Source organism: uncultured Dysgonomonas sp., assembly GCF_900079725.1.
Taxonomy (GTDB): domain Bacteria; phylum Bacteroidota; class Bacteroidia; order Bacteroidales; family Dysgonomonadaceae; genus Dysgonomonas.
Window position 1 is genome coordinate 3,369,984 of the sequence record NZ_LT599032.1, and the last position, 57,671, is coordinate 3,427,654.

Annotated in this window: 49 protein-coding genes and 1 tRNA gene (2 of these 50 cut by a window edge); 26 read left to right on the forward strand and 24 right to left on the reverse strand. The window is 37.8% G+C overall.

Annotated elements, in window-relative coordinates:
- The 10 genes from mnmE to QZL88_RS14240 form a co-directional block, all read left to right on the forward strand.
- On the forward strand, positions 1-981 hold the 3' portion of the coding sequence (gene mnmE / locus QZL88_RS14195) for a tRNA uridine-5-carboxymethylaminomethyl(34) synthesis GTPase MnmE (RefSeq protein ID WP_296942110.1). 411 nt of this gene lie to the left of the window's left edge; 981 of the gene's 1,392 nt are visible here — the last part of the coding sequence; the start codon falls outside the window, past its left edge; its stop codon occupies positions 979-981.
- Positions 982-1,250: 269 nt separating this feature from the next.
- Positions 1,251-2,177 carry a helix-turn-helix domain-containing protein gene (locus QZL88_RS14200; RefSeq protein ID WP_296942111.1) on the forward strand — a complete coding sequence of 309 codons (927 nt, stop codon included), beginning with the start codon at positions 1,251-1,253 and terminating at the stop codon, positions 2,175-2,177.
- Between the two features lies 1 nt (position 2,178).
- Positions 2,179-3,285 (forward strand): site-specific integrase, encoded by a 1,107-nt coding sequence (locus QZL88_RS14205; protein ID WP_296942113.1) that lies wholly within the window; start codon positions 2,179-2,181, stop codon positions 3,283-3,285.
- Positions 3,286-3,291: 6 nt separating this feature from the next.
- The gene (gene rhuM, locus QZL88_RS14210) at positions 3,292-4,275 is read left to right on the forward strand and encodes a RhuM family protein (RefSeq protein ID WP_296942115.1); all 984 of its coding nucleotides are present in this window, start codon (positions 3,292-3,294) and stop codon (positions 4,273-4,275) included.
- A 54-nt stretch (positions 4,276-4,329) separates the two neighbouring features.
- Positions 4,330-5,385: a winged helix DNA-binding domain-containing protein gene (locus tag QZL88_RS14215; protein WP_296942117.1), complete on the forward strand. Its 1,056-nt coding sequence runs from the start codon at positions 4,330-4,332 to the stop codon at positions 5,383-5,385.
- Between the two features lie 8 nt (positions 5,386-5,393).
- Positions 5,394-5,927, forward strand: coding sequence for a hypothetical protein (locus QZL88_RS14220; RefSeq protein WP_296942119.1), 534 nt, complete (start codon positions 5,394-5,396; stop codon positions 5,925-5,927).
- A 3-nt stretch (positions 5,928-5,930) separates the two neighbouring features.
- On the forward strand, positions 5,931-6,107 hold the full coding sequence (locus tag QZL88_RS14225; RefSeq protein ID WP_296942121.1) for a hypothetical protein: 177 nt from the start codon (positions 5,931-5,933) through the stop codon (positions 6,105-6,107).
- 171 nt (positions 6,108-6,278) lie between these two features.
- Positions 6,279-7,118, forward strand: a complete 840-nt coding sequence (locus QZL88_RS14230) for an energy transducer TonB (RefSeq protein WP_296942123.1) — start codon at positions 6,279-6,281, stop codon at positions 7,116-7,118.
- The gene (locus tag QZL88_RS14235; protein WP_296942125.1) at positions 7,115-8,017 is read left to right on the forward strand and encodes a carboxypeptidase-like regulatory domain-containing protein; all 903 of its coding nucleotides are present in this window, start codon (positions 7,115-7,117) and stop codon (positions 8,015-8,017) included. The genes QZL88_RS14230 and QZL88_RS14235 overlap by 4 nt, the downstream gene beginning before the upstream one ends.
- On the forward strand, positions 8,007-9,035 hold the full coding sequence (locus QZL88_RS14240) for a radical SAM protein (protein ID WP_296942127.1): 1,029 nt from the start codon (positions 8,007-8,009) through the stop codon (positions 9,033-9,035). Before QZL88_RS14235 ends, QZL88_RS14240 begins: the two co-directional genes overlap by 11 nt.
- A 218-nt stretch (positions 9,036-9,253) precedes the next feature.
- Here the strand turns inward: QZL88_RS14240 and QZL88_RS14245 are convergent, their stop codons facing one another.
- The 8 genes from QZL88_RS14245 to QZL88_RS14280 form a co-directional block, all read right to left on the reverse strand.
- Complete coding sequence (locus QZL88_RS14245) at positions 9,254-10,192, reverse strand: hypothetical protein (protein WP_296942129.1); 939 nt, start codon at positions 10,190-10,192, stop codon at positions 9,254-9,256.
- A 39-nt stretch (positions 10,193-10,231) separates the two neighbouring features.
- Positions 10,232-11,893 (reverse strand): SusD/RagB family nutrient-binding outer membrane lipoprotein, encoded by a 1,662-nt coding sequence (locus QZL88_RS14250; protein ID WP_296942131.1) that lies wholly within the window; start codon positions 11,891-11,893, stop codon positions 10,232-10,234.
- 12 nt (positions 11,894-11,905) lie between these two features.
- On the reverse strand, positions 11,906-15,073 hold the full coding sequence (locus QZL88_RS14255) for a SusC/RagA family TonB-linked outer membrane protein (protein WP_296942133.1): 3,168 nt from the start codon (positions 15,071-15,073) through the stop codon (positions 11,906-11,908).
- Positions 15,074-15,284: 211 nt separating this feature from the next.
- Entirely contained in the window at positions 15,285-15,455 is a 171-nt protein-coding gene (locus tag QZL88_RS14260; protein ID WP_296942135.1) for a hypothetical protein, read from the reverse strand.
- Positions 15,456-15,761: 306 nt separating this feature from the next.
- The gene (locus QZL88_RS14265; protein ID WP_296942138.1) at positions 15,762-16,994 is read right to left on the reverse strand and encodes a prolyl oligopeptidase family serine peptidase; all 1,233 of its coding nucleotides are present in this window, start codon (positions 16,992-16,994) and stop codon (positions 15,762-15,764) included.
- An 11-nt stretch (positions 16,995-17,005) separates the two neighbouring features.
- Positions 17,006-18,154 (reverse strand): porin, encoded by a 1,149-nt coding sequence (locus tag QZL88_RS14270; RefSeq protein ID WP_296942140.1) that lies wholly within the window; start codon positions 18,152-18,154, stop codon positions 17,006-17,008.
- A 33-nt stretch (positions 18,155-18,187) separates the two neighbouring features.
- Positions 18,188-18,772, reverse strand: coding sequence for an ElyC/SanA/YdcF family protein (locus QZL88_RS14275; protein ID WP_296942142.1), 585 nt, complete (start codon positions 18,770-18,772; stop codon positions 18,188-18,190).
- Positions 18,773-18,843: 71 nt separating this feature from the next.
- Positions 18,844-19,710: a nucleoside phosphorylase gene (locus QZL88_RS14280; RefSeq protein WP_296942145.1), complete on the reverse strand. Its 867-nt coding sequence runs from the start codon at positions 19,708-19,710 to the stop codon at positions 18,844-18,846.
- A 172-nt stretch (positions 19,711-19,882) separates the two neighbouring features.
- On the opposite strand from QZL88_RS14280, the gene QZL88_RS14285 reads away from it, so the two are divergent.
- The gene (locus tag QZL88_RS14285; protein ID WP_296942147.1) at positions 19,883-20,722 is read left to right on the forward strand and encodes a sugar phosphate isomerase/epimerase; all 840 of its coding nucleotides are present in this window, start codon (positions 19,883-19,885) and stop codon (positions 20,720-20,722) included.
- A 32-nt stretch (positions 20,723-20,754) separates the two neighbouring features.
- Positions 20,755-21,228 carry a 23S rRNA (pseudouridine(1915)-N(3))-methyltransferase RlmH gene (rlmH, locus tag QZL88_RS14290; protein WP_296942149.1) on the forward strand — a complete coding sequence of 158 codons (474 nt, stop codon included), beginning with the start codon at positions 20,755-20,757 and terminating at the stop codon, positions 21,226-21,228.
- 56 nt (positions 21,229-21,284) lie between these two features.
- Here rlmH and fabG read toward each other — a convergent pair whose 3' ends face one another.
- From fabG to QZL88_RS14315, 5 genes are all read right to left on the reverse strand, one after another.
- On the reverse strand, positions 21,285-22,031 hold the full coding sequence (fabG, locus tag QZL88_RS14295; protein WP_296942151.1) for a 3-oxoacyl-[acyl-carrier-protein] reductase: 747 nt from the start codon (positions 22,029-22,031) through the stop codon (positions 21,285-21,287).
- 38 nt (positions 22,032-22,069) lie between these two features.
- Positions 22,070-22,660, reverse strand: a complete 591-nt coding sequence (locus tag QZL88_RS14300; RefSeq protein ID WP_006801063.1) for a TetR/AcrR family transcriptional regulator — start codon at positions 22,658-22,660, stop codon at positions 22,070-22,072.
- Positions 22,661-23,267: 607 nt separating this feature from the next.
- Complete coding sequence (locus QZL88_RS14305) at positions 23,268-25,220, reverse strand: glycoside hydrolase family 97 protein (protein ID WP_296942153.1); 1,953 nt, start codon at positions 25,218-25,220, stop codon at positions 23,268-23,270.
- Positions 25,221-25,328: 108 nt separating this feature from the next.
- A complete protein-coding gene (locus tag QZL88_RS14310; protein ID WP_296942155.1) occupies positions 25,329-26,519 on the reverse strand; it encodes a glycoside hydrolase family 76 protein in 1,191 nt (396 codons plus the stop codon).
- Between the two features lie 376 nt (positions 26,520-26,895).
- Positions 26,896-27,867 carry a helix-turn-helix domain-containing protein gene (locus QZL88_RS14315; protein WP_296942157.1) on the reverse strand — a complete coding sequence of 324 codons (972 nt, stop codon included), beginning with the start codon at positions 27,865-27,867 and terminating at the stop codon, positions 26,896-26,898.
- A gap of 285 nt (positions 27,868-28,152) precedes the next feature.
- On the opposite strand from QZL88_RS14315, the gene QZL88_RS14320 reads away from it, so the two are divergent.
- Complete coding sequence (locus QZL88_RS14320) at positions 28,153-30,441, forward strand: TonB-dependent receptor (protein ID WP_296942159.1); 2,289 nt, start codon at positions 28,153-28,155, stop codon at positions 30,439-30,441.
- A 135-nt stretch (positions 30,442-30,576) separates the two neighbouring features.
- Here QZL88_RS14320 and rhaD read toward each other — a convergent pair whose 3' ends face one another.
- The 9 genes from rhaD to QZL88_RS14365 form a co-directional block, all read right to left on the reverse strand.
- On the reverse strand, positions 30,577-31,386 hold the full coding sequence (gene rhaD / locus QZL88_RS14325) for a rhamnulose-1-phosphate aldolase (RefSeq protein ID WP_296942161.1): 810 nt from the start codon (positions 31,384-31,386) through the stop codon (positions 30,577-30,579).
- Between the two features lie 76 nt (positions 31,387-31,462).
- Positions 31,463-32,497, reverse strand: a complete 1,035-nt coding sequence (rhaT, locus tag QZL88_RS14330) for an L-rhamnose/proton symporter RhaT (protein WP_296942163.1) — start codon at positions 32,495-32,497, stop codon at positions 31,463-31,465.
- Positions 32,498-32,570: 73 nt separating this feature from the next.
- Entirely contained in the window at positions 32,571-33,827 is a 1,257-nt protein-coding gene (locus QZL88_RS14335; RefSeq protein WP_296942165.1) for an L-rhamnose isomerase, read from the reverse strand.
- 93 nt (positions 33,828-33,920) lie between these two features.
- A complete protein-coding gene (locus QZL88_RS14340; RefSeq protein ID WP_296942167.1) occupies positions 33,921-35,399 on the reverse strand; it encodes a rhamnulokinase family protein in 1,479 nt (492 codons plus the stop codon).
- 469 nt (positions 35,400-35,868) lie between these two features.
- A complete protein-coding gene (locus tag QZL88_RS14345) occupies positions 35,869-36,576 on the reverse strand; it encodes a LytTR family DNA-binding domain-containing protein (protein WP_296942169.1) in 708 nt (235 codons plus the stop codon).
- A gap of 1 nt (position 36,577) precedes the next feature.
- Positions 36,578-37,597 (reverse strand): histidine kinase, encoded by a 1,020-nt coding sequence (locus QZL88_RS14350; RefSeq protein ID WP_296942171.1) that lies wholly within the window; start codon positions 37,595-37,597, stop codon positions 36,578-36,580.
- Positions 37,598-37,621: 24 nt separating this feature from the next.
- Positions 37,622-38,650 (reverse strand): histidine kinase, encoded by a 1,029-nt coding sequence (locus QZL88_RS14355; RefSeq protein WP_296942173.1) that lies wholly within the window; start codon positions 38,648-38,650, stop codon positions 37,622-37,624.
- A gap of 36 nt (positions 38,651-38,686) precedes the next feature.
- Positions 38,687-39,814, reverse strand: coding sequence for an acyltransferase family protein (locus QZL88_RS14360; RefSeq protein WP_296942176.1), 1,128 nt, complete (start codon positions 39,812-39,814; stop codon positions 38,687-38,689).
- A gap of 107 nt (positions 39,815-39,921) precedes the next feature.
- Entirely contained in the window at positions 39,922-40,326 is a 405-nt protein-coding gene (locus QZL88_RS14365) for a GNAT family N-acetyltransferase (protein WP_296942178.1), read from the reverse strand.
- A gap of 169 nt (positions 40,327-40,495) precedes the next feature.
- On the opposite strand from QZL88_RS14365, the gene QZL88_RS14370 reads away from it, so the two are divergent.
- The 7 genes from QZL88_RS14370 (at position 40,496) to mobA (ending at position 45,844) form a co-directional block, all read left to right on the forward strand.
- Positions 40,496-40,843 (forward strand): helix-turn-helix domain-containing protein, encoded by a 348-nt coding sequence (locus tag QZL88_RS14370; protein WP_296942180.1) that lies wholly within the window; start codon positions 40,496-40,498, stop codon positions 40,841-40,843.
- Between the two features lie 111 nt (positions 40,844-40,954).
- Positions 40,955-41,962 carry an aspartate-semialdehyde dehydrogenase gene (locus tag QZL88_RS14375; protein WP_296942182.1) on the forward strand — a complete coding sequence of 336 codons (1,008 nt, stop codon included), beginning with the start codon at positions 40,955-40,957 and terminating at the stop codon, positions 41,960-41,962.
- An 81-nt stretch (positions 41,963-42,043) separates the two neighbouring features.
- Positions 42,044-42,130: transfer RNA gene (locus QZL88_RS14380), tRNA-Ser, on the forward strand.
- Positions 42,131-42,401: 271 nt separating this feature from the next.
- Positions 42,402-43,640 (forward strand): site-specific integrase, encoded by a 1,239-nt coding sequence (locus tag QZL88_RS14385; protein WP_006801078.1) that lies wholly within the window; start codon positions 42,402-42,404, stop codon positions 43,638-43,640.
- Positions 43,641-43,675: 35 nt separating this feature from the next.
- Positions 43,676-44,092 carry a transcriptional regulator gene (locus tag QZL88_RS14390; RefSeq protein WP_006801079.1) on the forward strand — a complete coding sequence of 139 codons (417 nt, stop codon included), beginning with the start codon at positions 43,676-43,678 and terminating at the stop codon, positions 44,090-44,092.
- A 1-nt stretch (position 44,093) separates the two neighbouring features.
- Positions 44,094-44,594, forward strand: a complete 501-nt coding sequence (locus QZL88_RS14395) for an ORF6N domain-containing protein (protein ID WP_006801080.1) — start codon at positions 44,094-44,096, stop codon at positions 44,592-44,594.
- A gap of 806 nt (positions 44,595-45,400) precedes the next feature.
- Positions 45,401-45,844, forward strand: a complete 444-nt coding sequence (gene mobA, locus QZL88_RS14400; RefSeq protein ID WP_006801081.1) for a conjugal transfer protein MobA — start codon at positions 45,401-45,403, stop codon at positions 45,842-45,844.
- A 45-nt stretch (positions 45,845-45,889) separates the two neighbouring features.
- Here the strand turns inward: mobA and QZL88_RS14405 are convergent, their stop codons facing one another.
- Positions 45,890-46,486, reverse strand: coding sequence for a master DNA invertase Mpi family serine-type recombinase (locus tag QZL88_RS14405; protein ID WP_006801082.1), 597 nt, complete (start codon positions 46,484-46,486; stop codon positions 45,890-45,892).
- A 7-nt stretch (positions 46,487-46,493) separates the two neighbouring features.
- Here QZL88_RS14405 and QZL88_RS14410 point away from each other — a divergent pair, with 7 nt between their 5' ends.
- On the forward strand, positions 46,494-47,453 hold the full coding sequence (locus tag QZL88_RS14410; RefSeq protein ID WP_252638434.1) for a TaqI-like C-terminal specificity domain-containing protein: 960 nt from the start codon (positions 46,494-46,496) through the stop codon (positions 47,451-47,453).
- Here the strand turns inward: QZL88_RS14410 and QZL88_RS14415 are convergent.
- Positions 47,437-51,144: an Eco57I restriction-modification methylase domain-containing protein gene (locus tag QZL88_RS14415; protein ID WP_252638435.1), complete on the reverse strand. Its 3,708-nt coding sequence runs from the start codon at positions 51,142-51,144 to the stop codon at positions 47,437-47,439. The genes QZL88_RS14410 and QZL88_RS14415 overlap by 17 nt on opposite strands.
- A 182-nt stretch (positions 51,145-51,326) precedes the next feature.
- On the opposite strand from QZL88_RS14415, the gene QZL88_RS14420 reads away from it, so the two are divergent.
- The 5 genes from QZL88_RS14420 to QZL88_RS14440 all read left to right on the forward strand — a co-directional run.
- A complete protein-coding gene (locus QZL88_RS14420) occupies positions 51,327-51,752 on the forward strand; it encodes a transcriptional repressor (protein WP_006801086.1) in 426 nt (141 codons plus the stop codon).
- A 127-nt stretch (positions 51,753-51,879) separates the two neighbouring features.
- Positions 51,880-52,197 (forward strand): DUF6660 family protein, encoded by a 318-nt coding sequence (locus QZL88_RS14425; RefSeq protein WP_006801087.1) that lies wholly within the window; start codon positions 51,880-51,882, stop codon positions 52,195-52,197.
- Positions 52,198-52,281: 84 nt separating this feature from the next.
- Positions 52,282-55,401, forward strand: a complete 3,120-nt coding sequence (locus QZL88_RS14430; RefSeq protein ID WP_083820982.1) for a CusA/CzcA family heavy metal efflux RND transporter — start codon at positions 52,282-52,284, stop codon at positions 55,399-55,401.
- Positions 55,398-56,651: a TolC family protein gene (locus tag QZL88_RS14435; RefSeq protein ID WP_006801089.1), complete on the forward strand. Its 1,254-nt coding sequence runs from the start codon at positions 55,398-55,400 to the stop codon at positions 56,649-56,651. The genes QZL88_RS14430 and QZL88_RS14435 overlap by 4 nt, the downstream gene beginning before the upstream one ends.
- Positions 56,652-56,660: 9 nt before the next feature.
- A protein-coding gene (locus tag QZL88_RS14440; RefSeq protein WP_006801090.1) for an efflux RND transporter periplasmic adaptor subunit crosses the window boundary here: on the forward strand, positions 56,661-57,671 show its 5' portion. The gene runs 186 nt beyond the window's last position; the window shows 1,011 of its 1,197 coding nt (coding positions 1-1,011); it begins with the start codon at positions 56,661-56,663; the stop codon falls past the right edge of the window.

Genomic DNA, 57,671 nt, shown 5'->3' on the forward strand with positions numbered 1-57,671 from the left:
ATTGCTTCTTCATCGGCAGCAACACACAGATTGGCAATGAATCAAATGCGTGGGGGATTTAGTAATAAATTGATAGAGCTGCGTACTGAACTCCTCAATTTTGCGTCCCTGATCGAACTGGAGCTTGACTTCTCGGAAGAAGATGTTGAATTTGCTAACAGGGAGCGGCTGAAAGAAACGGCTTATGATATTGAACTTCATATAAGGAAACTGGCTGAATCTTTCGAATTGGGAAATGCGGTGAAGAATGGTATTCCTGTTGCTATCATAGGTGAGACAAATGCAGGAAAGTCAACTCTATTGAATCTGCTGTTGCATGAGGAAAAAGCAATTGTTTCGGATATACATGGTACTACCCGTGATGTAATAGAGGATACGATTAATATACAAGGCCTTACATTCCGCCTGATAGATACAGCCGGGATACGTGATACGACTGACGAGATAGAGAGTATCGGGATAGAGCGTACATTCAAAAAGATAGAGCAAGCCAATATTGTTCTTTGGATAGCGGATGTCAGTAGCTCGGATCAGCATCTTGAAGAATTGGCTGAAAAAATACTTCCTGCGTGTCAAGGCAAGAAGTTGATACTTGTATTCAATAAGGTTGACTCTATATCGCTGGAAAGGAAAATAGATAAGATGCAATTGTTTTTGCAGGAGATTCCTGACCGTATCTTTATTTCGGCAAAATATGAACAAGGGACAAATGATCTGGAGGACTTGCTTGTGAAAGCGGCTGATATCCCGGAAATAGGAGAACAGGATGTAATAGTAACCAATATGCGCCACTATACAGCGTTGGAAAATGCATTAGCTGCTATAAAGAGAGTTGGAGAAGGGTTGGAATTGCATCTGTCCGGAGATTTCCTGTCTCAGGATATTCGTGAATGTATGCATTATCTCGGTGAGATAACTGGGCAAATTTCTACAGATGAAATATTGGGGAATATTTTTAGTAAGTTTTGTATCGGCAAATGATAACTAATTAATATTGATCGAAAATAATTATCAATCATCACAAAGTCATCATTTTATGATGGCTTTTCTTTTTCTCTATTCTATCTTTGCTAATCAATAATTATGGTTGTTTTGATAATATTTATGTCATTTTTGTACCGATCATCGGAAAAATTGCACTCTCGTTTGGATTGATAACGCAGATTATGCATATTTGCAACATATAGCAACGCTGTGATACAAAGTGCAACATCAGGCAACAAATTTTAGCGAAGTTAAAGGATAGAATTATGAGCAATAAATTAGAGATTATAAAAAAATGTGAGTACTGCGGAAAAAGATTCGTAGCACAGAGAACGACTACCCGTTATTGTTCTCATCAATGTAACTCGAGGGCTTATAAAGAAGATAAGAAGAAGAGAAAGGTCGTAGGTCTCAACTATGCCATTATGCAGGAGATAGAACGGATTAGTGAACGCTTCGAAGAAATTCAGGATAAAGAGTTTCTGTCTGTGGTAGAAACAGCTTTTCTATTAAGTATTGAGAGGACCACTGTTTATCGCTATCTACATCGTGGACAATTAAAAGGAATCCGGATGGATGGCAAAACTTTTATTCGTCGTTCAGATATTGATGCGATGTTTGATAATGTCGAAAAATATGAGTCAAAGGCCAGGCCGAGTGTCGAAGCAAAACCGCTCACCGAATTCTATACAGTAGCTGAGATCAAAGAAAAATTCAATATTAAAGAATCCTGGCTATTCAAAGTAGCCAGAGAGAATGATATACCTAAGACTCTGATTCGGGGAAAATCCTATTTTAGCAAGAAGCACATTGATAAATATTTTGAAAAGAAAGGCATTAATGATTATCAGGATATTAGAGAATGGTACACAGTTGCGGATATTATGGAAAAGTATGGGTTGACTCTCAATGCAATATACAGCTTTGTCTCAGAGAATCAAATACCCAAGAAGAAGGATGGGCGAATGGTTTTATACTCCAAACATGATTTCGATGTAGCAAAGGGATATGAAAAACCCAAGGAGCCTGAATATTATTCAGTAGAAGAAGCTATGGAAAAATATAACCTGACTCGTGATGCACTATACCATTATATAAAGTATCATGATATACCCAAAATGAAAGATGGTCGATACATTAAGATATCGAAGCCTGAACTCGACAAATTGTTTAACCCTCAAATAACACAATAATATGGCAACACTGACGAGAGTTCATCTCAGACAACGAGATGTAACAAGAGGAAGGATAAGCCTCTATTTAGACTACTACCCTGCAATTCGTGATCCTCACTCCATGAAGATGACACGGCGTGAGTATTTGGGTATTTACATTTATGCAAAGCCTAGAAATGAATTCGAAAAAGAATTCAACAACGAAATGTTGATGAAAGCTGAGGCTATCAGAAGCATAAGGGTACAATCCATCATTAATGAGGAATTCGGTTTTTTAGACAAGAATAAAGCAAAAGCGGATTTTCTTATCTACTTCAAAACTAAAGCAGAAAGGAAAGATCAGAAATGGATGAAAGTGTATCTACATTTTTCTAACTTCGTCAAAGGCAAATGTACTTTCGGACAAGTAACTGTAGATCTATGCAATCGTTTTAGAGATTATTTGCAGGATGCAAGGCAATTGAAAAACAAGAACTATCGGATATCGCAGAATTCAGCATCCGGATATTTCTCTACCTTCAGAGCATTATTGAAGGTCGCCTATAAAGAGAAGTTTTTTAGAGAGAATTTGAATGACTTTCTTGATTCAATAGAAACAACTGATGTAAAGAAAGAATATCTCACGTTGGATGAAGTCAAGTTGCTAGCCAACACCCCATGCGATGATTACCCGATATTGAAAACTGCTTCTTTGTTCTCCTGCATGACCGGATTGCGAATCAGTGATATATTGAAACTCGATTGGAAAGAAATAGAGCCAGCTTCGGATGGAGGCTACTGCATGCGATTACGAACAGAAAAGACTGAAACAGAAACAACCTTGCCAATAAGCGACGAGGCTTTGGATTTATGTGGCAAACGAGGAAAAGGAAAAGTCTTCAAAGGCCTACAACGAAGCATGACTCAGCAACCATTAAAAGCATGGGTTGCGAGTGCCGGAATAACAAAACACATCACATTCCATTGCTTTAGGCATACTTTTGCTACCTTGCAAATTGCTTTAGGTACAGATATTTACACTGTGAGTAAGATGCTTACTTATAAAAATGTCTCTACAACACAGATATATGCGGATTTAGTTAGTTCGAAGAAACGAGAATCGGCGAATAAAATAAGCTTAAAATAAAATACAATGAATAAAGGAGAAGTTATAATATATCAAACACCTGATGGTAATACCCTGTTAGATGTGCAATTAGAGGATGAGACTGTATGGCTATCACTAAATCAAATATCAACACTGTTCGAACGAGATAAATCTGTAATATCAAGACATATACGCAATATTTATAGAGAACAGGAGCTGGAAGAAAAAGCAACTGTTGCAAAAAATGCAACAGTTCAAAATGAGAACGATCGTGAAGTTCTTAGACAAATAGAGTATTACAATCTTGATGTAATAATATCAGTTGGTTATCGTGTAAAATCACAGCGAGGTACTCAGTTTCGTATTTGGGCGAATAATATTCTGAAAGAATATCTTATCAAAGGATATGCTATAAATCAAAATGCCAAGAATGAGCAATTGGAAAACTTGAAGAAAACAGTCAAGCTTCTTTCTAATGTAATTGCTTCTAAAGCTTTATCTGCTGATGAAGCGACGGGGTTATTGCGTGTAATAACAGACTATACCTATGCTTTAGACACCTTAGATAGATACGATTATCAAAAACTTGAGATTGAAAAAACGACGGTCGATGAACCTTTCAGAGCGAATTATGACAATGCGATGGAAGCTATTTATGTATTGAGAGATAAGTTTGGAAGTGGAGGTTTGTTCGGAAATGAGAAAGATCAGTCTTTCAAAAGTTCAATTAGTACCATTTATCAAACATTTGGAGGAGAAGAATTATATCCCAGCATAGAAGAAAAAGCAGCTATGTTGCTATACTTAGTGACTAAAAACCATTCATTCAGCGATGGAAATAAGCGAATTGCAGCATTCCTATTCCTTTGGTTTTTAGAGAAAAATGATATTCTATATAAAAGTGACAGTACAAGACTTATTGAAAACAATACGCTCGTTGCTCTTACTCTGATGATTGCGGAAAGCCGTACAGAAGAAAAAGATATTATGGTAAAAGTTATTGTGAATCTGATAAATCAGAATAATTGATAGAGTCAACGACAAAATAGAGAATTGGCGAATAAAATAAATTTTATCCCACATATGAACATTACGATAAAAAATATACGCCTAAAGAGTCAGCAGCTATCAGAACAGCTATTTGATACCCCAAAAGAAGTGGTATCGTGGATGGGAGCTGTGCAGGCTCAGGATTTCACTATGGCAAAATGGGCTATTGCCATCAGATCGAAACAATGTACAGAACAAGATATCGAAGAAGCTTTCAACCGGGGAGATTTTCTTCGAACCCATATCATGCGGCCAACCTGGCATTTTGTTTCTGCGGAGGATATCAGGTGGCTTCTGAAATTGACAGGAGAGCGAATTAAAGGCGCATGGAAATATGTAAAAGATTTGAAGCTTGACGAACAGGAACTTACAAAATGTTATAAACTGTTAGAAAGGACACTGAGGGACAATAACCATCAGACCAAGGACGAGATTACAAAAATATTCGAGCAGGAAGGATTAGGGGCTACCGAAAGACATATATATCTTTTTACAATGTTGGCAGAAGCTGATGGCATTATATGTAGTGGCTCATTGAAAGAGAAAAAACAAACATATGCACTACTAGAAGAAAGAGCTCCCCTAAGCAAAGATATACACAGGGATGAAGCACTGGCTAAGCTAGCTCAAAGATATATGCAGAGCCATTCTCCTGCAAGCTTACAGGATTTTGTCTGGTGGTCGGGATTGACGATCAAAGATTGCAGACACGCTTTTAGTCTAATAGACAATGAATTGATAAAAGATCATTTCGGTTCTACGGAATTGTATATTCACAAAGACTATAATGAATGCGCTTCTTCGGATACAAATATACTTCACTTCCTACCTGCATATGATGAGTATCTTATCAGCTACAAGGATAGGACAAATGTTCTAGACTTAGAGCATCATCCGAAAGCTTTTAATAACTATGGTATATTTCAATCAATTATACTGTATAATGGCCATGGTGTAGGTAATTGGAAAAAGATTAAGAAAGCGAAAGGGATTGATTTTGATATTTCTTTTTGGGATAGTAAGTTCAAAATAGATAAGGAGTTACTTGCCTTAGAAGGGAAGAAGTTCCAGGATTATATTAAGAAATAAGAATAGCAATGAATTTCAAAGCTAAATTATCGGAGCAGATTGGTATGGATGATATCCATGAAATACTTCGTTTAACCCAACAAAGTGACAAGCGAAAGCAAGAATTATATGATTTAGTTATTGGAGAAGATGAAAAAATAGGATATCATGCGGCTTGGATCTTTACACATTTTTCTCCGGAAGCTAATAAATGGTTGTATGAAAAGCAAGATGAACTTATTGATGAAGTGATGATGTGTGAGCATGGAGGTAAACGGAGAGTTGTCCTCAATCTGCTTTACAAACAGCCTCTGGCTGATCCTCCGAGGGTTGATTTTTTGGATTTCTGTCTGGAGCGAATGCTTTCTGTTAAGGAATTACCGGGTGTTCAGTCTCTCTGTATGAAAATAGCTTACGAACTTTGTCGTACTATTCCTGAGTTAACCCAGGAATTGAAAACTACTCTAGAGATGATGGAAGGGGAGTTATGCCCGGCTATCAGATCTGTGCGAAAGAATATTCTTAAAGCAATTCCGAAAGGGAAAAGCTTACAAAAATATTAGTATATGAACTACAAAGATCCCGATAATATCTTTTTAATCATCTGTGGGGCAATGGGGATTGGCTTAATAGCTCTCGTTTTTAGGTATCTTTTTATTGGATTGGGATTTGACTCTTTTGGTGCAAATCTCGTATTTGTTATTGTATTTGTTGTATCTAAATTAAATCGGTATCAGGCATAAATGTATGATCGAGCATCGGAAAATATCGGATCTGCCCAAAGAAAGGATTCTTATTAGAATCGATGAGTTTTTAAGATTTATATTATTTGTACAATATAAAACAAACATAAATAAAAACTGCTACATTTATAGAATAGAATATCCTAATGGCTCTATAGATAAAAATATATCATGAAACTCAAATTGTACAAATCTATTTTTTATGTATTTTCCTTTCTGTCTGATAAGACGAATGGGGCGAGTTTTTTTGTTAAATATAAGCTTTTATTGGGAACTCTTATTATCGGATTGGCCGGAACATCTGCAAAAGCTCAAAAGAGAGACGCCATAAGTGATACAATAGCTCTTCGCAAACCTCTTCACTCGGAGATGGCATCCTGCTATAAAGTCGCGATTGATTCGACTGAAATCAACAATATTTCAGATACTTTAAAGGTTAAAGAGGCTGTCGTTGTTGGGAGTAGATCAATAGTTAAAGACCGTTCGAATATTGCTTGTTATGCGGTCCAAGTCGTAGACGGACCAATAATAAAAGCCAAAAATTCTGTAAGCGTAGATTCTATAATAAGCAAATCATTAAAGATGGATATTACAAATGAACTTACAGGTATCATGTGTTATGGCATTATAGTTAATCCATATAATAATGATGATGACATATATGCTTCCAGACCTAAAGAAAGTGAATTCGATTATGATCAGGTAATAATAAAGCCCATATCTCCAGTTGGCAATCTTGAAGATTTTGGTAAATGGGTACAACATAATATTCTATATACTGAACAAATGCGCAGGAATGGGATCGAAGGAGAGGTAAAACTCAGCTTTATTATAAATAAAAAAGGAAAGGTAACCAATAAAAAGATTGTAAAAAGCCTATCGAAAGAAGCAGATAAGGAAGTTCTTAAGGTAATATCGAAATCTAAAAGATGGAAACCCGGGCAGATCTATGGAGCTCCGGCAAAAACAAGAATAACAATTACGGTTAATATTAGTAGCAACATCGAATGAAACTCAAATCATATAACATATTATTTTGCCTATTCTCTTTTCTTGCAGACAAGACAAATGGGTCGCCGATCTTTGTCAAGTATAAATTATTACTGGGTACATTGATTATTGGTATAGCAGGGACAACTGCTCAAGCACAGCGAAAAGTAGAGATAAGTTGTTATGATACGATACCTCCTCGTGTACCGCAAAATAAGGAAATAACAACTAGGACTACGGCATCTTTAGAAAAACAAAACAATAGGCGCGATAGTCTTATAGAAATAAAGGGAAGAGTAAAGGATGAGCATGGAGACTTTATAGCCGGAGTATCGATTGTTGTAAAAGGGACTATAAATGGAATAGTTTCTGATATAGACGGAGCTTTTAGTATTATGGCCAAATCCACCGACAAACTCGTGTTTTCTTTTGTTGGTATGGAAAGTCGAGAAATGTCTGTTTCAACAATGAGTGGTGGAGAAGCAATAATAACAATGAAAGATTCAGAGATGATTCTCTGTTATGAAGTTATAGTTGTTAGTACTCCAAAATTCAGAGATGATATATATTCACCCGGAGTGAAGCCAATAACTAAGATATCGTATAATGAAATATCTAAAAAGCCAGTTTCTCCTGTAGGTGACCTCGGAAGTTTTCAAAAATGGGTACAGGGTAATATCCGATATAGCGAACAGATGAAGAAAGATAACGTCAATGGAGAAGTTATCCTTAGTTTTGCCATTGATAGAAAAGGAAGATTGGTAGATGAGAAAGTGATAGGGAAGTTATCAAAAGATGCCGATGAAGAAGCCTTGAGGTCCTTATCGTTGTCCGGAGTATGGGAGCCCGGAATCCATTATGATGGCAAGCCGGTTAAAACAACAATGACTATTAGTCTAAATTTCAGAGATGAAAAATAAGGAAAGGTTACAACTATATAATATTGCTTTTGAACTGACTGATAAATGCAACCTTGCTTGCCGTTATTGTTACAATATATGGAAGATACCCGGTGCGGAACATCAATCATTCAATTCGTACAATAATGCAATCAAAACCCTGAAACAAGTTTTTTCGCAAGCGGACATTCTTAATATTACTCTTACAGGGGGAGAACCTTTTGTCGCTCAACGTATCAAAGAAATTGCTCTTTTTTGCCGAATGGAAGGTAAAACGGTCACAGTTATCAGTAATGGGTACAAAGGCACGGCAGATGACTATAAGGATATGATAGCTATGGGAATTACCCTGTTTGAGTTTCCAATACATTCAGCCGACGAAACTGTACATGATTATATTACACAGGTACACGGAAGTTGGAAGAAATCTATTAACTCTATTCGGACGGTACAAGGTATAGGTGGTTATCCGGTTCCTGTAATAGTATTGACAAAATATAATATAGAAGTTTTATCTGGCGCCTTGGACTTTATATCCGATTTAGGTTTAAGACGGATTATGATGAACAGGTACAATATCGGAGGATGCGGAGTTGCTAATCCGGCATCTGTTTCGGCTAATCATAATCAATTGAAAAAAGCATTTACAATAGCTAATGCTAAAGCCGAGGAATTGGGCTTGGTTATTTCTTCCAATGTGTGTTCTCCCGACTGCCTGATTGATCCAAAGATATATCCTAATATCATGTTTGGTCATTGTTCCGATAATGTATTGCAAAAGCCTATAACAATGGATATTAATGGGAATGTTCGCTTGTGTAATCATTCTTCTGTAGTGGCTGGAAATATATACAAACAAGATTTACGAGAAATCCTATATTCTCCATATGCCAATTCATGGAATGAGATAATTCCTGAATATTGTAGTAAATGTGACAAATGGAATACTTGTCGTGGTGGCTGTCGGGCTGCTTCTGAGCAATGTGGATTGGGTTTGGAGCATGTAGATCCTATATTGACAAGCGAGGAATTAATTTGATTTAATCAATCAGGATTAACTTATGCTATTCTATTAATTGAGAACCCTTATCTGTTTAATCAAGATGTATATAAAGAAAAAAAGAGACCGGGCCCGGTCTCTTTTAGGGTTGATGCATCACTGCATTAAAAAGTGTTTGTATGAATTGGATGCAACATTATAAGGAGTGTATCCTGTCCCCTATTTCTTTTAATTGTTTTCAACAATCTTTACTCTATTTATGGTGCTATTGAAAATACGCAATAACCCCATCCTCCATAGCCTGGCATATACGGCCTGACAGAAAACTTTATTGTATTGTTACAAGTGGATATAGAGGTGTCTTTAGCATCGCACCAAAAAATTTCGTGTGTAGGATCATACATGTCTCCTGTTCCCTGGTTTGGAATGTACAGTGAAAAATCTTCTGTATTTATCCATATCACTATAGATGTAATAGCTTCTGGTGCCCATACATTAGGAGATATAGGATCCATTTTGATGCCATATAATTTACTTGGATCTATATCCGACGGAACTGTAGACGGAACCTCGGCATGGTGCGAGAGTACTACATCATAAACGTCGTTACCCAAGCCGGTCTCTGTACATTGGAAAGTTCCAATAAAGTCTTCCGGAACGAAAGGACACATTACCGAATATTGTACGCGATTTGATAAGCTTCGTCCCTCAATTTGCCAACCCAAAAATGCTTGGTTGTTGAAAACTTTTGTATATGGATCCCATCCCGGAATTACTTCCCCGCTTTTTAATACAACATTCACAGTAAAATTCAATGTTTCGCCAAGTGCAGGGGCTGTTTTTCCAAATTTACTATATACATCAGCTATATTAATGGTTTGCGTAGACGGAAAACTTGTAATATTGTCTACTACTACTTGAGCCGTTGTTGTAGTACCATTATTGAGCACTGCTAATAACTGGGCGTGATCCATCATTGAATAATCGCCTTGCTGAGTAGGAATAGTCAGTTTTATCTGATAGTCTCCGGTAGTCACTCCTTCAGAAAGAACACCATCTGTTCCTGGAACCCTCTTAACATCAATGACAACACTCCTTTTTACTTCATCTATTGGAAAGGGAAGATCCTTGTCGCAACTTGCAAAAGCAATACTTAATGTGATGGTTGTCAGGATATATAAATATATTTTTTTCATATTTCTTTTAACTTTAAATTATCTGTCAATCAGTCTGTTTTATTTATCCCAGAATATAAATTTCACTGACACGTCCGTTTTTTGATCCATATTCGGATTAAGGTCTATTTCGGTAGTGGCAGGATAATATAGGGATCTAGGAAAAGATGCAATCGGAGAAATAGGCACTCTCGCAGGTGAAAGTGCAGTAACAGTAGGGTTTACACCAAATCCCGGATCTGTTGTATTAGCAGGATTAAATAATACCGGATAGCCTGTTCTGCGATAGTCTGTATAGGCATCTTCGGGAGAGAAGAAGTTTCCAATCCACTTTTGAGTCAGGATAATCTCTAATTTTCCTGCTTCCGATGCCGCATCGTATTTTCCAAGCACCGCTGTTGTAAAAGTATTTCTGTCAGCCGTCGCTATTGTAGTAACTTTGCCTTCTTCTGCTACTGTATTTACATGTGCTATTGAGGCATCTATCCCTTCTTTAAGCAAGTTTTTCGCGTCACCACTTATTTCACCGGTAAGAGCCAACTCTGCCATCATAAACTTAAACGAATGGAAAGTAATAAATTTGAGAGGAGCTACCCCATTACCAGTATCTGCTGAAACAGCACCACCATTGCCATCATCGTATTTTCCTCCACAAACATAGATACCCACTTTACTCATTGAGCTCGATTGGTCTCCCGCATTATTGGACCCATTGTCTGCGAAAAAGATAGACAAGAAATTACCTTCACGATAAGAGTGATTACTTTGTGAAGCTTGACCTGTCTTCAACTGATTATAGAAATAATACGGAACCCTAGGGTCTGTTATTCCAGCAAATGGGTTTTTAGTATTGTTATAGGTCAGGCCTTTCATAATTTCATAGAAAAATGGGCTGATATAATGAGTCGTACTCTTGTTGGCATATTCCGCAACAAAAGCAGGGTGGCGTTCATCCGGACTGGTCTTTGCTGTATACCAGAACTCGAAATCTTCTCCGGATTTAATAAAGTTATTTGCTGTAATCAGGTCTGATAATCTTTTTTGCCAATCAGTAATATCAGATTTTGCTTTGCGCGTCTGCAAGAGCAATTTCAGTTTAATCGTATTGTTCAAGCGAATCCATTTATCTTTATCTCCACCATAGAAAAAATCGTCAGTTCCGGGTTTTAAGAGATTTGCGGCGTCTTTATTCCCCAGATCAGCTACGCCTGCTTCCAGTAGGTCAAACGCTGCATTATAAATAGACGAACTTTTGTCTGCTTTAGGTGCTTTTATATCAGGATTATTGAATTCTGTATAAGGAATATCTCCCCAAAGGTCTACCATCATCGAAAGAGTATATGCTTTTAGAGTTTTTGCGATACCAGCATAAATTAGATTTCCATCCGGTTCTGCATTTTTAATAATGGCGTCGAAATCGGTAAGCGAATAAATATAGAAATAATTCCATGAGTTGTAGATATTATTCGCAGTGGTGGTCATACCATAATTTTGTACTTCACGCGATACCAGATGGTGTGTATATGAAGATAAATTATTTCCAAGGAAGTTACCCTGCCCGAGTGCATAAGTCATATATCTTTCACTACCAGACAATAATTTGGAAAGTTCAGCAACAGTCGGGCTATTAGGGTTATCATTGACATCCAGCCAGTCTTTCGTACATGATGTAACAGAAAGAAGAGTGAATATAATAAATAAGAATTTTATTCTAGTTTTCATTTTTCTATATTTTTAGAATGTTAATTTAAGATTCAATCCTATTCTGCGTGTAGTAGGAGCTGTCTCTTTATCAATCCCTTGTACATTGCCGGCACCAAAGGAGTTCGATCCCGGATCGTAGTTTAGATGTTTCGGGAATCCCGGAGCATAGTGCCATAAGTTTCTCGCAAGTATGGATAGGCTTGCAGAACCAATGAATGTTTTCTTCAACCAAGCTTTAGGTATATCATAGCCAAGAGAAATTTCGCTTAGATGGAATACTGTAGCATCGAAAGTCTGGAACTCCTGTACACCATTCATTGCTAGGGTAGGATTGGTGCTGTTCGATGCAAACCATAGATCGTTTTCGCTTATTTGTATGGTATTTTGTATTTTATTACCATTGGCATCCAGTATCGGTTTTTGTGTATTCGGATCAGCTAAAATACCTGGCAGAATGCGGGTCCCTAAACGATCTTCATTATATTTAGTTACCCCACGTCCCAGCATATCCGAAGCCGGACCGGATACAATAACACCGCCAACACTCATGTCGAACATAAAGCTAAATGTAACACCTTTATATGACAGGGTATTTGTTATGGCAGATTTGAAATCAGGGTAAGGATTACCTAATTCTCCTAATTCAGGATCAACCATATAGGCTCCGGTAGACGGATTTACCAATGGATTTCCATCCTCATCACGAGCTATTTTAGTTCCGCGGAGAATTCCATAAGGAGAACCCGGCTGCATAGTAGGTTGTGGCTCGCTGGTAGATCCGGTTGATAATGTGATGCGTTCAACACCATTCGTTAATGAAACAACTTTACTCTTATTCTGGGTAAATGTAGCGAAGATATCCCACCTAAAAGAGTTTCGTAGCTCGATTGGAGTAGCGGATAGTCCAATTTCAACACCTTTATTGCTTATCTTACCAAAGTTTGTATAGTAACTGCTCGACCCGGTAGAACGAGGTAGACTTATCGGAGCAATCATGTCTTTGATAGACCTGTTATACCATGCGAAATCAATTCCTATGCGGTCTCCAAAGAACTTCAATTCAGTACCAATTTCGAATTCCGACGTAAATTCCGGTTTTAACTCCGGATCGTAACTGGACGTTGGATATAACATAATTGGACGTTTGTCAAACGGATCATCTTTCAGATATGTTCCGTTTTTGTAGTAAGGAGAAGCATCATTACCTACCTGTCCCCAACCAAGGCGCAGTTTACCAAAACTCAATACATCCGGTTTGATATTGAAAGCTTCTGTAAATATAAAAGATCCTGTGAAAGCCGGATAATAGTAACTGTTGTTGTCTTTAGGTAAAGTAGAGGAGTGGTCGTTACGCAATGTTGCGTTCAGATAAAGGTAATTCTTATAACCAAACGTCACATCGGCAAATATAGCCCATAACCGTCTTCTGGTATAATACTCTGACGCTGTCTGAGTCAATGTGTTGTCAACGTTATAAATTCCCTTATATATCATCTCTGTACCGTCTTGTGTGGCTTCATTAATAGTACGTTGATTCACATTGTGTCCTACAGAGGCTTTTAGGTTATAATCAGGCCCGAAATCTTTATTGAAAGAAAGGACAAAAATAGATTCCAGTTCTTGGACTTTATATGTATTGTCTAATATATATCCTTTTCCGGACTTTGCTGCAGAACCAATGTTTATAACTTCTTTCCGGTCCATTCCGTATTGATTCCATCCGAATGTGTAATCAAACGACAACCATTTAGTGAAATCGTAACCGGTATTTAAACTTGTTACAACACGGTCGGTAACAGTATTTATCGTATTGTTCTTCCATGACCATATTGGATTGTCGACTCCACTTAGCGGGAACAAATTGGCTCCGGCTGGTGTCTCATATGGTATTGCACTGGAAGTGTCAAAGTTGCGGGGTAGAATCAGGGTACGGGCGAATGAACTTGCAGACCCCGTATAACTACCTGCTCCAAAAAATGGTCCGTCCTGAATGGTCCGGCTATATGATAAAGTTCCTCCTACGCGGATGCCATTATCAAGTTTTTGATTTCCACCTACGCTGAAAGAATTACGTTCAAATTCAGAATTAGGGATGTAACCTTCCTGATCTGTGCGGGATATAGTCAGATTGAAATTTCCTTTATCATTATAGCTCACAATATTCGCAGACAGATCCAATAGTCCACCTGTGCGGAATAGGTTCTTTACGTTATTAGGATAAGCTTTATACTCTTGAGTTGTTGCCATATCCGGATAGGCCGCAAGATAGTTGCTCCACGTTGGGATTGTAGCCAGATCGGAGAAAGCTGGTCCCCACGAACCATTTGCATTAGAATATACAAAGTTTGATCCCGGACCATATGTGTTTTGATAATCAGGTAAAGACGCAACGTTCTCCCATGCATATGATGATGTCAAAGTTACTTCAAGACCTTTTTGAGATGCACGCTTTCTTTTGGCACCCGATTTAGTTGTGATCAATATAACTCCGTTTGCTGCGCGTGAACCGTATAATGCTGCAGATGCTGCACCTTTGAGTACGCTCATGCTCTCAATATCATTAGGGTCTAATGTAGAAATTCCTGAACCATAAGCACCACCAGAGGTAAGTCTGCTACCGGTGGTAACTTCCGGGTTGCTATAAGGAATACCGTCTACTACATATAATGGATCATTATCCCCATAAATAGAAGAATTACCGCGAACAGATACTTTTGTCGCACTACCGGCAACAGATGATGACGAGCTTACTTGCACCCCTGGGATCTTTCCGTTTAACGAACGGAACAAATCCGGTTCAGCTTTTTGTACAGCATTGCTCGGATCTACCTTGGCTACTGCATAGCCCAAGGCTTTATCTGAACGACTGATACCCATTGCCGTTACAACAACTTCGTCTAATATGTTTTCATCACTTTGCAGTACTACTTTCATGTCCTGAACGGGTCTGCTTTCCATCGTTTTCATTCCGATCAATGAAAATACCAGTATATTATTCCCTTCAGGCACATTGATGGAAAACTTACCATCCAGATCAGTTATTGTACCGATAGTAGTCCCTTTTACTACAACTGAAGCACTAATAACGGGTTCTCCATTACTGTCTATTACAGTACCGGAAATCCTCGTTGTTTGTGCTACTGTAAATCCGACGCTTAGCAATAAGCAGGATAAAATTAACACCACTCTTTTCTTCATAATAATTGTAATTAATAGCTAAATATTGTTTTTTATATCAACTCGACATTATAATTTGAGAATATTTCTTTAGCCCGATTCATTCGCTAGTGCAAACGCAAAAAAACCTTCATTAAGGGAACATATGCGTTCCCTTAATGAAGGTTTTTTATGATAAAATGATAGCCGAATAGTCTCTATTCTATCCGGTCTATTGTTTTTTTGCCTTTTTTTAGTTAATGTGCTTTTCTGCTCTCTCTCTCTCTCTCTCTCTCTCTCTCTCTCTCTCTCTCTCTCTCTCTCTCTCTCTCTCTAATAAAATATGGCTAACCTCCAAATTTTCAACTGGAAGAATAAAGGATAAAGTTGATATTTTTTCGTTGATTTGGTTTCTTAGGGCCATATTAACTGATGGTTCATCTTGATTTTATAATTTGAGAAGAGAGATTAAACACGGCTAATCATATAGTTAGTCTCTACTTCAGATAATTCTGCCTATGGTTTGATAGAGCAAAGATATTAAAATATTTTAATGCGGGCGCAAAGAGGTGTTAATTTTTTACAATTTAAACGCTAAATGTGAAATTCAGATACAATAGAATTTCATATAGTCAGTTTCTATATAATTAAAAACTTATCATTAATCTTAACAGCCTGAATAGACTTTCCTATTTCAGAAATTCTAATCTAGCAGGTCTTTTTAGTCAGATTATAAGCTCTTTAACGCTTTGAGGACAAAGATAGGATAAGTAGTAGAATGTGTACCTCCTTCAAAATAATGAGTGCTGACATTTACTCCTCTTTTTTGTAAACGGTCATATGCTAATTCTGTATTGAAAGTCGGTACCCATGTGTCTTTTGTTCCATGAACAAGGACTACGGTTCCTTTTGCTTCGAAGTCACTTACATCATTGTCAACCAAAGCTTTTATAAAAGCTTCATCAGTTTTTTCAGTAATACCTTTCACAAAAGTAGGATTAAATGCTTTTGAAGGAGCTGATGGGATTTTCTGCGCCTGCATGATCTTGTCTGTTTCGGCATATTTTTTTACAACAGGTTCCATCTCCGGTTGTACCAACTGGCTTAAGTTTCGGTTTATATTATATACTTTGTCATATGTAAGCAACACCCATAAATAGGATGCTGTGAAATTAGGCGAGTCGCCGGATGTTTGCTGGATTACATGGGTTGCTGTTTCTACTTTATCATAAGCTCCCGCTCCGGCAACAGTTACTATATCGGTAAAATTATCCGGATTTTCACTGAACGATTTCAGTGTCGACATTGTAGCAAAGCCGCCTTCGGAATAACCGAAAAGAAACAGCTTAGTAGGATTGATATGCAAAGACTTATCCTGTGCAAATGATGGGACAGCTTCGATTAGCTTCCGTGTGGCTTCTGCCAATGATGATCTTACTTCGTAATAATGCATGTCTTTTTCGTCTGCACCATAACCGAAATAGTCGGGAACTACTATAATATACCCATTTTCGTGGGTAGGAGGGATAAGGCTTAAAGCATCTTTTAAAGTAGTGGCATCTTTAAATTTGTTAAAGGATGGGGCGTCCGACTCAGCAAACAGTGTTCCATGCTGGATAGAGACAATGCTTAATTGTTTATCTCTCTCTTCGGCAGGTAAAACCGGATAGCCGATAAGCCCCGACAAAATCGTTGTTTCTCCGAACGGGTCTGTTGCCTCATATGTTACCTTTGTGAAAGTGATATCATATTTTATCTTTCGTAATTCATCTGTTAAAACAGAATCTGATACTTTCAGTCTGTTTTTTAGGTATTGTCTGTAATTTTCTCTGATAACATCAGCCTTTATTGTCCTTATTGTTTTCTCACTTTTTATCAGTGATGATTGGCTATTTATATTACAAGATATTATTAGTAATGATAAAAGAAAACAAGGAATGAGTCTGCTTATAAAGTTCTTCATCAGCGTATATTTTAGAATACAATTTGCATCTGTCCTAAAACAACATTCGAATTTGGAGCATTCCATTTAGATGAATAATCGGAATAGGTATAGTTGAGTTGGAAACGACACGATTTGTAAAAGTAATAATTTATGCCTAGAGTATAATCCATCACTTCGTTATTAATCTCTTTATTCTGATTCAGATAATCAATTTTTGCGAATGCATTTAACTTTTCGGGTATAAAGTACCATAGTCCCACACCGTGGATACCCTCTTTGGCAATACCTCCATCATTGGCTTTTATCCATTCGGCGCGTGCATATAACCTGTCGTTTTTATAATCTGAACTGATGATCCAACGGTTTCGCACATGGTCGTTTCTTTCACTATCTCCTGCCTTTATATACGTAGCTTCGCCAAAATATCCACCACCGCCTATACGGAATCCTTTTACAGGTTGCAACATAATATTAGCCGTAAGATCTTTCGAGTTGTTTGTTTCATTCGTAACGAGGCCTGTTCCTTGATATATACCGAGCCCGTATTCGAGAAAATCGTGAGTACCGGTATTGATAAGGCTGCCGGATGCTTTAATACCCATGTCGCGTCCGATGTTATTTCTGTTGTTTTGTAATTTTAAAACATCGTCACCCATGCCCGAAAATGCTGAGACGGAACGCGTATTGGTGATTGACTCCAGGGCAGTAAGAGAAAATTGATTCTCGAGAGAAAAAGGTGTTTTCATTTGTCCTACCCTAAGATTAAAACTGCTGGAAGGAGTCCAGTCGACATAATATTCGGTGAGTGTAGGATTCACAAATTCCATCATTACAAAGTACTTGAGATCTTTGAAGATTTGCCCTTGCATATGCAGGAAAACGACTCTGGTACTCAGGTCGTGCTTTACTTTGTTTACATCACTATATTTATACATTAATAAGCCATATCCCCCGAACTGCATATATGGGGTATTAAAAGCCTGTCTTATTTTTTCTACGGATTGGGAAAACGAACTATTCTGTGTATTCTTATTTGATGATACCTGCAATGAATCGGCTTCATCTTGTGTGAGTATATTCTTCTCTACTAATTTTTTTAGAAGTTCACTGTTCGAATCTTGTGAGTAAGTCAAAGAGCATGCTGTAAATAAAGAGAGTACAAGTAGCAGTTTCTTCATAAAGTCTTTTGAATGGTTTATTGTTTATAAAAATTAATTGATGTTTATTGGTTCGCCAAGATATTTTGGCCCTTTGCCCGTAATGATGTCGACAAAGACCTTTACCCGTGCAAATAATTCCCTTATTTTAGTGCGGTACGAAAAGCGGTTCAGATCAATGTCTTTTGCATTGTATCCATATGCCTCCAATCCGTAATATTGAGCAAGGAATATAGCCCTTTCGTTATGAAACTCCTGAGATACGATGATGAAAGATTTTTGTCCGAATATCTCACTCATTCTCACTACTGAGTCTAGTGTGCGCAGCCCTGCGTAGTCCATATATATAATGTCTCCGGGTACTCCGGCTTCGACTAAAGCATCATGCATATCCTGAGCTTCATTGTAGTCTTTTGTACTATTATCTCCACTTACGACAAAAGCTTTTACCTTTCCGGCATCGTATAGCTCTTTGGCAGCCCGGATGCGGTATGTAAAGTATAAATTCTGGCGTCCTCCTATATATCTGGCTGCTCCCAATACTAATGCAGCCTTTTGTGCAGGAATGCTATCAGTGTTATTATAAACATAATCTTTGGTGTCATGGGGGATTTTCCAGTTAGCAAATAGAATTGCCAATCCGATAATTATTAGAGGTATAAGTATTATCAACAAAACTTTGGTTAATTTCTTTTTCGTGTAAGGCTTCATTAAATGCGGTCTAGTACTTTTTTGATTAAATCTTCTATCGAACCTTTATAATTAGCGTTTGATTTACCGGCCAGGCGGTTAGCTATGATTGTACATACAGTTATGGCGCGATGTCCCATCAATCGGCCTAATCCTGCTAACGGAGCACTTTCCATCTCATAGTTGGTTATCATATCTTCCCCGAAGCGGAATGTTTCTATCTTGCTGTTCAGATCGGGATTCGCCAAAGGTATGCGCACATGCCGCCCTTGCGGGCCATAAAAGCCGATAGCTGAGATAGTCACACCTTTTATCATATCATGTCCCACCTGTTCCACAAGGCTTTCATCCGCTTTGATCACATAAGGCGCACAATGTTGAGGATTCCAACCTACATGTTCTTTGAATGCCGCTTCAAAGTCGTTCAATGTAATGCTGTTTCGTCCGTCATAGTAGTTTAGTACGCCATCAAACCCTATCGATTTGGCCGCGACTACATAAGAACCTATCGGGCAATGCGGTTGCAGACCGCCTGATGTACCTACACGCACCATTGTCAGTTGCTTGAAGTCTTTCTTTACTTCACGGGTATTGAAGTCCACATTGGCTAAGGCGTCCAGTTCTGTGAGAACAATATCGATATTGTCAGGTCCAATGCCGTGTGATATGGCTGTTATGCGTTTGCCTTTATAAGTCCCGGTGATAGTATGGAACTCGCGGCTTTGTATATTGCATTCTATAGTGTCGAAAAACGAAGCTGTGAGGGTAACTCTTTCAGGATCGCCCATCATTATTATCTTATCTGATAATTGTTCCGGTTTTACGTGAAGATGGAATACACTGCCGTCGCTGTTGATAATCAATTCTGAATCAGGTATTACACGCATAATTTATCCATTTAGTGTTTTGAAATGCAAAGATATAGAATTTTGTCCATCAGAGAGATTGTAAACGATATAAAGTAAAGAGTTAACAAGTCTGATTTTATTTTTAACTTTGTGAGATACTCAAGAGTTATTCTTTCCTTATAGATAGATTTAATATTAAATGATAATAACCATGAAAAGAGAACTAAGTGTATTTTTATCAATCATTTGCAGTTGCATATTCCTTTCCGGTAGCAGCTTGTATGCAAAAGAACCGGGACGAAATTTAAGGGATGACGGGGAACTGTTCAAAGTTGCCATTGCTGGCTATACTTTTGTTAACTTCAATCTGGATGAGACATTGAAGATGATGCAGGAAGTGGATGTCCATTATCTCTGCATTAAAGACTTTCATCTGCCTCTAGCCAGTACCGATGAGGAGATTGCAGCTTTTCATGCGAAACTGGCAGCCCACGATGTTACCGGATATGCCGTAGGGCCTATCTATATGAAAACGAAAGAGGAAGTAGACCGCGCTTTCGATTATGCCAGACGGGTAGGAGTGAAGCTAATTGTCGGTGTTCCTAATCATGAGGTATTGCCCTATGTTGACCAGAAAGTGAAAGAGTATGACTTCAAATATGCCATTCATCTGCATGGCCCTGATATCAAATTATATCCGAATGCAACGGATATTTATGAAAATGTAAAAGATCTTGACCCGCGTATTGGTATGTGTCTCGATATTGGCCACGATGCCCGCGACGGACAAGATCCTATCGCCGATCTGAAGAAGTATAAAGATCGTGTGTTTGATATTCATATGAAGAATACGACTGCTGCCAGTAAAGAAGGGAAGACTGGTGAAATAGGGCGTGGTGTTATAGATATTCCGGCATTTGTGCGTATGCTTCGCGAGGTAAAATACGATGGAGCTTGTAGTCTGGAGTATGAACGTAATATGAAAACTCCTTTGGCGGGTATCGCTGAATCTATCGGTTATTTTAGAGGTGTGATAGATGCTACGAAGTAAAATTCTTATTTTTGCAGGCTAAAACTATTCTAATGAAAATTACCCTTCTTGTCATAGGCAAAACTGATGCCGGCTATTTTATCGATGCGGTCGGTGAGTATCAGAAACGGCTCGAGCACTATATTCCTTTCGAGATACAGGTTATACCTGATATAAAGAATACGAAGAGCCTTACTGCCGATCAACAGAAAGAAAAAGAGGGTGAACTTATCCTCAGAAACCTGCAAGCGGGTGATTATCTGGTCTTACTGGACGATAAGGGAAAAGAATACACGTCCGTGCAATTCGCAACCTACATTGAAAAGAAGACACATACTGTAGCCAAGCGGCTTGTCTTTCTGATTGGTGGTCCTTACGGTTTTTCACAAAGTGTGTATAATAAGGCGAATGAAAAGCTAACCCTTTCGCGGATGACTTTCTCGCACCAGATGGTGAGGCTGATATTTGTAGAGCAGCTATATAGGGCTATGACAATTTTGAATAATGAGCCCTATCATCATGAATAAAAATAAGAACGGGTTCAGCTATAAGTTGAACCCGTCTCCTTATATAGATATAAATCTTACATATTCATACCACCGCAAACAGGAATAGCCTGTCCGCTAACATACGAAGAAAGGTCAGATCCTAAGAATACAGCTACATTAGCCACATCTTCCGGAGTACCACCGCGACGCAATGGGATTTGTTCCGCCCACTTTTGTTTTACTTCGTCAGATAATACACCTGTCATTTCTGTAATGATGAATCCCGGGCAGATACAGTTGGCACGGATACCTCTCGAACCTACCTCTTTTGCTATCGATTTAGCTAATCCGATCATACCGGCTTTAGACGCAGAATAGTTGGTTTGTCCTGCATTACCTGAAAGACCTACAACTGAGCTCATATTGATAATGCTGCCGCCTTTCTGTTTCATCATAATAGGAGTAATGGCATGGATGAAGTTAAATGCCGATTTCAGGTTGATATTGATAACCATATCCCATTGTTGTTCGCTCATACGCATCATCAGGCCGTCGCGGGTGATACCTGCGTTGTTTACAAGGATATCGATCTTTCCAAAGTCTTTCAATATTTCTTCTACCACTTTATGTGTATCTTCGAAGTTTGCAGCATTAGATGCATATCCTTTAGCTTTCACTCCGTAAGCAGCAATTTCTGCTTCTGTTGCTTTGGCGTTATCATCTATCGCTAAGTCGGTGAATGCAACATTTGCACCTTGTTCTGCATATTTTAGGGCAATGGCTTTACCTATGCCGCGGGCTGCACCTGTAATGACAGCGGTTTTACCTTCAAGTAATTTCATAATTTAAAATGTAAATTAAATATAAATTCAGTTGATTCTTATTTTTTCTTTTTGATTCCTTCGAATATCAGATAGGCGATATTTTCGCGCTGAGATTCTGTTTTCAGGCTCTCCGCTCTTATTTGCCCTCTTATGTATGGGACCTCCAATCCTTTCAGTGCATGGTGAAGTATCTCGGCGGTAGCCTGTGTATCGGGCATCTCGAAAGTCCCCTCTTCTACACCTTTGGTCAGTATGTCGTTAAGTACCTGAATTTCTTTTATGTCGAATGATTTGCGAACATTCTGTACGCGCCATATGTCGCGGAAAAAGTCGGCTTTTAGCGTACCATTTCTCACTACAACGTTTTTTACAGCATCGAACCGGGTATAAAAGAAAAGAAGGAGCTTTTCGTCGGCAGGAAGTTTCTTGCTCGCTACCGATTGCAGGGCATGATACATCTGGTCAAGCTCTGTTTCCAGTACTGCCTGGTAGACTTCATTCTTGTTGTTGAAGTATGTATATAATGTACGGCGGCCTTTATGCGAAGCCACAGCAATATCATTCATGGTTGTGTTATCCACACCCAGTTTTGCGAATAGTTGACGAGCTACGTCAATTAATATATTTCGGGTTTTGTTTATGGCCATATATCAAAACTGCACACAAATATTCTAAGTGTGCAAATTTAGCATAAAAATATTGAATATATAAGATTTTAGATGTTTTTATCAGTTTTTCTTCGGAAATGTGAGAAAATGGAATCTGATCGCCTATGCTGGAAAAGGTAACAGGAAACAATTAAGAATTCTTTTGCTTGCCATGTATTTGCAAAAGGTAACAAAGGTAACACTATTTACAGTTAGCAGTAAACCGAAATGCAGTTCTCAACTTATTACTTATTGTTTAAAACTCATTACTTGTTAAAAAGTAACACATGTAACACTTTTTCCATTCTTGTAGGGGCAGGCCTTGTGCCTGCCCATTATGCGACAACTGGGCAGCCATAAGGGATTGCCCCTACATGAATTCTCAAAAAGGTAACAAAGGTAACAGTCTTTTCTGCTTTTTGATTCTTCTTCATTCTTTCCCTCTTCGTGGGCTAGGGGCTGGTCAATACTTCAAAGAACTCCGGCAACTAAAAGCCCGCAATGTATAGATAAAGAACTCCCGATTTTATACAAATAACCTCAAGCCAAAGGCCTGAGGTTATCTATCGTAAATAATAAAAGATTAACTGCTCTTTGTTTTAAAATCTTATTCTATAACGGCAGCAAAGCCTCCGTTTCTTGCCATGCTGATCTTTATTTTGTCTCCTGATTTTATGCTTGATGATTTCTTACGATAATCCATTGCCTGGCGTCCCGCATTGATGCCATCCTCAAAAGACGTCATTGTATACGTTTTACCATTGTTGAGAAAGCTCAGGTCAAGTTCAAATTCACGGGAGGTTTCTTTATTGTTAGTCATACCGCCGATATACCATTTGTCTCCTTTGCGTTTAGCTACGATCGCGTATTCTCCTACCTGCGCTGCTAAGGCTTTAGTTTCGTCCCATGTGGTAGGTACCTGTGTGATGAACTTCGTACAATCCTCATTGCGGTAGTACAAAGTAGGATTATCGGCTAACATCTGCAGCCCGCTTTCGAAGATAACGAATAGCGCCAGCTGATAGGCGCGTGTCCCTATACTGGCAGAATTCGGCCTGTTTCCGCAATATACATTCGGTTGCATGCTGATCATAGCTCCCGGAGTATAATCCATAGGTCCTACAGCATTACGCATAAACGGAAAAAAGACACTGTTGTCAGGTGTGCAGCCGCCCATTTGCTCCATACCCCTTACACCCTCGTAAGAGAGTACGTTCGGATATTTATATTCCAGTCCGGCCGGTTTGAAAGAGCCATGAAAGTCGACAAGGATATTGTATTTTGCCGCCTCTTTAGCCACTCTTTCGTAATAGTTTACCATCCATTGGTCACTCCTGTCCATGAAATCGATCTTCACACCTTTTACACCCCATTCCTGAAATGTCTTGAATATCTCAAAGTTGTTTTCTACAACCAGCCACGTAAGCCAGAGTACGATACCTACATTCTTTTCTTTTCCGTAGCGGATCAGTTCATGTACATCTACTTTCGGATTAGGTGTGTAAGGATCTCGGGTACTCATAGCCCATCCTTCATCCATAATAATATAAGGGATACCAAACTTGGAAGCGAAATCTATATAATATTTGTATGTATCCAGATTGTAGCCCGCTACAAAATTTACATCCGGACCATAAGGCGATGCATCGTTCCACCATTCCCAGCTTACCTGTCCGGGCTTTATCCACGATACGTCTTGCAATTGACTTTTAGTCGCAAGATTGTATGTCATGGTATTTTCCATCAGTTGCTTGTCGTCTTTTGTTATCACAAAATAGCGCCACGGGTAATTTCTTTTTCCGGAGGTCTTGGCTATATAATCAGCTTCTTTGAGAAGCTTTACACTGCGGTCTCCATCGTCACCAAATTCGAGAGGGACTTTCGGGAATACAGACTGTATACCGTTATTTCCAGTGCTTTTAAGAAACAGGCATGGATAATCGGACAGATCAGATTCCGAGATAAGTATCTTGTATTGCTTCTTTGTATCTATCAATACAGGGAGTACCGACATCTTATCCGAAGCTTTCCAGTCTTTGCTTTCGATGTGTGTATAGGGCTCTTCATATGCAGTCTTGAAACTGCCCGGCTGTTGCAGGTGCAACAGATAGTCTGCTGGGAAGTTTACAACGAAGTCTTCACCTAATACTTCTACTTCCGTTTTTTTATTTGTGATAAAACGATAAGCGATCCCATCATTGTAGGCACGGAATTCAACTGAGTAATCACCCTTGAATGTGAGCAAAAGTTGGTTATACTCATCCTTTACCGTTGAAAATTTCAATGGAACAACAGGTTTGCTTTCCGATTTTACCTGCGCCCGTTTCTGATTCGATAGTTTGGGATTCTGTCCCAGCATTTCGTTTCCAAGGTTTAATTGCAGATAATTATCTTTTAGCAATACATCATTATTATAAGAAATATCATAATATATCTTATCGGATATATTTAATGATACCTTGAGCTCTCCGTTCGGAGACGGCAGTTCCGTTTGTTTCTGCGCATGCAAGTACAATGCGAAGCAGTTTATCAATAAAACTGTGAATAAGATTTTTTTCATTCAGGTCGTTAAATTTTAAGGTGTGTTATTGAGTTATAAGTTATAAATTAAGAATTATAAGTTGTATGCCATTCACACCACTCTTTATTCTTAATTATTCATTCTTAATTATTTTATAGCACCTATCCGCGCATACATTTCCACCATGGCAGCCTGTGTTAATAACCATTTTTTGTTATCCTTTTTCTCTCCGCTCCAGTCGGTATTGAAGAGTCCGTTATTGTCGCGGGTATGTGTCCATGCATAGTCCAGGTTCTTGTCGAAGGCGTCTATATAGGTCTTGTTGTTATCCAGATGATATAGTTCTATAAAACCTCTTAGCATAACGGCTATAAACCACACATCGCCTTTCTTCAGTAATCTGAATTGTTCTCCCTCCGGTGAGGTAAAATCGGTAAAGAAGTGATTGTAGCATGATTTGGCTATATTCTGTGCCTCGGAGAGGTAGGTTTCATCTTTGGTAAACTTGTACAAGAGTGCTGCAGATTGCATCATCTGCCCGCTGTTGTAGGCATATTTGGCTTCGCCTATTTTTCCATCCAGCCTCACGTTGTCATAGTAAAGATAATCTGATGTATCCTGTAGGTGCTTTTTGGTCCAGTCATACAAGTCTTTTCCCAAGTGGAAATATGTACTGTCTTTTGTGGCTTCGAAAAGCTTCAACGCAAAGACAGAACCCGGGGCATTCGAACAAGTGTTTTTTGATTCTTTTTTCTGTTCGCACCAATAGATGCCGCCCTCGAGTTTATCGTCGATACCACTGGCTACAAAAGTCCAGATCAGTTTTGCCTTGTCAAGGTATTTAGGCTCATTGGTCATCATATAAGTGTCTGTAAAGTCAATACCCAGCCATACATTATCATCGTAAAAACGGTCCGACTGAGGAGCGGTATTGATATAGGAAGCATATCCCGGAGGAGTCCGTTTCAGATCAAAATACTCTTCCAGTCCCGGAAGCACTTTTGTGTCCAGTATTTGTTGGTATTTTTTGTCTTCTGTTGCTTCAAATAGTGCATTTACGGCGGAGAATGTACCGGAATAGGGCCACAGATAAGAATATTGATTGAGGGGATTGGCTTGTTCTGAAGAAGCCAGATATGTAGCAGTGTATGCTGCATCGAACGGATAATTTTCCCGTAGCAGATTGGTATTCGGAGCCGAATAATTCTGATAAAGGGAATCGAGTGTAATTCGGGCTCTTTCCTTATTAGAGGAGAGATTTGATACTTCTTTTTTACTGCAATTGCTAAAGGCACAGATGCTGATAATTAAACTAAAAAAAATGGATGTCCTTTTCATTTACCTTATTTTTGTTTGTTGAAATATTCTGTTCCAAAGGTTTTGCATATCTAAGGATACGATATTGGTTTGATCCTATTTCTTATACAAAGGTGAAACAATGCTATAAAACCGAAACCGGCCCAAGCTAGGTATTAAATGTTAATCGTTAATTTTCGGGCACTTATTTGCAAAATATACATGCCAATAAATATATAAACAGATAAGCACGATAATGACAAATAGCTTGCAATAATACTAAAATTATGTGATATCTGCAAAAGAATGTTTTTGTAAGATCTATTCCTGTTATGTCTGTAGATATGGAGTTTGATGAGCCGTAAAGGTCTTGCTGCGAGATAGTTTCTTTTGTTGTATTGTTTTCTTGTACATCTTTTCAGTCAGAGATCATTGCCTCTATATACTCTCTTTGGGTATTCAGGAATTCTGCCTGTAGAAGTTCGTTTGACTTTGTTATCAGAGTAGAATATTTCATTAACGATTCGAGCCATTTTTTCTGGATGGCGCAGGCTTCGTGATTGAATACCATTATCGGGTTTACTGTATATACCCAGAACTGTGAGCACACATTACCGTCGTATTCAAGATAGGAATAATTAGATTCGATATTTAGGGCTGATAGGTAAATAAGCATATTTACGCCAGCCTTGTTTGTCCCGGTTTGTAATATCTGCTCCAGTTCGTTTACTATTTGTCGCAACTCTTCCTGCATTGCTTTCAATTCCTCTTTATCTATCAGGTTTCTTCTATAATAATATAACATTTCGTCTATTAAAGATGAAAATACATTCTTATCTATGATTAGAGTAATATTGTTCATCCTTAGGTAGTTATATGCGTATTTTTTGTAGTCTGCATTTAGTTGGGATGGGACTTCTAATTCCGAAAAGTAGAAATTGAGAGGCACATTATGTGTTTGGTGTATCCATTTGAAATACCTGAATTTTTTGATATATTCATAATTCGCTGTCAGAACGATAGATACTCTGTTATTTGCAATAATTACTTCAGAGGACTTTGCTTTTCGTATTTTTTCGTAAATGTTGTTGATATTATTTATTATCTGGGAATATGATTCTGTAGCTTCAAGAGTCTTACTTACATTCAGATCAAAAAAAGCACGTTCTTTGCTATTTTGTCCTACTAATTCGTCGAGCGAAAGTCCAAGTTTGGCAGATATTATTGCAGCTTCTTCCAATGTGAGCGGTATATCCCCTCTCACTCTGCGATAGGCAGATTCTCTGCTTATATCCAGTATATCCATCAGGAATGGAACTGCTTTTTGATTTTCAGGCATATAGTCTTGTATAGCAGCGATTAGTTTGTCGCTCAGTAATATATTCTTCATAATGTCTTCTTGTATGAGATAATAACCCCTTTTCGGATAAAATGTTTTGTGAGTCGTTGAAATAAATGGATCGATTAAAAACTCTATTATATATTGTATAAACAAAGATGTAGAAAATTCATGAATTTATTTATACTGAGAACCATTTGTTTTTCAAAAAAATCATGCATGAAGAGTAGATGAACACAGGGGATTTTCTATTGAGACTGTATTAAATCACTACATCTAGTGATTGTTGGAAATAAAGAGAATATATTACTTTGTGCATTCCAATAAATATAATTTATGAGACAATATTCCTATATGAAAAATACATTGTTGATAATGTTGTTATTTGTATCTGTAATTCCGGCTTTTGCAAAGGGCGAATTGCCAAAAGATACATTATATACAGAGTTAAAAAATGACATAGTTATACTTTCCACGACGAAAGAAACCAACAGCCTGAAATCATTGCCGGCCGCAGTTTCGGTTTTCTCTCCAAAGAATCTGGATGCATTACAGGTACACTCCTTGAAGGATCTGAGCGCTATTGTGCCTAACTATTTTGCTGCCGATTATGGCTCTAAAATGACTGCACCTGTTTATATACGGGGAATAGGCGCACGGTCAGGAGATCAGACGGTGAGTATGTATGTGGATAATATTCCGTATTTTAATACGACATCTTTCGATGCCGAATTATTCGATATACAGCGGATAGAGGTGCTTAGGGGTACACAGGGTACACTCTATGGCCGCAATGCAATGGGTGGTATTATGAATATCTATACCTATTCACCATTGACATATGAAGGCACGAGTGTGAAGATAGGTAGAGGAAATTATGGCTTGTTTACCGCCAATGCGTCCCATTATCAGAGGTTAAATAGCAAAATGGGCTTTTCTGCCGGAGCATATTACAGGCAGGATAACGGATATTTCACAAATTTATATACAGGCAAAAAGGCCGATGACCTTAAAAATGCAGGAGGACGTGCCAAGTTTGTATGGGATATAACCTCACGTCTTTCTTTGAATTACAGTCTGAGCTTCGATTATGTAGATCAGGGGGCTTTCCCCTATGCGAATGTAGCCACAGGGGATATAAATTACGATTCGGAAGGCTACTACAAGCGTAGGCTGGTAACAAACGGACTGGCTCTGAAATATACAGGTAACAACTACGAGATAAATTCCACAACCGGATATCAATACCTGAATGACGAAATGAATATGGATCAGGATTATACACCTTTGTCCCTTTTTCAGATCAATCAACGGCAACGTCAGAACTCATTGAGTCAGGAAGTAACGGTTAAGTCTGTGAGTGCATCCGATTATCAGTGGTCGTTCGGCGGATATGGTTTTTACGATTATCTGCACAACACGCCTCCCGTATACATGATGAAAGACGGGATAAAGCGTTTTCTGCAAGACCCACTGACAAACGCAGGGGCACCCATTACTTTTACCGATAATCAGATTGACCTGAATGGACAGTACAAACGTCCTATCTATGGATTGGCAGCCTTTCATCAATCGACATTCAATAACCTGTTCGGACTAAAAGGCTTCTCTGCCACATTGGGTTTACGTCTCGATTATGAAAAGACAAAACTGGATTATAATGCCTATACCTCTGCCGGATTTGATATTAATACTGGGCCGGGCAGACCTGTTATGTCGCACAGGGTGGATACAGCAGTAGTAGGTAGTTCGTCTTCCGATTATTTGGAATTGCTACCTAAGGGAGTGTTGAAATACCAGTTCAACCCGAGCTCATATGTGTATGCTTCGGCATCCAGAGGTTATAAAGCTGGTGGACACAATATCCAGATATTTGCAGATTTACTGCAAGAGGCACTTGAGGCAAAGATGAAAAACAGTATGCCGGGAAGCCAACCCTCGGAAGAAGGTACTCCGATAAATGAGCGTATCTCATATGACCCTGAATATAGCTGGAATTACGAACTGGGAGGACAGACTGATATAATCAGCAATACTTTATCCGCCAATGTTGCCTTGTACTATATGGATGTACGCGATGTACAGATCACCCAGTTTATAAAAACCGGGGGCGGGCGTATGGTAAGCAATGCAGGTAAGGCAGAGAGCAAAGGACTGGAAGTAGGGATAAAGGCCCGTCCGTGCAATGGCTTTTATCTTTATGCAAGCTATGGATTAGCTGATGCTACTTTCAAAGATTATAAAGTAAGGGACAAAGAGGGGACTGTTATCCACGATTATACAGGAAACCATATTCCTTTTGCTCCAAGCTCTACATTCAGCATAGGGGGCAGTATTTCATATGATTTCAAACATAATACAATTCTGGATAAGATTACATTCGATACCAATTTTGCAGGAGTAGGCAAGGTATATTGGGCAGAGGACAATAATATGTCGCAAGGCTTCTACGGCACGCTAAATGCTCATTTGGCTTTGGATAAGAGTATATTTACACTCGAAATATGGGGAAAGAATATCCTCGACAGGGATTATAATACGTTCTTGTTCGAATCTATGGGCGACTATTTTGCACAGAAAGGGAAGCCTATGCGCTGGGGGGCGTCGCTGAAAATAGCATTATAGGTTATTTCCCGTACTAAAACGGAAATCAGATTAGAGTACAATTTTTAATGTCATTCTGAACAGAGTGAAGAATCCCGAACCTAAATAAGAGATTCTTCACTCTGTTCAGAATGACAAGATTCTGGAGAATTACTTTTACTTCGGCAGGTTGAACGCGACTTTCAACGCTTCCATATCCTTCATCGAAGTACCTTCCGGCTCGAATCCCATCGATTTGGCTGTCAGGTAAATCTGTGCCGATTTGGATAAGGTATCTACCATGTCGAAAGCCTCCATAATGTTTTCACTGACAGAGCAAACCCCGTGCTTTTCCCACATCACCACATCGTAGTCTTTCAGCATTTCCACCGTGGCATCTGCCAGTTCCATCGAGCTAGGCATTTTGTAAGGGATGATACCCAAGCCTTTTGGGCAGAACGCCCGTGTTTCGGGAATCATACTCCAAAGCAGGTAGGTAAGTTTATCCTTTTCGAGGAAAGCAGGGTTATGAGTCATCGCTATCAGGTCGATAGGATGCGTATGCAATGCCGCTTTATATCCCGACCCTATTCCTATCTGATAATTGTGCATCGATAAATGTGACGGGAGTTCAGATGTGGGCTTCACAGGATTATCCGCTATTATCACATAGCTCGCACAATCGTCGAGAATCCGTATAACGGATGCATTCTTCATTGGCCAGCGAGCAAGGTCGCGCATACGCCTGTTTGTACCTTTGCAGAAGAAATAGCAGCCTTTGAGATGCGGAAGGGGTTTTCCTATCTGCACTACTTCGCTGATTGGCTTCATATTCCGTATTTCATCATCTACCAAATCGGTGATATTGATCGTGATATTTCCACCATTCCGTTCAGCCCATCCCTTTTGCCACAGGTAACCGGCTACTTCGGCCACTTCATTTACCCGTTTGGTGAGTTCGGGGCGATTATCTAATATAGATTTCATATTTTCTTTAAGCTGTTAGCTATTAGCTGTTAGCCGATAGCATTGTTGTTAATAGTTTAAGTTACAAATTTATAATTTACTTTAATAGCTGAGGTAGAATAATAGAAATTATCAGTACCAACAATCCTATACTCAGTATTGTAATCGTCTTCTGTCCCGAACCTTTCCACTCTTTTAGTATAATGCCCCACAGGTTACTGAAGAGTACGTTCAGCGACATAAGGATACTCCACGAGAATGCCATCATTACACTGCCCGGCTCGAAGAAGCTCTGACCGATACCCAATCCGAAGAATTGAGAATACCAAAGTAATCCGGCCAAAGCGCAAAACATAAGGTTGTTTGCCCAGTTAGCCCCTGTAATAGATGTATAATCTTTGAACGTTTTATTTTTATAATTCTGATAAAGGCAATAGACTGCATTAGTGATGAAGCCACCGGTGGTAACAAGTAATATAACCGGGTTGAGTGCCAGCAGGGTGCTTGCTCCAGCGTCTAGTAATTTAGCCTTTAGAGGTGCCCCTGCTTCCAGTCCGAGGTTGAAGCAGGCGCTCATTACCCCAGCCAGAAGTGCGATGAGGATACCTTTTTTCAGTGCAAAATCCTTTACCGCCTTTTTCTTTTCCTCCTCCGACATATTACGGGATTTCAACGCTCCGGCATATCCGATTATAGCGATACCTGCAATAGCTATGGATACTCCGATAAGGAGAATAAGCCCGTTGCCTTCAAAAAGGTTCTCTCCTTTCAGCAGAGCCGGAATCAATGTACCGAAGGCCGAGCAGGTACCCAGTGCCAGCGATTGCCCGAGTGCAATACCCAGATAACGCATACTAAGACCGAATGTAAGCCCGCCTATTCCCCAGAGAACACCATATCCTATTGGCTTCAATATGGTGTCCCCTCCGGAAAACAATAGTTCGGTAAGTGAGAAACCGGAGGGAACAGCCAATAATGCTCCTATTAAAGGAAAAATCAACCAAGCAAAAATTCCTTGTATAAGCCAAAAGCATTCCCATGACCAATTTTTGACTTTATTAATCGGTACATAAGAACTGGATTGCCCGAGGCTTCCTATTGCAATTATTATTAACCCTATGATTGTATTCATATGTATGAGTTATAAGTAGTAAGTAATGAGTTTAAAGTAGCTTACTACTTATTACTCATTACTTACTACTGATTTAACGTTTCGATGTTACGTCCTTTTCATATTGCTGTATTTCGCCGATATAATCTTCTCCGACAGCAATATTGTTTTTCAGGCAGAAGTAATCCCATACGGCATTCCAAGGCAAACCCTTAGCCTCTTCGAGCAACGCAAGACGTTCGAAATATTGTCCGTTGGCTTCGTACTCGCGAAGTTTGGCAATCGGTTCGAGCAATCCTTGCAGAAATGCTTTCTGAGTAGAGCGAATGCCGATTGCGTAAGCGCCGATACGGTTGATAGAAGCATCGAAGAAGTCCAGTCCGATATGCACTTTGTCCAGTGCATCGGCACGTACAATCTCTTTTGCCAGATCGATAGTCTCATCATTAAGTAATACGACATGGTCAGAATCCCAGCGAACAGCGCGGCTGACATGTAGCATAATTTCAGGAGTGAAAAGTAGTAAAGATGAAATCTTGTCGGCTACACTCTCTGTCAGATGGAAGTGTCCCATATCCAGTGTTACCATCTTCTGTTTTTTAGCTCCATATCCTAAGTAGAAGTCATGTGAACCTACAGTGTAACTCTCGAGAGCGATACCGAATAATTTAGACTCTATACAGTCTTTCATATTTTTATACTCTTTTGCAAATATCTGGTCTAAAGAGTTTTCCAGTAATGAACGGTACAGATAACGGTTTACAGTTACATCTTTCGATCCGTCGTGTACCCAAATATTCATAATACATGGGTCGTTCTGGAATTTACCCATTTCTTCCGAAATGGCACGGCAACGTTTTGTATGCTCGATCCAGAAATCGCGGATAGATTTGTCGGGATTGGCCAGAGTGAGGTCGCCACTCTTGGGATGTCCGAATGATGTAGAATTGAAGTCCAGTTTCAGGTCTTTCTCTTTCGCCCATTGCATCCAGCTTGTAAAATGGGATGGTTCAACTTCGTCACGGTCTACGACCTTCCCTCCGAAATCGCCATATATTTCGTGCAGGTTGAGACGGTGTTTACCGCCTACCAGAGTCTGCACCTTTTCAATATCGGCACGCAGTTCGTCTATATTGCGGGCTTTTCCCGGATAGTTTCCTGTGGCTTGGATACCACCGCCACCGAGATTACCCAGATTTTCAAATCCTGTAACATCATCCGCCTGCCAGCAGTGGATGGATATTTGTATCTTTTGCAGTTTTTCGAGTGATGCGTCTACATCTACACCGATTGCCGCATAACGTTCTTTTGCTATTTCGTACGATTTTTGTACCAGTTCATTTTTTTTCATGATTATATTATTTAAAGATTTAATTGTTTAAAGATTTCAAAATTTCATGTTTCAAGATTCTTCGTGGCTTTGCCAAAGTCCCCAAAGGGGGATTTAGGGGGCTAATAAGGTGAGGAAGTATTGATATTTGTCATCCCACTGTCCGGTATCCTGCGGGTAGAAGGTTTCGGGGCTCACACTGCTGCGGATAACGTCTCTTATCTCCTGTAAAGAACCGACCAGCCCAAGTCCTTTTGCCTGCATCATAATATTGCCTATTGCCGTGGCTTCTCCGGGACCTGCTACTACGGGCATACCGATTGCATTGGCTGTCATCTGGTTCAGTAATTTGTTTTGCGAACCGCCGCCAATCACATGCAGTTTCTCTATTGGGAAAGGCGCTACCTTTTGCAGGCAACCCAATACATATTTATATTTAAGGGCCAGACTGTCGAAGATGCAACGGATGAATTCCGCATCGCTTTTTGGTGCTTTCTGGTTCGTTTTCTTACAGAAATCAACTATCGCCTTTGTCATGCACTCGGGATTGGCAAATGAAGGATGATCAGGGTCTACCAACGATTGGAATCCGTTTACTGAACCGGACAGGGCTACAATTTCAGGATAAGTGTATTGCCTGCCGGCGATCTCCCATTCTTTACGGCATTGTTCCAGAAGCCACATGCCTGTTATGTTTTTGAGAAAACGGACTGTGCCGTCTACACCACCTTCGTTGGTGAAGTTCATTTCAAATGATTCTTCGGTCACTATAGGGTCATTGACTTCGATACCCATTAGCGACCATGTGCCGGAACTCAGGTATGCAAAATTTTCATTTTCGGCTGGTACGGATACCACAGCCGAGCCTGTATCGTGTCCCGCAATGGCAATGACAGGCGCATCGGTTATTCCGCATTCATGTGCTAAAATACTGTTCAGATTACCGATTATCTGTCCCGGCATAACAATTGGAGGGATGATAGACGGATTAATATCTATTGCTTCCAGTAATTTATTTTCAATCTTTTTCGTCGTAGGGTTTAACAGCTGTGCTGTAGATGCAATGGTGTACTCACATACTTTTTTTCCTGTGAGCAGATAGGATAACGCATCGGGCATGAATAATATTTCCTTGGCAGCTTTTAGCGCGGATGAGCCTTCTCTTTTAGCAGCATATAACTGGAACAGGCTATTGAAATTCATAATTTGAATGCCTGTCAGTTCATATACTTCCTTGCGGGGTATGATTTTGAAATACTCGTCGGGTATACCTACCGTATAAGGATCACGGTATGAACGTGCTGTGCCTAACACAGAACCGTCGTCACCCAGATATACGAAGTCTATGCCCCATGTGTCGATGCCGATAGCATCTACCTTTATATTTTGGGACGAGGCGGCGCGCATGCCATCCTTCAATGCTTCATAGAGGGCAAATACATCCCAGTAATATTTGTCGTGGATGTGTATTATTTTGTTCGGAAAGCGTGTGAGTTCTTTCAGCTCTACTTTGCCGTTACATAATGTGCCTATAATGCTGCGCCCACTGGTGGCGCCAATATCGAATGCGAGAAAATTGTACGTGTTGCTCATGATTTCAGATTAATTTTCATGATACAAATTTAAGTTTTAACTAATCCTGCGAATTGCACAAAATGATATACAACCTTGAAAAAATGATAAATCTTATTTATAGAAAAAATGGATATATTCTGTTAGTATTTTCTTATTACTTTATCTATAGTATAGCTGATAGCTTTTGACGGTTATCTGAAGTTCTTTGACAGATTTAATTTAATATGCCAATTGAATAAATGTGTAAAGTTTGTCAGGTTTTTGATTTATGTAGTGGTGTATCTTTGTGGTCTTCTGAAATGTAAAAATAAAAATTGACAGGAATAAAAGTGCGTAAAAGTTGTCAGATCTGTCAGGTTTTAACATTTTTGGATATGGAGATTCATATCGAAAGCGGGCAAGTACAAGGGATTTCCCTTACGAGAGGGAGGGGAAAGAGATAAAGAAAAATATCTGCAAAAGTGTAACTTTTGTAACTTTTTTATTTCTACGGTTTCGAAATTAACCTGTTATTCAGTATTATATTAAAAACCTTATCTCTTAGGTTGCGAGCGACAGGTATTTTGTGAGTGCCAATATTCAGCAGATTCCCTTCGATGGACTTTATGTGCTCGATGTTTGCGATATAAGACCTGTGAACCTGTAAGAAGTTTTCGCCGGGTAGGGAATCCAGCATATGTTTGAGGGTCGTGTAAACAATTTCTTTAGAAGATGTAGTATATATAGTTATATAATTCTCCATGCTTTCTATAAACAGAATTTCTCTCAGTAGAATTTTCTTCAGTTGTTTATCACTTTTGACAAAGACATATTTCTCTCCGGTATTTTTCATCTCTTTCTCCAGCAAATCGTGTACTTTATTCACTGCTTTCAGGAAACGTTCGAAAGATACGGGCTTTAAGAGATAATCGATCACATCCAGTTCGTAGCCTTTGAGCGCATACTGTTCGTAGGCTGAGATAATAATTACTTTAGGCGGATTGTGAATACTGGATAGTAATTCGAGCCCCGATATATGAGGCATCTCTATGTCGAGAAACAACAGGTCGGGTTGTGCTGTTTTCAGCATTGTATTCAGCTGAATGGCATCTTCGCATTCTCCGGTTAATGAGAGGAAGTCTATTTTCTCTATATAGTTGCGCAAACCTTTTCTGGCTATCGGTTCGTCGTCTGTAATGATACATTTTATTTCCATGTTAGTTGGTTTCAATTATTAATTCGGCAAAGAAAGAGCTGTCTTTTTGCTCTGTTGTGAGACTATGTTTGTCAGAATATAAGAGTTCGAGCCTTCTTTGCAGGTTGTTGATACCTATACCTCTATCTTTCCTGCTGTCGGGCATTGGTTGAGGTATTGAGTTCTCTATCCGGAATATGATTTGATTCCCTTCGGATTTGAGGCTGATATTCAGATAGTATTCTCCGCCGACATACTTGAAAGCATTTTCTATTAATGGCTGGAAAAGCAGGGGCTGAATCTTCTGTGTATTCAGTTGAGGGTCGAAATCGGTCTTAATGACCAAACGCTCATTTGTGCGGAGTTGCTGGAATTTGATATATGTTTCCAGGTATTCTATCTCTTGCTGCATGGTTACTTCATGTTTGATGCCATAGAGTTGGTAGCGAAGCAGGTCTGATAGTAATTCGGTAGTTCTTTTGGCGGCTTCTTGTTCTTCGTCTATTTGAAAATAAACAGTGTTTAGCGCGTTGAACAGAAAATGAGGATGGTATTGGGCTTTCAGAAAATCGAGTTCGGCTTCCAGTTGTTTGTTTCTGAGTTTTTCCAGTTGAAGAGCCTGCTCGTTATAGTTCTTACGTATTTGAGTATTACGGATCATAGCATAATAGAATAGTCCGATTGGGACGACCACGACATAGGCAATAATAAAGTCGACAAGATAGTTAGGATACTCGATAAAATAGTGTGCTACAAACAGAGAGATGTTTGAACCAATGAAAATTAACAGGCCAATCCATACATAGTCTAAGAATGCTTGACGACTCTTTTGTATATCGCTGTTCTTACGACTAATGTGGTACCTGAGACCAAAATCGAGGAGATAACAGCTAACAATGGAAACGAGGAAGTCTTTTAAGTTGATAGTCGCAGCTCTGTTCCAGAAGGGGCTGGATGTAGAGATGTCCGAAATCAGACGGATTCCTGTCGTAGTGACAAGTGCCAGTAAAAAGGGCGATATCCAGCGGAGTATAGAGTTCATTGCTTTTTTAATATTTTGTCAGAGTTAATCCGGAATAATAACCAGCGTAACCGAAAAGATGTTATCCTTATTTGTTATATCCAGACTAAATTTGCCGGGATAGAGTATTTCAAGCCTTCTTTTAAGGTTTTCTATGCCGATTCCTTCTCTCTGTCTATTGTTTGGTACAGTGATAGAAGCTACGGAGTTTTTTACAGTAAGAGATATCTTATTATCGGATAGCAGTAAATCGATAGATATCCGGTATTCTCCCCCGACATACTTGAATGCATTTTCCAAAAGCGGCTGGAAGAGTAGGGGATGTATCTTCTGAGTGCTTAACAACGGGTCGAAATAGTATTTCAACACCAGCCTGTCGCTCATTCGCAGTCGCTGAAACCTGATGTACGAATCAAGGTATTCGATTTCGTGGCTTATATCCACTTTTTGATTTTTGTCATATAATTGATATCGTAACAAGTCGGATAGAAGCTCTATGGTTTGTTTTGCCGTATTGTTTTCGTCGTGAACCTGAAAATACACAGTATTCAGTGCGTTGAACAGAAAGTGGGGATGGTACTGTGCCTTCAGGAATTTCAGTTCGGTTTCCAGTTGCATTGTTTTTACTTTTTCCAGTTGTGACTCCTGTTCCCGGTGATATTTGTATGTTACATCACTTCTTATTATAGCATAGTAAATAAGGAAGAGAGGTATGTAGATCACGTTTGCTATAACATAGTCTGCCAGCCCGTTTCCCAGAAATACAAACCCCAGATGTGACCAGATATACATATGCACATTGAGAAATATAAACATGCATAGGCAAACAACACCATATTCTTTGAGGATTGACAGACTGTTCTGCGCAGGCTTCTCTTTCTTCTTAAAATAAAAGCGGCAGATAAGATCGAACAGGTAACAGGATATTATGGAAGAGAGTTGCGAAAAGATATGTGTACTACGCTGGTCTCCCCACAGACTTTCATCCTTAGGAATGTCGGTAATTATCCTTACAGCAGCAAACATAACTATGCCGTATAAGAAAGGGAAAATCCGGCGTAAAATTGAATTCATCGTCTACACATATCGATTATGCAATATACAACAAAGTTATGGATTTTTCGCTTTAGGTTTCATGCCAAATAAGGGTCTTATCAACGGATAGCGTCTTATCCCGAATTCGTAGATAATCCATGAGATACCGAATGTGCCGATTGACAAGATAGAGAATTTAGGGAAGAAGCCCATATCTATATCTTTCAGATAATAGCATAAAGCCATCATGACGGTTTGATGCAGAATAAAGAATGGATATACAGCCTCATTGGCATATGATAATATTTTGCTTGGTTTGTTGAGGTATATAGCTGAATAAGCAAACAAAGTAAGAATCCATGACCAACTGTTGAATACTCGCACGAGGGCAGTAATGTATTCTTTTCCGGCAAAATCACCTATAACGTACCATAGGCACATAAGCAACGGGAATGATATAATACCACTTACCAGATATTTCTGCCTGTTCTGAGTGACTGATGTCCAGAATGTATCCTTCAGGGATATAAGTATATATCCGAAGAAAAAGAGAGTGCCGTAATTTATCAGATTATACCAGTCGTTTATCAGTCCGTTTGTTTGCGGATAATAGGGTGCCAGTAATATCTGCCATAAAAAAAGAGGTACTGTGAAAATGTAGAGTCCTGCATATTTTAGGCTTATGGTTTTGATTTTCCGGATTATCCATGTTTCCGGATGTTTTTGTAGATACAGGAATAAGGGAACCAGCACAATCGAGAATATGAACAGGTAAAGGATAAACCAGAGATGATGCCACGAAATATTCCCTTCGGGATATACCCCGTTTAATGCAACTTGGGGCCAGTAATCGAAGAAATAACTTCCGGCAAATTGTCCTTTATCCAGTCTCTCGAAATAGACCTGAGGAGGGATGATGAATACCATACCTACGATCAGAGGAACAAACAACCTTTTTATACGCTCTTTGGTAAATTGGAATCCGCTTCTTCTGGTCAGGGCATAATATGTGCCCATCCCCGAAATAACAAAAAGCAGGGGAAGCCGCCATTGGTTGAGGAATAGCATAGGGTAAGTCAGCCCTTCGTAGGTAATAGGGTTTTTGATATGAAACCACCAGGGAACGAAGAACATCCCTACGTGGTAGAAAATAAGTAGCCCGAAAGCAATTACCCTGAGGCTGTCGATGTCGTATCTGCGCATAACCATGAAGTTTTATTAGTTTAAATTCTTGATCCAAAACTAGTACTATGCGCAAATGCGAGCAAATTAATATGACCAATGGACGGTTTTTCTTGACTAATGGCAAATTATGTCCACAGAGAAGTGATAAACATAGGGGTTTTGTTTTCGCCGACTTCAAATCCGCAATTTTTATAAAATCCCGTCTCTTTGTCATAAGCGATGAGAATAATGCGGAGATACTCTTTGTAGTGATTGGTTGTCATGGTTACAAGTCTTTTGCCGATCCCTTTGGCATGATACTCAGGATTTACCAGCAGATAATGGATATAGGCATTCATAATAGAGTCATCCATGATACTGATTAAGCCGATCAGTTTATTTTCGTCCCAGGCAGAAAATACAGTCGATGAATTTTGCATGGCAACAGCTAATTTGTCAGGGTAGTTGCCTGACGACCATTCTACTGAGAGGAAGAGATTTTGTAGTTCCTGAGGAGTGAATTCTTTCGTGTTTTTGTACGTGATGTTCATATTGTTATGGTTTAAGTAATTAATAAAACATGTAGATGTTTGTGAGATCCAGAAAAATATATATTACTTTTGATAGGACAAAAGTATATCATAATGTATTTGTTTGCAATGAGTTACATTTTGGTGTTATTGTAACCTTGAGGTTACTAATGTTATATATCAACTACTTATGGCAAAAGATTTTTCGAAAAAAAAACTATGTACAGACAGATGTCCGCTCCGTATTGTTATGGATCGCTTTGGAGATAAATGGTCTATACTGATAATTATGGCATTATCAGAAAACGGGATTATGCGCTTTAATGAATTGTCGACATGTATTGATGGTATATCGTTGAAGGTACTGTCTTCTACACTGAGAGCATTGGAAGAGGACGGATTTATAACACGGACGGTTTATCCGGAAGTTCCTCCGAGAGTTGAATATGAGCTGTCTTCCATTGGCCACGAAATGGTTCCATATATAAAAGAGATATCGGAGTGGGCAATTCGAAATTTCAGGACGAAGCTGTTATAATCCGGCTTTTATGCTCATATAGTAAAAACTAAGAAATCAAACCCCATAATTAATAACTAATTAATTATCTTTGTACCCTTATTTATTATAAATAATTCATCTGATAAAAAAATGAGAATTGCTATTGTTGGCACAAGTGGTGCTGTGGGTCAGGAATTTCTTAGAGTTCTTGATGAGCGTAACTTTCCTATTGAGGAATTAGTATTGTTTGGTTCTGCCAGAAGTGCGGGAACTACTTATACCTTTCGCGATAAACAGTATACAGTCAAACAACTGGAGCATAACGATGATTTCAAAGATATAGATATTGCTTTTGTTTCGGCAGGAGGAAGCGTCTCTGTTGAGTTTGCATCTACTATAACCAAACATGGTACAATAATGATAGATAATTCGAGCGCATTCCGCATGGATAAAGATGTGCCACTTGTAGTACCTGAGGTAAACGGAGAGGATGCTAAGGTGCGTCCGAAAGGGATTATTGCTAATCCTAACTGCTCTACGATACAGATGGTGGTGGCGATGAATGTGATAGAGAAGATCTCTCATATCAAACGTGCTCATGTAGCTACATATCAGGCTGCATCGGGAGCAGGTGCAGCAGCTATGGACGAGTTGATAAACCAGTTTAAACAAATAGCATACAATACGGATGTCACTGTCGAGAAATTTGCTTACCAGCTGGCATATAATCTGATTCCGCAGATAGATGTATTTACCGATAATGGTTATACCAAAGAAGAATTGAAGATGTATAACGAGACACGTAAGATAATGCATTCTGATATTGAAGTGAGTGCAACATGTATCCGTGTACCGGTCTTACGTTCTCATTCGGAAGTTATCTGGGTAGAGACAGAGAGGCCTGTATCACCGAGCGAAGCGCGCGAAGCATTCTCCAAGGCGGAGGGTGTGGTTGTACAGGACAATCCTTCGGAAAAAGAATATCCAATGCCTTTGTTTGTTGCAGGTAAAGACCCTGTGTATGTAGGCAGAATCCGTGAAGATATTGCCAATCCGAACGGTCTGACGTTCTGGGTGGTGGCCGACCAGATAAAGAAAGGTGCTGCGCTGAATGCCGTACAGATAGCCGAGTATTTGATAAAAGAAAAAGCTATTTAATTAGGAAACTTGTTTGTATAATCAAAACAAACAATTATATTTGCATCGCAATTGAGCAAAATGATGCTTTTTGCGATTTCAGGAAGTGTGGGTGAGTGGCTGAAACCACCAGTTTGCTAAACTGACGTACGGGTAACTGTACCGGGGGTTCGAATCCCCCCGCTTCCGCTTTAAGAAAAGACAAAAAGCGACAAAGCTTGGATAAATCCTACAATATCAACGTATTGTAGGATTTTTTTATGTTTTCACCTTTCCTCCGAAAGACATAAAAAAGCCACTTTGAGACAACAATCTGTTGCCAAAGTGTTCACCCCTGCAATTTTATTCGTTCACCCTTGACGTGTCGCAAATTGGTAGTTTGTAGTCCAATATTGGCAGTGCTTATTTTCCTCAAAAACAACAGATTAAAATTAATTTTAACGCTTTAAAAAGAGGAATTATGAGAACATCAAAAAGCACGTTTGCTATCACTTTCTACCTAAGAAAGGACAAAATGAGGAAGGATTCGTTCACCCCTATCTTTTGCAGGATAACTATTGCGGGTGAGGCTGTAAGTTTTAATATCCACAAAGACATCAGAGCCGAGCTTTGGGATATGGAGAATCACAAAGCCAGGAGTAAATCGAGAGAAGCTATAGAGGTGAATCAAACCCTTGATGCTTGTCGTACTATCTTACACAATATGTATCGGGAGATATTCGAGAAAGACAATTATGTGACTGCTGAAAAATTGAAGAATTCTTATCTGGGTATATCAACTGATAACACAATGCTGCTCGTTTTGTTTAGAGACCTTATAAAAGATATAGAAGCTTTGGTAAATATCACTAAGGCAAAAGCAACCTTGCAAAAATATAAAGTGACTTATACAAGGATATCTGAGTTTATGAAATTCAAGTATAATATTTCTGATATCAATGTAAAAGAGATAAAGTATCAATTTATCTGCGATTTTGAAGTCTATCTGAGAACACAAGCAAGCTGTAGTCCTAATACAACAGCAAAGTTCATTCAATTCTTTAAACGAGTGATTCTCATCGCTCAGAATAATGGATGGATGCAACACAATCCTTTTGCAAACTATAAAATCCATTTTAAGAAAGTTGATAGAGGATATTTGACTGACCAAGAACTAGAGATTATTAAAAATAAGGAATTTGATATAGAACGGCTTGAAAAAGTGCGAGATATTTTTGTGTTTGCCTGTTGGACTGGTTTGGCTTACGTGGATACTTATAAACTTACCTATGACAATATAAAAATAGGGGTAGATGGAAAGCCATGGATTATGACTAAACGAGCAAAAACAGATACCATCGTGACTGTTCCATTACTTGATGTCCCTTTAGCAATAATTGAGAAATATAGAGGTAAGCAAGATGACAAAGTATTACCGACATTAAGCAATCAAAAGATGAATTCATACTTGAAAGAAATCGGTACTGTGTGCGGGATTGAGAAACGATTAAGCTTCCACCTAGCACGTCACACATTTGCGAGTACAACCACTTTAGCTAAAGGTGTTTCTATTGAAGCTGTGTCTAAAATGCTAGGGCACACGAATATTCGTACAACTCAAATTTATGCGCGAGTTACCGAAAACCTGATAAGTAACGAAATGAACACACTTTCGACCAAATTGAAAGCCAATAATATTCAATTATCAAAAGCTAAATAAATATAGAGGAATATAAAACCATCAAAAATAATCATATGGAAACAGGATATATAAAATTCACAGATATAGATACCAACAAACCGACCATTGAAGTGAAAATCGTTGATGGTACAGTTTGGATGACAGTAAACGAGATTGCTAATTTGTTTGGGGTATATTCCCCAACAATAAGTAAACATCTCAAAAATATTTTCAAGTATAATTTATTGAGAGAAAGTGATGTTACGAAAGAATATAGATATACGAAAGATGGCGGAGAGTATATTCGTACATATTACAACCTTGAAACAATTATATTTTTGAGTTTTCATATTCAATCACTTTATACCAACTGTTTTCGAAAATGGGTCTTGAATGCTTTTCAGGAATATCGTCAAAAACAGAAAAGCCATGAAGTTATTGTGATATTCAATACAAGTACAAAACAACATTCACTTAAAACATTGAATTAATATGGAATTAGAAGTAATACAGAATCGAATATATGAAATAAGGGGATATAAAGTTATCCTTGATAAGGATTTAGCTGAACTATATGAAGTAACAACTAGCAACTTGAATAAGGCTGTAAAACGGAATCTTGATCGTTTTCCCGAAGATTTTATGTTCCAATTGAATAATAAAGAATTTGACTTGATATTCCAAAATGGAACATCAAGTTGGGGAGGAACAAGAAAGCTACCTTATGCTTTTACAGAACATGGAATTGCAATGTTAGCAGGATTATTAAATAGTCAGAAAGCAATTTCTGTTAATATCCAAATAGTCAGAGCTTTTATTATGCTTCGTCAATATGCTTTGGGGTATGCTGAGCTAAATCAAAAATTAGAAAACTTCATGTTAGAAACGAATCTGCAATTCAATGATATTTACCAAGCATTAACAGAATTAGCCAGTCAGAAGGGACAAGATACAAAATCAAGGAAAAGGGTTGGTTATGTAAGAGATGAATAGACATTATAGTTTCGACTTAATTAATGGGGTAAAAGTATTCTTTTACCCTTTTTTATGCCGTCACTTTTTATCATCTGATAACAAAGGTCTATTTCAAGAATAAAACGCCAATATCAAGCCTTTCAGGTTTTATCGGCAATCTCCACCCGTTGGGTAGTATTCCCTCAAAAATATGGTCTATTTTATTCTTTTCACAGGGAAGGTGTTTATCAGTTGAAAAAAGAAATAATATTCAATGAAGTTGTAGATATATACTTCATTCAGCCACTCACCCATTACTGAACTATAATATTCAACCTGTAATTTATTTGTTCCTTTCTTGATGAGTTATGTCTTGACCTCATGACTTAGTGAAGTCATTCATTCATGAAGCCATGAAGTCAGTATTTATTGGTTGGGTATCAGTCAAGAGCTAACTTATTCACTACATACTTCATAGCTGAAGTAAATACATCAATAATTAGTGAATATTTTAATGAATAAATCCAGTTATGAATTCACAAAAAGGGATGTCAGGATAGCCAAGAAAATTAACTGTCATCCAATGACATCTGCTGTCACCATTTGTCTGAAAACCTCATCATAACCTTTCAATTAACAGACGCTACCTTTGTCGTGTAATGATAATCTCTCAAATAAACTTTAAGGCAATCCATCGGAGGATGGATTTTGGTATTCGTCAGAATACAGCAAGGTATGTTTTGAAGCACTTGAAATAAATTTCCGTGCTTCAAAACCCTTGCCCTTTCAGGGAGAGAAAATCACTCCGAAGTCGTAATTTTTATTTATTAAATCTTTATGTAGTTATGAAAACAAATAATCTTTCTGAAAGAAGAAAAGGAGGGCGGAATCCGAAGAATGATCCTGCAATACATCGTTATGTTATCTATTTGAATAACGTTGACAACGCACGTTTTCTCGCTTTATATGACAAGTCATGTATGAGTGTTAAGGCTCATTTTATTACTTCTTGCATATTTAATAAGCCAATAAAGGTTGTGAAAATCGACAAAGCTGTACAAGATTATTACATGAGGTTAACTACTTTCTTCGGACAATTTAGAATAGTTGGTACGAACTATAACCAAATAGTCAAAGCCCTAAAGTCGAATTTTTCCGAGAAAAAGGCCTTGGCTTTTCTTTATAAACTGGAAAAACAAACCATCGAAATGGTTGTTCTTCAGAAAAAAATTATGGAATTAACTGAGGAATTTGAGAAAAAGTATGGATATATGTGGTTACAGAAGTAAATAGCATTTTCAATTTAGGTATTATTATTCAATTAAAAAAAGTCTTTATAGTTGGTTATCCTTGAGAAATGCACTAACAGTTAAGCGATGAACGCCGAGAATACGGCTGATGGCACTTTTGGAAACTTTCTTATCTAATAGATTTTTTATCTCAATTTCCTTTCCTGTCAATTTTTTCACTTTTGATTTACTTCCTTTGGGACGACCAAGGATAACACCTTCAGCACGTTTTCGAGCTAATGCCTCTTTGGTACGTTGGGATATAAGGTTACGTTCAATTTCGGCTGAGAGACCAAAAGCAAAGGCTAGAACTTTAGAATTAATATCACTTCCCAAGCGGTAATTATCTTTGATTGTCCAAACCTGAATATCACGGTTCATACATTCATTAAGAACACCCATAATCATAAGAAGATTTCTACCGAGTCGAGACAATTCGGAGCATATAAGAATATCATCTTTTCTCATTCTCTTTAATAGCTTACCCAACTTCCTGTCCTGTACACTTTTTGCTCCGGAAATTGTTTCTTCGATCCATTTGTCAATTACCATTACATTTTTCTCACAAAATTGGTTGATTTCAAAACGCTGGTTTTCGACTGTTTGCCTGTCTGTGCTTACACGAATGTATCCATAAATCATCTGCTGTTTGTTTAAATTAAATATATATAAAATTAAAAACAGCAAAAATAGTATATTTTTATTATACTATATAATTATACTTTTTTCCAGCGTTTTTATTAGACAGAATAGTGTTAATTGTGAGTTTGGAGTAGAAAGCTGGGTAATTTTGAGTTCTCTTGAACAGAGTATAAGGTCTAAGATAGAGTTAGTTGGAACACCTTTGAAGGATTGGGATATCGATATTTATCGAGGTGTTTTAACTGGATATAACGAAGCGTTTATAATTGACAGCGAAACGAAAGAAAAATTAATCAAAGAGGATTCAAAATCTGCTGAAATTATACGACCGTTACTCAGAGGTAGAGATATTAAGAGGTATGGATATCAATTCGCTGATCTATATCTAATTACGACATTTCCAAGTCTAAAGATAAATATAGATCAATATCCTGCTGTAAAACAACATCTTATGGACTTTGGATATGATAGATTAAAACAGACAGGAGAAACAGGATCAAGAAAAAAGACTAATAATCAATGGTTTGAGACGCAGGATAGTATAAGTTATTGGGAGGATTTTTATAAACAAAAAATTATATGGAAGATTATTGGAAATCAAATGGCTTTTTCTATTGATTCCAATGAGTATGTTGTGAATAATGCCTGTTATATATTGACAGGATCATACCTAGAATATCTACTGTCTGTTTTGAACTCTAATGTAATAAAATGGTATAGCTATATTACCAACATGAACAAGACAGGAGTTGGAGATGTTCAAGTTGGTGGTCAAAATGTCAATCTATTTCCAATCCCATTATTATCTGATTTTGAGCAAGAGCCATTCATTAAGTTAGTAGAAGAAATGCTAATAAAAAAAGAAAAGAATGAGAATACAACAGTCCTTGAAACTATAATAGACAATCTTATATATGCAATGTATGGACTATCTGAAGAAGAAATACAATTTATAAGTTCTCAATAAATTCAACTTCTTCTTGAGATAACTTGTATAGTTGGCATATATACTTATCTAATTTTTCTATTTCATCAATAGAATGAGTTTCAATTATATTATCTATCATTTGTTCTACATGTATTTGTTCTAATTCTGTAGGCATTTTGACCGATAATTTTTCTAATGTATATTTTTTCCATCGATTTGTTCCTACTCCTGTTGTTGTTCCGATCTGATTAAAGACCCACTCTCCAAGCCTTGAGTTTAGCATAGCTAGTATATATTTCAATTTATCCCCTACCATTAAAAAAGACGTGGCTTCAGGAAAGAAAGCTTCATTATCTAATGCAAATTTAGATTTATCTGAAATCTCTCCCCATATAATTTTTTGTTTATAAAAATCCTCGATATAAGCACAGTTCCGTAGATTATATGGAGTATAACCTTTGTCTTGACGTTTCTCGAGCTCAGGGTAAAATTTATCTAAATGTTTCTTTACAGCAGGATAATCCTCTACATCTATGGCTTTTATATTCTTTTCCTTCACTCCATTATGAGTATTTATTAACCACAAATTGGCAAACTCGTACCCATAACGTTTTATATCCCTGCCACGTAAAATAGGTCTTATAATTTCGGCACTTTTGGGATCTTCTTTAATCAGCTCTTCTCGTTTTTGACCATCAATAACAAAAGCCTCATTAAAACCTGTTTTTACTCCATAATTGATTTGTATATCTCTCCAGTCTTTTAATGGTACCCCAATTGCTTCAACCTTCATTTTAATAGACTGTTCCACAGGAGATAGTATAATCCAACTGTCATTTGATTTGAACTCACAATTAACACTATTCTGTCTAATAAAAACGCTCAAATCTTTTATACCTTCCTTTTTGACAATACAAGCCTCTGTTTGTTGTCGGTTTTTATCCTTCTGGAACATTAAAATATTCACATCCACAGTGGCTTCATCAAATACATTAATACCTGCAAAGTCCACTAATAATACAGGATTTGTCTGCTCCACAAAATATCTGCGCATACTTTCTCCATATCCTGCACGCATCCATTTATTAGACGTAATGAATGATAAAAAGCAGTTTTTTCGAAGAATATTATTTCCTAATTCGTAGAACAAGCAATAGATATCTCCTGTACGTTCAAAGGTTTCAAATTCCATTTTTTGATAGATATCTGTTATCTCTCCCATCGACTGAAGCTGAATGTACGGTGGGTTGCCAATGATAGCGTCAAAACCAATAAAATCACCATCCTCATTTAATACTTCTGGAAATTCAATACGCCATTCAAATGCATTTTGAAATATTTTATTATTTTTGATTTCTTCAATAATAGCAGAATATTTTCCAACAGCATTTTGAGCTAAATCTATTTTCTTTTGTAAAGCTTTTTTTTCTTTGGGTGTTCGCTCAAATAAATCTGGTGCTGTTAAATCGGATAATTCTTTTTTTGCTTTAAACAAGGATTTACTATTCTTATCGTTTTTGCTAATTTCAGTTTTTAGATTAGTTTTAATCTCTTTAATAAATTGTTCTAAACGTTTTTTATCTTGCTTATTGTGGGCATTCCTATAATTATTAACAGCCTCTTTATATTCTAAAATCGATATATTCAGCCCTCGAAGAATCGGTTTTAAATTTTCGTCTAAGCCGAAACGACTAATTAATGAATTTCCACATTTGATATTAATATCAATATTAGGTAGAGTTTCTAATCTATTGGTCTTAGTTATGTAATAGGTATGTTTCAAAAGTTCGATCCATAGACGAAGTTGACAGATCTTTACAGAATTTGGATTAAGGTCAACACCAAATAGGCAGTTTTCAATTATGGTTTGCTTCTCATGAAATAATGTTTCTTGTACACGCTGACTCTCGTGATGGTGAGGGTTGTACTTGAATATACCATATTCATTATCGCTGACTATCAACTCATCATTCTCTACACTAATCTTATAGCCTCTTAATAATTTCCCTTCTCTATCCGTAAGAATACCGAGTTCTGATTTTAAATAGATCATTTCATTTAGACTTGAAACTAAAAAATGACCTGATCCGACAGCTGGATCACACAACCGAATAGAATTGAATATCTCATTCGCTTCTTTTATATCTGAGATTTTATTATGTAGATCTATGATTGTTTTGCATTCCCAACCTTTAGTCTCATTAAATTTTTGTATAACAGTGCGAGTTATAGTATCCCTACACATAAACATAGTAACAAAGCTTGGAGTAAAGAAAGAGCCATCTTTGTATCCGTTTATTTTTTCAAAGATCAATCCAAGAACAGACGCTGATATCAATGCTTTATCTTCCTCTTGTATATCTTCTGAACTTTCACTGCTAAAATCATAGGCATCAAGAAATTTCAATAAGTATTCTAAAGGAGTAAGCCTCTTATCAACTTGTCCTTTAATCTTCAATACAGATTTAGAGTATAATTCTATTTTTGCTTTATCTTGAAGTCCGCTAATCGCAATAGTATAACCCTCTAATTCCGTTGGTTCGAAAAGAGAGCTATTCAGATATGGAACATGAGAGAATTTTTCTTTTAAATTTCCATCTCGCCGCTCGTCTTCTTTGCGAGCTAATATTTGAAAGAATAAACTATTTAAATCATCATACCCTTCAATTTTATCAGTTGAAAGAAAAGAATATTTTTTATTCCCGTCGTGATATTTAATAATTTGAGCTTCTAGCAATTTTAAAAACAGGACTCGATTGACCCACGTAATGCTTAAGTCTAGAGCTACATTATATAATTGGTCCTCATAGGTGTTTCCATATTGTTTTATGTTAGATAGCATAGATAATTTATCCATCGCATCTAATTCGTTTATCGCATTTTCAATAATTGAACCATTATCCCTTTTTCCTTGAGACTTTCGAACAATAAATTTTTGAGACTTTTCTTTGACCTCTTCTAAGCCAAGTATATGTAAAAGCTCTGCATAAAACTCTTTGTTTAACTCATTATAATCTTTAGCAAAGGATAGTTTGAGTAAATGAATCGGAGATAAAAACTTATAAAGAGCAATTAGTTTTCTATCGTCCTCCTTATCCTTATTACGCATAATTTTATCATAATCCCTAATATCAAAATGAGTATATGGGATTTGATCTTTCACTTTCTCTATTTGAGGCGATGCGATCTCCTTGTAAAAGTGGTTTGTAGATGAATCATCCGAACGTTTATTTTGGAATTGTTCAAATAAGTCTACAAATTTCTTATCATCATAGAATAGTTTTTTGAAGTCTTGAGCATCAAAAATAAACCACTCGTTGATATTCGTAATAATTAAATATCGTAGTTCTAGATTCTTGTTTGCCTTACGTTCTCTGAGATAATAAAGAACCAATTCTTGAAATGCTTTAGCATTGAGGTTTTCTTTGCTGATCATTTCACTCTTGTTAGTTGGCTTCTTTACTTCTATCAAGACGCCAACAGGTGATTTAGTATCTTTCTCGTTATGAATAACTAAATCTGTTCTACCATATGTATTAATATAGTGATTGTTTTTATAGTAAACGGAATTTAGGAAATCTATAATTAGGTTTTTATGAAACTCCTCCGATTCAGTATCGTTTATTTTATCCAACAGAGAAATAAACTCTTGTTTAAACAATTCTATTTCTTTGCGATCCGGTTTTTGTTTTAAAAATGCTGGATTTAAAGCTTGTTTAGGAGTTTTCATAATATTGTATGATATATAGATACGTTTTTATTAAACACAAAAATATAACATATAAAATGTAAAGTATCCTTTTTGTTTAGAAATATGTAATGAGAGCATGTGAAGAATAAAGCCAGAAAGAGGAGGAGTTTTTTCAATAAAAGATATAACTTTATAAACTCTATATTATAAAATACTGCATTATGAACAGTCTTTTTGTAAATTTATTAGAAGAGCGGGATATAAAACCAACAGCTATTCGCATACTGGTACTAAAAGCTATGCTTGAATTTGACAGAGCATTTAGTTTGTCAGATTTAGAATCTCAACTTGACACGATAGATAAATCTACAATATCAAGAGCAATACATTTATTTCATGAGCATCAATTAATACATAGCTTCGATGATGGCTCAGGTTCTGTTAAGTATTCTGTATGTAGTCGAGATTGCCATTGCAGCATTGAAGATATGCACGCTCATTTTTATTGTAATTATTGCAAAAAGGCATTTTGCCTGGATAATATATCTATTCCCGGATTTCAATTATCACCCGTTATGCAAATAGAAAGTGTAAATCTTGTAATTAAAGGATATTGCGGCCAGTGTAATAAGCTCATTAATTCATGATATTTGTTATCTACAATCCTTTTTTCAATAAATATACAAACTTAAAACCTTTCTTTAACAAATAATAGAAGTCTGCAACTGAGTTGCATAAATTTATTTTTATATTTGTAGCATAAAGAAAAACAAAATGAGACCATTTGTCTTTATAATAAGTATTTATTTTCTGTGTCTTGCCTTGCTTCCATGCAATTGCAATATACAGACTATAGATTCTTTACAAGATAAGACAGAACAAGTTTCAACAGCTCATAGTGAAAGCGATACTGCTCAGGAAATATGTACTCCGTTTTGCGCATGTTCCAGCTTTCACAATCCCAATTTTATAGCAAAAAATAGCTTTGACCTGCGAAATATAGATAGTACTCCGGTCAAGAAGATTGCTATTTATAATGAAAACCAAACTTCATCTCATCTGGATAGTCTTTGGAGACCCCCTAAGGCTTAAAATATAACATTCTTGTATCCAATTTGATACGTCTAAAGGTAGATGTATCGTACAATCCTATTGTTATATTTTAATATTCAAATTATGTTTCAAAAACTGATTAAATTCTCGATAGAGAATAAATTGGTAATTGGAGTCATGACTGTAGCCCTCATTATTTGGGGGACTTATTCCCTGTCTCAATTACCATTCGACTCTACCCCTGATATCACCAATAATCAGGTGCAGGTCATTACTCAGGCTCCATCCTTAGGAGCACAGGAAGTGGAGCAGTTTATTACTACTCCCTTAGAAATGGCTTTAGCCAATATTCCCAAAGTTATAGAAAGAAGAAGTATCAGCCGAAGTGGCTTATCCGTTATAACCATTGTATTTAAAGAAGATGCTGACATTTATTGGGCACGTCAGCAGGTAGACCAGCAACTAAAAGAAGCGGAGGAAGTTATTCCTCAAGGAGTAGGTAAGATTAGTTTAGCTCCTATATCTACCGGATTAGGAGAGATCTATCACTATACAATACGGGCAAAAGAAGGCTATGAGGATAAATACAGTATATCTGACTTGCGTACCATGCAGGATTGGATCGTTAGAAAGCAACTCTCAGGCACAGAAGGTGTAGCAGAGATAAGTGGCTGGGGAGGTTTTGTAAAACAATACGAGATAGCCATTAATGCGGATAAACTCAATGCTGTAAATATAACAATCCCTGAATTGTATACTGCACTTGAAAACAATAACGAAAATACAGGAGGGAGCTACATTGAACAATACAGTAATCAGTATTTCATACGAGGGTTAGGTATTGTCAAGTCTTTGGAAGATATAGAAAAAATACCGATTAAAACAGTCAATGGTACTCCTATCCTTGTTCGGGATGTAGCAAAAGTACAGTATGGAAATGCAACACGCTATGGTGCTGTAACCCGAAATGGAGACGGAGAAGTTGTTGCAGGTATTACCCTGATGTTGAAGGGTGAAAACTTTCAAGAGGTAATAAAAAATGTAAAAGAGCGTATGGCTCAGGTACAAAAGAGCTTACCGGAGGGAGTCATTATTGAGCCGTTTATTGACAGGACACAATTGGTAGACAGAGTAACGAATACTATTACCAAAAACCTGATAGAGGGAGGATTGATCGTTATCTTCATTCTTGTACTTTTCTTAGGGAATTACAGAGCCGGATTGGTAGTAGCTTCCGTAATACCACTATCTATGCTGTTTGCATTTGGTATGATGCGTGTGTTTGGTGTAAGTGGAAACCTGATGAGCCTCGGAGCTATCGACTTCGGATTGATTGTGGATGGGGCGGTCATCATTGTCGAGGCCGTCTGTCATCATATAGGAGTCATGAAAGACCGATATAAAGGGAGGTTGCTGACACAGGCAGAAATGGATCAGGAAGTATTTGATTCAGCTTCTAAAATAAGGAATAGTGCCGCATTTGGAGAAATCATTATCATGATTGTTTATATTCCACTTTTCACTTTGGTCGGTATAGAAGGTAAGATGTTCAAGCCAATGGCTATGACAGTGTTCTTTGCCATATTGGGTGCATTTATTCTATCTCTAACTTATGTGCCTATGGCAAGTGCGTTGTTTTTAAGTAAGAAAACTGAGCACAAGCGGAATATCTCAGATAAGCTAATGGATAAGCTTAACAATTTCTATCGTCCTATTATAACCAAAAGCTTGAATTGGAGCAAAACTCTAATCATAAGTATGGTTGCACTGTTTGCAGTCAGTGTATTCATGTTTAATAGAATGGGTGGCGAATTTATACCTAATCTCGAAGAAGGCGACTTTGCGGCAGAAATAAGTATGGCTCAGGGAACATCCTTGTCACAGATGATTAAAAGCTGTTCTCAAGCTGAAAAAATACTCAAAGAACAGTTTCCTGAAGTAAAACAAGCCGTAAGCCGTATTGGTAGTGCCGAAATTCCAACTGATCCGATGCCTATTGAACGAGCGGATATGATGATTGCTTTAATTCCTAAAAAAGAATGGACATCAGCCAAAACCAAAGAGGAGCTGATGGAGAAGATGGAAAAAGCTATCGGAGAGATACCCGGATTAGGAGTGGAAATGACACAGCCGATACAGATGCGAACCAATGAGTTAGTGACAGGTATTAAACAGGATGTAGCCATTAAAATTTATGGGAATGACCTGGAAGTACTTAGCTCATCAGCCAATAAGATAGCCTCTTTGATAAAAAAAGTAGATGGAGTAAGTGATCCGTTTGTTGAAAAAGTTACCGGATTACCACAGGTTCAGGTTACTTATAATCGAGATCAATTAGCGAAATATGGTATATCAGTCAAAGATGCCAATATGGTACTTAAAACAGCATTTGCCGGAAATGAGGCTGGATATGTGTTTGAGGAAGACCGTAGATTTGATTTAGTATTAAGAATGGATAATGATCTGAGAAATAATATCTCTTCATTAGAAAATCTATATCTGCCCCTTTCATCAGGAGGAACAATCCCTCTTTCTCAAGTGGCTGAAATTAAATATGAAGATGCACCTGCACAGGTAACACGCGAAAATGGAGAGAGACGAATTTATGTCGGATTTAATGTCAGAGGACGTGATGTCCAAAGCACTGTGTTTGATATTCAGAATATATTAGACAAAGAATTCAAACTACCGGCAGGATATTATTATACATACGGAGGACAATTTCAAAATCTGAAAGAAGCAAAAGACAGATTGATGGTTGCCGTTCCATTAGCATTGTTATTAATACTCTTTCTTCTATATGCCACATTGAAAAGTGTAAAAGAGTCCTTGTTTGTATTCTCTGCCATACCACTTTCGGCTATTGGAGGTATCTGGGCTCTATGGTTACGTGACATGCCTTTCAGTATTTCGGCAGGTGTCGGGTTTATAGCTCTGTTCGGTGTTGCGGTATTAAATGGCATTGTTCTGATTGGGCAATTCAACATATTTGAAAAAGAAGGGATGACAAACATTCGTGAGAGAGTAATCGAAGGGTGTATGCTGCGCCTTCGTCCGGTAATTATGACTGCGCTTGTCGCATCATTAGGATTCTTACCAATGGCTTTATCTACAGGCGATGGAGCCGAAGTGCAAAGGCCTCTCGCAACAGTGGTAATAGGAGGATTATTAACTGCAACGGCTCTAACATTGGTTGTGTTACCTTCTATCTATAAAACATTTACTAAAAATAAACAGGAATGAAAACAAAAATAATAATATCGACTATTGTATTCATAACAATGACTGTTGTTTTAGCTCCGTCTTTATTTGGGCAAAATACAACAAAATCATTGGAGGAATGCATTCAATCGGCAATAGATAACAACCTGACCATGAAGTCGGGTCGTATCTCAATTGAAAGAGCAAAAGACTTGCAAGGCACAGCTTTTAATATTGATAAAACAAGCTTTTCGTTAAGTCAGGACCCAACATCAGGAGGAAGCCCTGATAATAGCATATCATTAAGCCAAAGTTTTGAGTTCCCTACAGTGTATGGTTCTCGCAGAGGCTTATTGAAAGCCGAAACGAATCTGGAACGAAGTAATTTGGACGTTACACGCAATGAACTTGTAAAAGAAATATCAGCAACATATTATCAATTGCTTTATGCAAAGGAAAATATCAAAATATTACAGGAACAGGACCGTATTTATGGTAAATTCTTATTCCTCGCCAATGCAAAGTTGAAATCAGGGGAAACAGGACGTTTGGAACAGATGAATGCTGAACGACTCTATAATGAAAACAGAATTGAGTTACAAAAGGCTGAAAAGAATTATCAGAGCATACAACTAATCTTACAACGCTGGATGAATACGGATGAGGCAGTCGAACCTGTTGAGCCGACTCTGACTGTTTTGGATGCAGTCTATCCTTTTAATGATTTCAATCCGGAGCAAACACCACTTGGAGAGGTTTATGCTAATAAAAAGATCATAAGCGAAAAGAACCTCAGTGTGATTAAACAAGGATATCTGCCCAGTTTCAATTTTGCATTGAAAAACCAGTTTCTTATAAAAGGTTTTAACCCGTATGATTTACAAAGAGAACGTTTTGACAAAGGTAATTTCATGGGATTTGAAGTAGGAATAAGTGTTCCTCTATTTTTTGGAGAACAAAGAGCCAAAACAAAAGCTGCTAAAAGAGAAGTCGAAATAGCAAGGGTTCAGCAGGAAGAGGTTATGCTTACTATGCGTAAGAATTATCAGACTTATCTGAATGAATATACCAAGGCTAAAAATGCTTTGGACTATTATTCACTTCGTGGCAGCAAACAAGCAGAAGATATAACACGGATATCACAGGTTTCATATGAAAAAGGAGAAATAGATTATGTCGAGTATATCCAGAATTTAAAGACCGCAGTAGAGATACATTTGCTATATGCAAATGCTATCAATGACTACAATCAAACAATCATTATGTTAAACTACCTGCAAGGAAATAAATAACAAAAAATTATGAAAACAATATATATAGCGATAATTGCTTTGTCTCTTATATTTTTAGGGTCATGTGGACAGAAGCCTAAAAATGAGGCTGAAAAAGAAAAAGAAGGTACAGAAGAATCTCATGGTGGCGAATCGGTAGAAGTAGAGCTAACCGAATCACAAATGAAAGCTGTGGATATTCAACTTGGCAAAATTGAACAGAGAGACTTAAATAGTATTATTCGAGTAAATGGCGAAATGGCCTTGGATCCACAGAAAAAAGCGGAGGTAACCTCTTTGTTAGGAGGGATCATCAAACAGGTAATGGTGATTGAAGGTCGAGCCGTGAGTGCCGGACAAGCTGTAGCCTATCTCGAAAATACGGAAATAGTGGAGTTGCAAAAGAATTATCTGACAACTAAAAAAGAGGCATTGATTGCCGATCAAGAATACAGAAGACAAAAAGATTTATCCACTCAAGGTGCAGGGGTTGAAAAAACTTTGCAGCAGGCAACAGCTAATTACGAGATAACTAAAGCGCAGCTAACAGGTTTGGAAAAGCAGCTAAGACAATTATCCATTAGCCCCGAACAGGTTTCTTCAGGTAATATGGTTACTCAAATTCCGATAAAAACGCCTATTTCAGGAACTGTCAGCAAAATCAATATCAGTACCGGAAGTTATGTCGATATGCAAACACCACTAATGAGTATTACCGATAATGCAGGTATACACTGCGATGTTAAAGTCTTTGAAAAAGATATTAATATGGTAAGAATCGGACAGGAAGTGGATATTACCCTCACCAACCAACCCGGTGTTAATCTGAAAGGTGAGATTTATGAAATCAACAAGTCTTTCGAAGGGGATACCAAGGCAATTATCGTTCATGCAAATATAAAAGGTAAGACAGATATCAAATTGATTCCGGGTATGTATGTTACCGGATTGATTAATGTTGGAAAACAAAAAACTGATGCTGTACCCAATGATGCCATTATCAGCAATGAAGGAAAGAAATACATATTTGTGTTAGAGAAA

Bases quoted from the DNA above. Each gene is read 5' to 3' on its own strand.
- QZL88_RS14200 (WP_296942111.1), top strand. From the start codon at position 1,251: ATGAGCAATAAATTAGAGATTATAAAAAAATGTGAGTACTGCGGAAAA.
- QZL88_RS14205 (WP_296942113.1), top strand. From the start codon at position 2,179: ATGGCAACACTGACGAGAGTTCATCTCAGACAACGAGATGTAACAAGA.
- rhuM (WP_296942115.1), top strand. From the start codon at position 3,292: ATGAATAAAGGAGAAGTTATAATATATCAAACACCTGATGGTAATACC.
- QZL88_RS14215 (WP_296942117.1), top strand. From the start codon at position 4,330: ATGAACATTACGATAAAAAATATACGCCTAAAGAGTCAGCAGCTATCA.
- QZL88_RS14220 (WP_296942119.1), top strand. From the start codon at position 5,394: ATGAATTTCAAAGCTAAATTATCGGAGCAGATTGGTATGGATGATATC.
- QZL88_RS14225 (WP_296942121.1), top strand. From the start codon at position 5,931: ATGAACTACAAAGATCCCGATAATATCTTTTTAATCATCTGTGGGGCA.
- QZL88_RS14230 (WP_296942123.1), top strand. From the start codon at position 6,279: ATGAAACTCAAATTGTACAAATCTATTTTTTATGTATTTTCCTTTCTG.
- QZL88_RS14235 (WP_296942125.1), top strand. From the start codon at position 7,115: ATGAAACTCAAATCATATAACATATTATTTTGCCTATTCTCTTTTCTT.
- QZL88_RS14240 (WP_296942127.1), top strand. From the start codon at position 8,007: ATGAAAAATAAGGAAAGGTTACAACTATATAATATTGCTTTTGAACTG.
- QZL88_RS14245 (WP_296942129.1), bottom strand. From the start codon at position 10,192: ATGAAAAAAATATATTTATATATCCTGACAACCATCACATTAAGTATT.
- QZL88_RS14250 (WP_296942131.1), bottom strand. From the start codon at position 11,893: ATGAAAACTAGAATAAAATTCTTATTTATTATATTCACTCTTCTTTCT.
- QZL88_RS14255 (WP_296942133.1), bottom strand. From the start codon at position 15,073: ATGAAGAAAAGAGTGGTGTTAATTTTATCCTGCTTATTGCTAAGCGTC.
- QZL88_RS14260 (WP_296942135.1), bottom strand. From the start codon at position 15,455: ATGGCCCTAAGAAACCAAATCAACGAAAAAATATCAACTTTATCCTTT.
- QZL88_RS14265 (WP_296942138.1), bottom strand. From the start codon at position 16,994: ATGAAGAACTTTATAAGCAGACTCATTCCTTGTTTTCTTTTATCATTA.
- QZL88_RS14270 (WP_296942140.1), bottom strand. From the start codon at position 18,154: ATGAAGAAACTGCTACTTGTACTCTCTTTATTTACAGCATGCTCTTTG.
- QZL88_RS14280 (WP_296942145.1), bottom strand. From the start codon at position 19,710: ATGCGTGTAATACCTGATTCAGAATTGATTATCAACAGCGACGGCAGT.
- QZL88_RS14285 (WP_296942147.1), top strand. From the start codon at position 19,883: ATGAAAAGAGAACTAAGTGTATTTTTATCAATCATTTGCAGTTGCATA.
- rlmH (WP_296942149.1), top strand. From the start codon at position 20,755: ATGAAAATTACCCTTCTTGTCATAGGCAAAACTGATGCCGGCTATTTT.
- fabG (WP_296942151.1), bottom strand. From the start codon at position 22,031: ATGAAATTACTTGAAGGTAAAACCGCTGTCATTACAGGTGCAGCCCGC.
- QZL88_RS14300 (WP_006801063.1), bottom strand. From the start codon at position 22,660: ATGGCCATAAACAAAACCCGAAATATATTAATTGACGTAGCTCGTCAA.
- QZL88_RS14305 (WP_296942153.1), bottom strand. From the start codon at position 25,220: ATGAAAAAAATCTTATTCACAGTTTTATTGATAAACTGCTTCGCATTG.
- QZL88_RS14310 (WP_296942155.1), bottom strand. From the start codon at position 26,519: ATGAAAAGGACATCCATTTTTTTTAGTTTAATTATCAGCATCTGTGCC.
- QZL88_RS14315 (WP_296942157.1), bottom strand. From the start codon at position 27,867: ATGAAGAATATATTACTGAGCGACAAACTAATCGCTGCTATACAAGAC.
- QZL88_RS14320 (WP_296942159.1), top strand. From the start codon at position 28,153: ATGAGACAATATTCCTATATGAAAAATACATTGTTGATAATGTTGTTA.
- rhaD (WP_296942161.1), bottom strand. From the start codon at position 31,386: ATGAAATCTATATTAGATAATCGCCCCGAACTCACCAAACGGGTAAAT.
- rhaT (WP_296942163.1), bottom strand. From the start codon at position 32,497: ATGAATACAATCATAGGGTTAATAATAATTGCAATAGGAAGCCTCGGG.
- QZL88_RS14335 (WP_296942165.1), bottom strand. From the start codon at position 33,827: ATGAAAAAAAATGAACTGGTACAAAAATCGTACGAAATAGCAAAAGAA.
- QZL88_RS14340 (WP_296942167.1), bottom strand. From the start codon at position 35,399: ATGAGCAACACGTACAATTTTCTCGCATTCGATATTGGCGCCACCAGT.
- QZL88_RS14345 (WP_296942169.1), bottom strand. From the start codon at position 36,576: ATGGAAATAAAATGTATCATTACAGACGACGAACCGATAGCCAGAAAA.
- QZL88_RS14350 (WP_296942171.1), bottom strand. From the start codon at position 37,597: ATGAACTCTATACTCCGCTGGATATCGCCCTTTTTACTGGCACTTGTC.
- QZL88_RS14355 (WP_296942173.1), bottom strand. From the start codon at position 38,650: ATGAATTCAATTTTACGCCGGATTTTCCCTTTCTTATACGGCATAGTT.
- QZL88_RS14360 (WP_296942176.1), bottom strand. From the start codon at position 39,814: ATGCGCAGATACGACATCGACAGCCTCAGGGTAATTGCTTTCGGGCTA.
- QZL88_RS14365 (WP_296942178.1), bottom strand. From the start codon at position 40,326: ATGAACATCACGTACAAAAACACGAAAGAATTCACTCCTCAGGAACTA.
- QZL88_RS14370 (WP_296942180.1), top strand. From the start codon at position 40,496: ATGGCAAAAGATTTTTCGAAAAAAAAACTATGTACAGACAGATGTCCG.
- QZL88_RS14375 (WP_296942182.1), top strand. From the start codon at position 40,955: ATGAGAATTGCTATTGTTGGCACAAGTGGTGCTGTGGGTCAGGAATTT.
- QZL88_RS14385 (WP_006801078.1), top strand. From the start codon at position 42,402: ATGAGAACATCAAAAAGCACGTTTGCTATCACTTTCTACCTAAGAAAG.
- QZL88_RS14390 (WP_006801079.1), top strand. From the start codon at position 43,676: ATGGAAACAGGATATATAAAATTCACAGATATAGATACCAACAAACCG.
- QZL88_RS14395 (WP_006801080.1), top strand. From the start codon at position 44,094: ATGGAATTAGAAGTAATACAGAATCGAATATATGAAATAAGGGGATAT.
- mobA (WP_006801081.1), top strand. From the start codon at position 45,401: ATGAAAACAAATAATCTTTCTGAAAGAAGAAAAGGAGGGCGGAATCCG.
- QZL88_RS14405 (WP_006801082.1), bottom strand. From the start codon at position 46,486: ATGATTTATGGATACATTCGTGTAAGCACAGACAGGCAAACAGTCGAA.
- QZL88_RS14415 (WP_252638435.1), bottom strand. From the start codon at position 51,144: ATGAAAACTCCTAAACAAGCTTTAAATCCAGCATTTTTAAAACAAAAA.
- QZL88_RS14420 (WP_006801086.1), top strand. From the start codon at position 51,327: ATGAACAGTCTTTTTGTAAATTTATTAGAAGAGCGGGATATAAAACCA.
- QZL88_RS14425 (WP_006801087.1), top strand. From the start codon at position 51,880: ATGAGACCATTTGTCTTTATAATAAGTATTTATTTTCTGTGTCTTGCC.
- QZL88_RS14430 (WP_083820982.1), top strand. From the start codon at position 52,282: ATGTTTCAAAAACTGATTAAATTCTCGATAGAGAATAAATTGGTAATT.
- QZL88_RS14435 (WP_006801089.1), top strand. From the start codon at position 55,398: ATGAAAACAAAAATAATAATATCGACTATTGTATTCATAACAATGACT.